At 42.2% G+C, this 57,671-nt stretch carries 56 protein-coding genes, 3 tRNA genes, 1 other RNA gene and 1 other annotated feature (2 of these 61 running past the window's edge); of the genes, 39 read left to right on the forward strand and 21 right to left on the reverse strand.

Annotated features, from left to right (window positions below; all coding sequences use genetic code 11):
* Nucleotides 1–76, reverse strand: the start of a protein-coding gene (locus H0913_RS08130) for an IS5-like element ISEc68 family transposase (RefSeq protein ID WP_000082736.1). Its footprint begins 905 nt before the window's first position; 76 of the gene's 981 nt are visible here — the first part of the coding sequence; the start codon lies at nucleotides 74–76; its stop codon lies beyond the left edge, outside the window.
* Nucleotides 77–364: 288 nt separating this feature from the next.
* Here H0913_RS08130 and H0913_RS08135 point away from each other — a divergent pair, with 288 nt between their 5' ends.
* The 13 genes from H0913_RS08135 (at nucleotide 365) to ihfA (ending at nucleotide 10,691) form a co-directional block, all read left to right on the forward strand.
* Entirely contained in the window at nucleotides 365–763 is a 399-nt protein-coding gene (locus tag H0913_RS08135; RefSeq protein WP_154604083.1) for a hypothetical protein, read from the forward strand.
* 113 nt (nucleotides 764–876) lie between these two features.
* The gene (locus H0913_RS08140; RefSeq protein WP_154604430.1) at nucleotides 877–1,326 is read left to right on the forward strand and encodes a methyltransferase family protein; all 450 of its coding nucleotides are present in this window, start codon (nucleotides 877–879) and stop codon (nucleotides 1,324–1,326) included.
* A 182-nt stretch (nucleotides 1,327–1,508) separates the two neighbouring features.
* Nucleotides 1,509–1,886 carry a hypothetical protein gene (locus H0913_RS08145; protein WP_181478494.1) on the forward strand — a complete coding sequence of 126 codons (378 nt, stop codon included), beginning with the start codon at nucleotides 1,509–1,511 and terminating at the stop codon, nucleotides 1,884–1,886.
* A 120-nt stretch (nucleotides 1,887–2,006) separates the two neighbouring features.
* Nucleotides 2,007–2,384, forward strand: a complete 378-nt coding sequence (locus H0913_RS08150) for a hypothetical protein (protein WP_154638924.1) — start codon at nucleotides 2,007–2,009, stop codon at nucleotides 2,382–2,384.
* A 257-nt stretch (nucleotides 2,385–2,641) separates the two neighbouring features.
* Nucleotides 2,642–4,570 carry a threonine--tRNA ligase gene (gene thrS, locus H0913_RS08155; RefSeq protein WP_154604022.1) on the forward strand — a complete coding sequence of 643 codons (1,929 nt, stop codon included), beginning with the start codon at nucleotides 2,642–2,644 and terminating at the stop codon, nucleotides 4,568–4,570.
* A 3-nt stretch (nucleotides 4,571–4,573) separates the two neighbouring features.
* On the forward strand, nucleotides 4,574–5,113 hold the full coding sequence (gene infC / locus H0913_RS08160) for a translation initiation factor IF-3 (protein WP_071992134.1): 540 nt from the start codon (nucleotides 4,574–4,576) through the stop codon (nucleotides 5,111–5,113).
* 289 nt (nucleotides 5,114–5,402) lie between these two features.
* Complete coding sequence (gene infC, locus H0913_RS08165; protein WP_071992133.1) at nucleotides 5,403–5,942, forward strand: translation initiation factor IF-3; 540 nt, start codon at nucleotides 5,403–5,405, stop codon at nucleotides 5,940–5,942.
* 93 nt (nucleotides 5,943–6,035) lie between these two features.
* Complete coding sequence (gene rpmI / locus H0913_RS08170) at nucleotides 6,036–6,233, forward strand: 50S ribosomal protein L35 (protein WP_004263702.1); 198 nt, start codon at nucleotides 6,036–6,038, stop codon at nucleotides 6,231–6,233.
* A 44-nt stretch (nucleotides 6,234–6,277) separates the two neighbouring features.
* Entirely contained in the window at nucleotides 6,278–6,634 is a 357-nt protein-coding gene (gene rplT, locus H0913_RS08175) for a 50S ribosomal protein L20 (RefSeq protein ID WP_006659451.1), read from the forward strand.
* Between the two features lie 120 nt (nucleotides 6,635–6,754).
* Nucleotides 6,755–6,885, forward strand: a sequence feature (Phe leader region).
* Nucleotides 6,761–6,805 (forward strand): pheST operon leader peptide PheM, encoded by a 45-nt coding sequence (pheM, locus tag H0913_RS08180; protein WP_126437459.1) that lies wholly within the window; start codon nucleotides 6,761–6,763, stop codon nucleotides 6,803–6,805. It overlaps the preceding feature by 45 nt.
* 119 nt (nucleotides 6,886–7,004) lie before the next feature.
* A complete protein-coding gene (gene pheS / locus H0913_RS08185; protein ID WP_036950469.1) occupies nucleotides 7,005–7,988 on the forward strand; it encodes a phenylalanine--tRNA ligase subunit alpha in 984 nt (327 codons plus the stop codon).
* 14 nt (nucleotides 7,989–8,002) lie between these two features.
* Entirely contained in the window at nucleotides 8,003–10,390 is a 2,388-nt protein-coding gene (pheT, locus tag H0913_RS08190; protein ID WP_154638923.1) for a phenylalanine--tRNA ligase subunit beta, read from the forward strand.
* A 4-nt stretch (nucleotides 10,391–10,394) separates the two neighbouring features.
* The gene (ihfA, locus tag H0913_RS08195; RefSeq protein WP_004263721.1) at nucleotides 10,395–10,691 is read left to right on the forward strand and encodes an integration host factor subunit alpha; all 297 of its coding nucleotides are present in this window, start codon (nucleotides 10,395–10,397) and stop codon (nucleotides 10,689–10,691) included.
* A gap of 88 nt (nucleotides 10,692–10,779) precedes the next feature.
* Here ihfA and H0913_RS08200 read toward each other — a convergent pair whose 3' ends face one another.
* Nucleotides 10,780–11,928: a RhoGAP domain-containing protein gene (locus H0913_RS08200; protein WP_154604020.1), complete on the reverse strand. Its 1,149-nt coding sequence runs from the start codon at nucleotides 11,926–11,928 to the stop codon at nucleotides 10,780–10,782.
* 122 nt (nucleotides 11,929–12,050) lie between these two features.
* Between H0913_RS08200 and btuC the strand changes: the two genes are divergently transcribed.
* From btuC to H0913_RS08255, 11 genes are all read left to right on the forward strand, one after another.
* Nucleotides 12,051–13,055 (forward strand): vitamin B12 ABC transporter permease BtuC, encoded by a 1,005-nt coding sequence (btuC, locus tag H0913_RS08205; RefSeq protein ID WP_181478496.1) that lies wholly within the window; start codon nucleotides 12,051–12,053, stop codon nucleotides 13,053–13,055.
* Nucleotide 13,056: 1 nt separating this feature from the next.
* Nucleotides 13,057–13,824, forward strand: coding sequence for an ATP-binding cassette domain-containing protein (locus tag H0913_RS08210; RefSeq protein WP_154604018.1), 768 nt, complete (start codon nucleotides 13,057–13,059; stop codon nucleotides 13,822–13,824).
* Between the two features lie 124 nt (nucleotides 13,825–13,948).
* Nucleotides 13,949–15,094 (forward strand): UDP-4-amino-4-deoxy-L-arabinose aminotransferase, encoded by a 1,146-nt coding sequence (gene arnB / locus H0913_RS08215; protein WP_154604017.1) that lies wholly within the window; start codon nucleotides 13,949–13,951, stop codon nucleotides 15,092–15,094.
* Nucleotides 15,094–16,086: an undecaprenyl-phosphate 4-deoxy-4-formamido-L-arabinose transferase gene (arnC, locus tag H0913_RS08220; protein ID WP_036950457.1), complete on the forward strand. Its 993-nt coding sequence runs from the start codon at nucleotides 15,094–15,096 to the stop codon at nucleotides 16,084–16,086. Before arnB ends, arnC begins: the two co-directional genes overlap by 1 nt.
* Nucleotides 16,086–18,071, forward strand: coding sequence for a bifunctional UDP-4-amino-4-deoxy-L-arabinose formyltransferase/UDP-glucuronic acid oxidase ArnA (gene arnA, locus H0913_RS08225; RefSeq protein ID WP_108479020.1), 1,986 nt, complete (start codon nucleotides 16,086–16,088; stop codon nucleotides 18,069–18,071). Before arnC ends, arnA begins: the two co-directional genes overlap by 1 nt.
* Nucleotides 18,071–18,964, forward strand: a complete 894-nt coding sequence (gene arnD / locus H0913_RS08230; RefSeq protein ID WP_154627934.1) for a 4-deoxy-4-formamido-L-arabinose-phosphoundecaprenol deformylase — start codon at nucleotides 18,071–18,073, stop codon at nucleotides 18,962–18,964. The genes arnA and arnD overlap by 1 nt, the downstream gene beginning before the upstream one ends.
* Nucleotides 18,965–18,971: 7 nt before the next feature.
* A complete protein-coding gene (arnT, locus tag H0913_RS08235; protein ID WP_154604015.1) occupies nucleotides 18,972–20,630 on the forward strand; it encodes a lipid IV(A) 4-amino-4-deoxy-L-arabinosyltransferase in 1,659 nt (552 codons plus the stop codon).
* Nucleotides 20,627–20,974 carry a 4-amino-4-deoxy-L-arabinose-phosphoundecaprenol flippase subunit ArnE gene (gene arnE / locus H0913_RS08240; RefSeq protein ID WP_181478498.1) on the forward strand — a complete coding sequence of 116 codons (348 nt, stop codon included), beginning with the start codon at nucleotides 20,627–20,629 and terminating at the stop codon, nucleotides 20,972–20,974. Before arnT ends, arnE begins: the two co-directional genes overlap by 4 nt.
* On the forward strand, nucleotides 20,971–21,378 hold the full coding sequence (arnF, locus tag H0913_RS08245) for a 4-amino-4-deoxy-L-arabinose-phosphoundecaprenol flippase subunit ArnF (protein ID WP_154604013.1): 408 nt from the start codon (nucleotides 20,971–20,973) through the stop codon (nucleotides 21,376–21,378). The genes arnE and arnF overlap by 4 nt, the downstream gene beginning before the upstream one ends.
* Nucleotides 21,379–21,505: 127 nt before the next feature.
* Nucleotides 21,506–21,991, forward strand: a complete 486-nt coding sequence (locus tag H0913_RS08250; protein WP_154604012.1) for a C40 family peptidase — start codon at nucleotides 21,506–21,508, stop codon at nucleotides 21,989–21,991.
* Between the two features lie 74 nt (nucleotides 21,992–22,065).
* Nucleotides 22,066–23,082, forward strand: a complete 1,017-nt coding sequence (locus H0913_RS08255; RefSeq protein WP_181478500.1) for a lipoate--protein ligase A — start codon at nucleotides 22,066–22,068, stop codon at nucleotides 23,080–23,082.
* An 84-nt stretch (nucleotides 23,083–23,166) separates the two neighbouring features.
* Here the strand turns inward: H0913_RS08255 and H0913_RS08260 are convergent, their stop codons facing one another.
* From H0913_RS08260 to ppsR, 4 genes are all read right to left on the reverse strand, one after another.
* Nucleotides 23,167–23,538, reverse strand: coding sequence for a helix-turn-helix domain-containing protein (locus tag H0913_RS08260; RefSeq protein ID WP_006813273.1), 372 nt, complete (start codon nucleotides 23,536–23,538; stop codon nucleotides 23,167–23,169).
* Between the two features lie 489 nt (nucleotides 23,539–24,027).
* Nucleotides 24,028–26,169 carry a TonB-dependent receptor domain-containing protein gene (locus H0913_RS08265; RefSeq protein WP_181478502.1) on the reverse strand — a complete coding sequence of 714 codons (2,142 nt, stop codon included), beginning with the start codon at nucleotides 26,167–26,169 and terminating at the stop codon, nucleotides 24,028–24,030.
* A 276-nt stretch (nucleotides 26,170–26,445) separates the two neighbouring features.
* Nucleotides 26,446–27,495, reverse strand: a complete 1,050-nt coding sequence (locus H0913_RS08270; protein ID WP_181478504.1) for a 3-deoxy-7-phosphoheptulonate synthase — start codon at nucleotides 27,493–27,495, stop codon at nucleotides 26,446–26,448.
* Nucleotides 27,496–27,631: 136 nt separating this feature from the next.
* Nucleotides 27,632–28,474, reverse strand: coding sequence for a pyruvate, water dikinase regulatory protein (gene ppsR, locus H0913_RS08275; RefSeq protein WP_154604422.1), 843 nt, complete (start codon nucleotides 28,472–28,474; stop codon nucleotides 27,632–27,634).
* Nucleotides 28,475–28,755: 281 nt separating this feature from the next.
* Here ppsR and ppsA point away from each other — a divergent pair, with 281 nt between their 5' ends.
* Entirely contained in the window at nucleotides 28,756–31,134 is a 2,379-nt protein-coding gene (gene ppsA / locus H0913_RS08280) for a phosphoenolpyruvate synthase (protein WP_181478506.1), read from the forward strand.
* Between the two features lie 341 nt (nucleotides 31,135–31,475).
* On the opposite strand, the gene rprA is transcribed toward ppsA, so the two are convergent.
* Together rprA and ydiK are read right to left on the reverse strand one after the other, a co-directional pair.
* Nucleotides 31,476–31,585, reverse strand: an RNA gene (gene rprA, locus H0913_RS08285) — antisense sRNA RprA.
* A gap of 233 nt (nucleotides 31,586–31,818) precedes the next feature.
* A complete protein-coding gene (ydiK, locus tag H0913_RS08290; protein ID WP_036950431.1) occupies nucleotides 31,819–32,934 on the reverse strand; it encodes an AI-2E family transporter YdiK in 1,116 nt (371 codons plus the stop codon).
* A gap of 254 nt (nucleotides 32,935–33,188) precedes the next feature.
* Here ydiK and H0913_RS08295 point away from each other — a divergent pair, with 254 nt between their 5' ends.
* The 9 genes from H0913_RS08295 (at nucleotide 33,189) to H0913_RS08335 (ending at nucleotide 44,038) form a co-directional block, all read left to right on the forward strand.
* Complete coding sequence (locus H0913_RS08295) at nucleotides 33,189–36,245, forward strand: FAD-binding and (Fe-S)-binding domain-containing protein (protein ID WP_181478508.1); 3,057 nt, start codon at nucleotides 33,189–33,191, stop codon at nucleotides 36,243–36,245.
* Entirely contained in the window at nucleotides 36,242–36,658 is a 417-nt protein-coding gene (locus H0913_RS08300) for a hotdog fold thioesterase (RefSeq protein ID WP_036950426.1), read from the forward strand. The genes H0913_RS08295 and H0913_RS08300 overlap by 4 nt, the downstream gene beginning before the upstream one ends.
* Before the next feature lie 383 nt (nucleotides 36,659–37,041).
* On the forward strand, nucleotides 37,042–37,410 hold the full coding sequence (gene sufA / locus H0913_RS08305; protein ID WP_036950521.1) for a Fe-S cluster assembly scaffold SufA: 369 nt from the start codon (nucleotides 37,042–37,044) through the stop codon (nucleotides 37,408–37,410).
* A gap of 16 nt (nucleotides 37,411–37,426) precedes the next feature.
* On the forward strand, nucleotides 37,427–38,926 hold the full coding sequence (gene sufB / locus H0913_RS08310) for a Fe-S cluster assembly protein SufB (RefSeq protein ID WP_132494846.1): 1,500 nt from the start codon (nucleotides 37,427–37,429) through the stop codon (nucleotides 38,924–38,926).
* Between the two features lie 45 nt (nucleotides 38,927–38,971).
* Nucleotides 38,972–39,718 carry a Fe-S cluster assembly ATPase SufC gene (sufC, locus tag H0913_RS08315; RefSeq protein ID WP_036950422.1) on the forward strand — a complete coding sequence of 249 codons (747 nt, stop codon included), beginning with the start codon at nucleotides 38,972–38,974 and terminating at the stop codon, nucleotides 39,716–39,718.
* On the forward strand, nucleotides 39,693–41,000 hold the full coding sequence (sufD, locus tag H0913_RS08320; protein ID WP_154638917.1) for a Fe-S cluster assembly protein SufD: 1,308 nt from the start codon (nucleotides 39,693–39,695) through the stop codon (nucleotides 40,998–41,000). Before sufC ends, sufD begins: the two co-directional genes overlap by 26 nt.
* A gap of 4 nt (nucleotides 41,001–41,004) precedes the next feature.
* A complete protein-coding gene (gene sufS / locus H0913_RS08325; protein WP_181478510.1) occupies nucleotides 41,005–42,243 on the forward strand; it encodes a cysteine desulfurase SufS in 1,239 nt (412 codons plus the stop codon).
* Nucleotides 42,244–42,315: 72 nt separating this feature from the next.
* The gene (sufE, locus tag H0913_RS08330; protein WP_036950416.1) at nucleotides 42,316–42,732 is read left to right on the forward strand and encodes a cysteine desulfuration protein SufE; all 417 of its coding nucleotides are present in this window, start codon (nucleotides 42,316–42,318) and stop codon (nucleotides 42,730–42,732) included.
* A gap of 250 nt (nucleotides 42,733–42,982) precedes the next feature.
* The gene (locus tag H0913_RS08335; RefSeq protein ID WP_154638915.1) at nucleotides 42,983–44,038 is read left to right on the forward strand and encodes a L,D-transpeptidase family protein; all 1,056 of its coding nucleotides are present in this window, start codon (nucleotides 42,983–42,985) and stop codon (nucleotides 44,036–44,038) included.
* A 107-nt stretch (nucleotides 44,039–44,145) separates the two neighbouring features.
* Here H0913_RS08335 and H0913_RS08340 read toward each other — a convergent pair whose 3' ends face one another.
* From H0913_RS08340 to H0913_RS08365, 6 genes are all read right to left on the reverse strand, one after another.
* Nucleotides 44,146–44,382 (reverse strand): major outer membrane lipoprotein, encoded by a 237-nt coding sequence (locus tag H0913_RS08340; protein ID WP_004263789.1) that lies wholly within the window; start codon nucleotides 44,380–44,382, stop codon nucleotides 44,146–44,148.
* A gap of 457 nt (nucleotides 44,383–44,839) precedes the next feature.
* Nucleotides 44,840–46,252, reverse strand: a complete 1,413-nt coding sequence (gene pykF / locus H0913_RS08345) for a pyruvate kinase PykF (protein ID WP_036950412.1) — start codon at nucleotides 46,250–46,252, stop codon at nucleotides 44,840–44,842.
* Between the two features lie 468 nt (nucleotides 46,253–46,720).
* A tRNA-Val gene (locus tag H0913_RS08350) sits at nucleotides 46,721–46,797 on the reverse strand.
* Between the two features lie 41 nt (nucleotides 46,798–46,838).
* A tRNA-Val gene (locus tag H0913_RS08355) sits at nucleotides 46,839–46,915 on the reverse strand.
* Nucleotides 46,916–46,971: 56 nt separating this feature from the next.
* Nucleotides 46,972–47,048: transfer RNA gene (locus H0913_RS08360), tRNA-Val, on the reverse strand.
* Between the two features lie 159 nt (nucleotides 47,049–47,207).
* Nucleotides 47,208–48,581, reverse strand: coding sequence for an MATE family efflux transporter (locus tag H0913_RS08365; RefSeq protein ID WP_181478512.1), 1,374 nt, complete (start codon nucleotides 48,579–48,581; stop codon nucleotides 47,208–47,210).
* Between the two features lie 281 nt (nucleotides 48,582–48,862).
* Here H0913_RS08365 and H0913_RS08370 point away from each other — a divergent pair, with 281 nt between their 5' ends.
* The gene (locus tag H0913_RS08370; RefSeq protein WP_154604002.1) at nucleotides 48,863–49,540 is read left to right on the forward strand and encodes a riboflavin synthase subunit alpha; all 678 of its coding nucleotides are present in this window, start codon (nucleotides 48,863–48,865) and stop codon (nucleotides 49,538–49,540) included.
* Between the two features lie 76 nt (nucleotides 49,541–49,616).
* Here H0913_RS08370 and H0913_RS08375 read toward each other — a convergent pair whose 3' ends face one another.
* The 3 genes from H0913_RS08375 to punC all read right to left on the reverse strand — a co-directional run bounded on the left by H0913_RS08375 (nucleotide 49,617) and on the right by punC (nucleotide 52,057).
* Entirely contained in the window at nucleotides 49,617–49,889 is a 273-nt protein-coding gene (locus H0913_RS08375; RefSeq protein ID WP_154604001.1) for a putative quinol monooxygenase, read from the reverse strand.
* 24 nt (nucleotides 49,890–49,913) lie between these two features.
* Nucleotides 49,914–50,669, reverse strand: coding sequence for a helix-turn-helix transcriptional regulator (locus H0913_RS08380; protein ID WP_154604000.1), 756 nt, complete (start codon nucleotides 50,667–50,669; stop codon nucleotides 49,914–49,916).
* A gap of 164 nt (nucleotides 50,670–50,833) precedes the next feature.
* Nucleotides 50,834–52,057: a purine nucleoside transporter PunC gene (gene punC, locus H0913_RS08385; protein WP_154603999.1), complete on the reverse strand. Its 1,224-nt coding sequence runs from the start codon at nucleotides 52,055–52,057 to the stop codon at nucleotides 50,834–50,836.
* 121 nt (nucleotides 52,058–52,178) lie between these two features.
* On the opposite strand from punC, the gene punR reads away from it, so the two are divergent.
* A complete protein-coding gene (gene punR, locus H0913_RS08390; protein WP_154603998.1) occupies nucleotides 52,179–53,084 on the forward strand; it encodes a DNA-binding transcriptional activator PunR in 906 nt (301 codons plus the stop codon).
* 15 nt (nucleotides 53,085–53,099) lie between these two features.
* On the opposite strand, the gene purR is transcribed toward punR, so the two are convergent.
* Nucleotides 53,100–54,125, reverse strand: coding sequence for an HTH-type transcriptional repressor PurR (gene purR / locus H0913_RS08395; protein WP_154603997.1), 1,026 nt, complete (start codon nucleotides 54,123–54,125; stop codon nucleotides 53,100–53,102).
* 267 nt (nucleotides 54,126–54,392) lie between these two features.
* On the opposite strand from purR, the gene H0913_RS18985 reads away from it, so the two are divergent.
* On the forward strand, nucleotides 54,393–54,476 hold the full coding sequence (locus H0913_RS18985) for a YnhF family membrane protein (RefSeq protein WP_108479009.1): 84 nt from the start codon (nucleotides 54,393–54,395) through the stop codon (nucleotides 54,474–54,476).
* Between the two features lie 88 nt (nucleotides 54,477–54,564).
* Here H0913_RS18985 and sodB read toward each other — a convergent pair whose 3' ends face one another.
* Entirely contained in the window at nucleotides 54,565–55,143 is a 579-nt protein-coding gene (gene sodB / locus H0913_RS08405; RefSeq protein WP_036953529.1) for a superoxide dismutase [Fe], read from the reverse strand.
* Nucleotides 55,144–55,742: 599 nt separating this feature from the next.
* Here sodB and H0913_RS08410 point away from each other — a divergent pair.
* Nucleotides 55,743–56,090 (forward strand): Grx4 family monothiol glutaredoxin, encoded by a 348-nt coding sequence (locus tag H0913_RS08410; RefSeq protein ID WP_036953526.1) that lies wholly within the window; start codon nucleotides 55,743–55,745, stop codon nucleotides 56,088–56,090.
* Between the two features lie 90 nt (nucleotides 56,091–56,180).
* Here the strand turns inward: H0913_RS08410 and rnt are convergent, their stop codons facing one another.
* Both rnt and gloA read right to left on the reverse strand, forming a co-directional pair.
* Entirely contained in the window at nucleotides 56,181–56,825 is a 645-nt protein-coding gene (gene rnt, locus H0913_RS08415) for a ribonuclease T (RefSeq protein WP_036953524.1), read from the reverse strand.
* 128 nt (nucleotides 56,826–56,953) lie between these two features.
* Nucleotides 56,954–57,361: a lactoylglutathione lyase gene (gene gloA / locus H0913_RS08420; RefSeq protein ID WP_154603996.1), complete on the reverse strand. Its 408-nt coding sequence runs from the start codon at nucleotides 57,359–57,361 to the stop codon at nucleotides 56,954–56,956.
* Between the two features lie 184 nt (nucleotides 57,362–57,545).
* Between gloA and H0913_RS08425 the strand changes: the two genes are divergently transcribed.
* Nucleotides 57,546–57,671: the 5' portion of a DUF1289 domain-containing protein gene (locus H0913_RS08425; RefSeq protein ID WP_154638913.1), read on the forward strand. Its footprint extends 114 nt past the window's final position; 126 of the gene's 240 nt are visible here — the first part of the coding sequence; its start codon is at nucleotides 57,546–57,548; its stop codon lies off the right edge, out of view.

The following is a 57,671-nucleotide window of genomic DNA, read 5'->3' on the forward strand; positions in this document are numbered from 1 at the left end:
CAAGGAAAACTTCTTTGCGGGTCTGGCGGCGTTTACTGGAAAACTCACTATCGGCAAAAGTCAGTTGCTGGCTCATCCGGTTACTCATTCTGGGTTCAGGTTACAATACGATGATCTCACATCTCGGACTTATTCGCACCTTCCCTAGAGGGGGTTTATGTTCATTTGTTAGTGAGTATATACAGTGCTATCTGTTTTACTGACAGGTTATGTAAATTCGTTAAAAGATTATTGTCAGGCGATAATCTTATTTCTTGGTAATATAATTGGAATATTCTTTACAAACTCTTTTTTATTTTAAAAACTGCTTTACGGTTTATTGTGTATTCTAAATTCCATGTTAAATAGAATTTTAGGATAGCCAATGAGAAAGTTACTGTCGCCATTAGTTACTTCATCAATGCTGCTTGTTTTGGCTATTGCTGCCGTACTGATCCTATTTCCACAAACGTGGAAACAATCTATTTTTCCTTCGCTCTCTCAATTATTACCCGCTTCAGTCAATTCCTTTATGGAACAAAACGGATTGACGAATAATGCGTGCGATAGTTTAGAAAATAATTTAAGAAGCTTTACAGATTATCTGCAAGCAAATGCAGATGTTGTCGAAGTGAAGGGAATGAATGGGTTAGAAGAGCAACTTGCTAATATCCAAGCCAGATTAAATAATTTACCCAGCGATGTGCGTAATTCTGTATGTGAACAAGAGTATGCCAATCTTGAAGGCCTAAAAAGTGTTTTTTCTTTAGGATATCGTTCATAAAATAACAGAGTACTCCTTCACTCTGTGTTATTAAATATTATTGACATCGGTGCCAATTCTTATCGTTTTATCCATGATATGCTTGCCAGATGAATATCAATTTAGGATCTGTGATGAGCATTTTTAAACTTCCATTTGTGAATTGGTTAGCGCTCAATGGATTTGCTGCTTATTATCTGCATATCAAAGAGGGTTTTTTCTGGAGTTTTTCTGGTTGGATGGGAATTATCGGCATCCTGATTGCCTTAGAGGCTTTCGGCTGGATTGGCGCAAGTTTATATTATTTTTTTCAGCAAAAAACCTCACCAAATCCTATTAGCCCTGCGTCTTCTCTTATTACTAGAGGCCCTTATCGGTTATCTCGTAATCCGCTGTACCTTGCTTTTACCTCGATGAGTTTAAGCTTCGCTTTATTTTCGCATTCACCTTATTTCTTGGTTTCAGGTTTGGTCTTTTGGTTAATTACTGACTTGTATACCATTCCCCAAGAAGAAAAATTCTTATCTGAACGTTTTAAAGAGGAGTGGGCTAATTATATTCAGCAAACTCGGCGTTGGTTATGATTTACCTTGGTCTAATTCGTTAATTATTCATTTTTAATAAGCGATTTTACCTATTTAATTGTGAGTTACTGTAATTATAATCTTCTTATTTAGCTTTTGATGCGAATTTTGACATTTTTCAAGGCGGTTTCCCTTCGGTAAATGTAAACTGGTATAACCCAAAGACTTGTGAGGTTATTGCCGTGAACAAAAAAGTGTTATTAGGTGCTATCGTTTCTTCAGTATTACTGTATTCGGCATCGGCTGCTGCATGCCCTTACTGCAATGGAAACTATGATCACCGTTATCAAAACAATTATCACCAGAACAATTATCGACAAAACGATTATCGCCAAAGTAATGAAATCGCTAAGTTAGCGAAAGAGTTTGATGATAAGCGTTTTGAATTGAATAAGCTGTACGATGCTGGCGCCAAAGATGATGACGCGAAAGTAAAAGCGTTGGTGAAAGAGCTTGATGATTTATCACTGCAACTTCGAAACGAAGAAGACAAACAATATAACCGCCCATATCGTGATGGTCGATGGGGGGGACGCGGTAATCATCGCGGTTGTTGGTAACGTTTTGTTGTAATAAGGCTATTCAAAGTCATGTTGAGTAGCCTTATTGTCGTTTTTTGCAGGATGATGGAATGGTATTTTTCTCCCCTTAACGATTTATTGTAAAAAGTGTGGTGAGAGATGAAAAAAGGCATAATTACCACGTTATTGGCGTTATCAACCTTTGTGTTGCTGGCTCCGAGAGCCTCTGCACAGCTTGTTTATACCGCAGATGAAATGAGTGCAATCATCGATAAGCAAGGTATCCCGTATCATGAGGATTGGCATGCTATTTATGCTGATCATATTAATTTTGAACTCTGTTCAGCCACCACAGATTTAGCCTATCTTATTAGTGCATTAGAGCATCCGACAACCCTGAATCTTTCATTATCGCGTTCAAAATCACGTATTGCTTGGTTACCCGAATATGCGGTGAGAACGGATTGTAATGGCTATGGTAATAATGTTCTTATTATGTCGGCGGACTACACGTTAATGAGCCCGGAGCAACAGTAATTTTAGCGCTAGAATAATCAACAACTGGCTATCGCCATAAAATATGTCTGTGTTATGATTACGAGTTGAGTTGCTAGCGATGTGCATAATTGCGTTATCAATTATATCTGCCTCGGCTTATATAATGTGTACATAGTTGTGTGCCTATCTCGCATAGTGAAGTGAGAAATCGTCAGTAACGTATTGATTTATAAACTTTGGAATAATCAAGCAAGTGATCTTTCGTGTGGGTCACCACTGCTGATAAGGATTTTTTAATGCCTGTTATTACTCTTCCTGATGGAAGTCAGCGTCAATTCGACCATGCAGTTTCTGTCATGGATGTGGCTCGCGATATCGGTGCCGGCCTAGCAAAAGCATGTATCGCTGGTCGTGTTAATGGTGAGCTGGTGGATGCTTGTGAACTGATCGAGCATGACGCAAACCTGTCAATTATCACGAGTAAAGATGATGAAGGTCTAGAAATCATTCGTCACTCTTGTGCTCACTTATTAGGTCATGCAATTAAACAATTGTGGCCAAATACCAAAATGGCAATCGGTCCGGTTATCGACAACGGTTTCTATTATGATATTGACCTTGACTATACGTTGACCCAGGAAGATTTGGACAAGCTAGAAAAGCGTATGCTTGAGCTTGCCAAAACAGATTATGACGTGGTTAAAAAACGTGTTTCTTGGGCGGAAGCTCGTGAAACATTCGTAAACCGTGGCGAAGATTATAAAGTTGAAATCTTGGATCAAAATATTAGCCAAGATGATCGCCCAGGTTTATATCACCACCAAGAATATATTGATATGTGTCGCGGTCCACACGTACCAAATATGCGTTTCTGTCACCACTTTAAATTACAAAAAGTAGCAGGGGCATACTGGCGCGGTAACAGCGACAATAAAATGCTGCAACGTATTTACGGTACAGCATGGGCAGATAAAAAGCAGCTTGCTGCGTATCTGCTGCGCTTAGAAGAAGCGGCGAAGCGTGACCACCGTAAAATTGGTAAGCAATTAGATTTATATCATATGCAGGAAGAAGCGCCGGGTATGGCGTTCTGGCATAACGATGGTTGGACAATTTTCCGTGAACTGGAAACTTTTGTACGTACCAAACTGAAATCCTACAATTACCAAGAAGTTAAAGGTCCATTTATGATGGACCGCGTATTGTGGGAAAGAACAGGTCACTGGGAAAACTACAAAGATGCAATGTTCACAACCTCATCTGAGAACCGTGAATATTGTGTTAAACCAATGAACTGCCCAGGTCACGTTCAGATCTTTAACCAAGGGTTAAAATCTTACCGTGATTTACCATTGCGTATGGCAGAATTTGGTAGCTGTCACCGTAATGAGCCTTCAGGTGCACTGCATGGTTTGATGCGCGTACGTGGCTTTACCCAAGACGACGCCCATATCTTCTGTACTGAAGATCAAATTCTGGGCGAAGTGACTAGCTGTATTGAGATGATTTATGACGTTTACAGCACTTTCGGTTTTGAAAAAATCGTTGTAAAACTGTCTACTCGTCCTGAAAAACGTATCGGTACAGACGATATGTGGGATACGGCAGAAGCAGACTTAGCCAATGCGCTGAAGTCGAAAGGTATTGAGTTTGAATACCAGCCGGGCGAAGGTGCATTCTACGGTCCGAAAATTGAATTTACACTGTATGACTGCCTTGACCGTGCATGGCAATGCGGTACTGTACAATTAGACTTCTTCTTACCAGGTCGTCTAAATGCTTCTTATGTTGGTGAAAATAATGAGCGTATTACGCCAGTTATGATCCACCGTGCGGTTCTGGGTTCACTAGAGCGCTTTATCGGGATCTTAACGGAAGAATATGCAGGTTTCTTCCCAACATGGTTAGCACCACAACAAGTTGTTGTGATGAACATTACAGATAGTCAAGCAGACTATGTTCAAGAATTAGTTAGCAAGCTGCAAAGTGTTGGCATTCGTGCGAAAGCGGACTTACGTAACGAGAAAATCGGCTTTAAGATCCGCGAACACACCCTGCGTCGTGTTCCTTACATGTTGGTTTGTGGTGAGAAAGAAGTTGAATCAGGTAAAGTGTCTGTTCGTACCCGTCGTGGTAAAGATTTAGGCAGCCTTGATGTTAACGAATTCATGACTAAACTACTGGAAGAAATTCGCAGTCGTCAGCTCAATCAGATGGAGGAATAAGGTATTAAAGGCGGAAAAAAACTCCCAACAGCACGCCCGAATCGTATTAACGAAGAGATCCGTGCAACTGAAATCCGTGTTACTGGCATTGACGGTGAACAACTTGGTGTAATGAGTGTGCGTGACGCACTTGCCAAAGCGGAAGAAGCTGGTGTTGATTTAGTTGAAATCAGCCCAAACGCAGAGCCACCAGTTTGTCGGATCATGGATTACGGCAAGTATCTTTATGAGAAAAGTAAATCTCAGAAAGAGCAGAAAAAGAAACAAAAAGTTGTTCAAGTGAAGGAAATTAAATTCCGTCCAGGAACAGATGAAGGAGACTACCAAGTTAAATTACGTAGCCTCATTCGTTTCTTAGAAGATGGTGATAAAGCGAAAATCACACTGCGTTTCCGTGGTCGTGAAATGGCTCATCAACAAATCGGTATGGAGATGCTTAACCGCATCAAAGCTGATTTAGAAGAGCTAGCCGTCGTTGAATCATTCCCTTCACGTATTGAAGGTCGCCAAATGATCATGGTGATGGGACCTAAGAAAAAATAATAGGTCATGATTAAGAACGCGAGTGGGGGGATTGTACCTCACTCGCGTTTTTTTATTGTTAGACTTGGCTATTTACATGATCCTCTGCGAATAATTTGAATATCTGCTTGAGTAATCTCACAATAAGCAGTAAAATCCGCGGTCGAATCGCTTTGTAAAACTCGCTTTGTTCGAGTTAGAGCCAAAAAAGAATATCGCGTTTGGGTAATAAATTGTTTAAAAAGACATTACCGAGGCGCTTGCTTTAGAGAATGTAGCAAATCTCTTTATCCAGTTGGAGGAATGAAGTATTAAAGGCGGAAAAAGAATCCCATCAACACGACCAAATCGTATTAATGATGAAATTCGTGTTCCTGAAGTCCGTTTAACCGGTTTAGACGGCGAACAGTTAGGCATCATGAGCGCACGTGAAGCGCTTGAAAAAGCTGAAGAAGCAGGTGTAGACCTCGTTGAAATCAGCCCAAATGCTGAACCGCCAGTTTGTCGTATCATGGATTACGGCAAATTCCTTTATGAGAAGAGCAAGTCTCAAAAAGAACAGAAAAAGAAACAAAAAGTTGTTCAGGTGAAGGAAATTAAATTCCGCCCTGGTACAGATGAAGGTGATTATCAGGTCAAACTACGCAACCTGATTCGCTTTCTAGAAGATGGTGATAAAGCGAAAGTAACACTGCGTTTTCGTGGTCGTGAAATGGCTCACCAGCAAATCGGTATGGAAATGCTTAACCGCATCAAATCTGATTTGGAAGAGTTAGCATCTGTTGAATCATTCCCTTCGAAGATTGAAGGGCGTCAAATGATTATGGTGCTAGCACCTAAGAAGAAATAATTAGGCAACCAAGTAATAGTTTCACAGTAATGTGAGTATTATTCGCCTAATTAATTCGTAGTTAATCACAATGCGAAGTTGGAAATAAAAGAAATGCCAAAGATTAAAACTGTACGTGGCGCAGCAAAGCGCTTTAAAAAAACTGCAGGCGGTGGCTTTAAGCGTAAGCATGCAAACCTTCGTCACATTCTGACTAAAAAGTCTACTAAGCGTAAACGCCATTTACGTCCGAAAGGAATGGTATCTAAGGGCGATCTGGGTCTGGTTGTTGCTTGCCTGCCTTACGCATAAGTAAACATTTAGTTAATTAAGAATAAAGACGATAGGAGATAGCTATGGCTCGCGCAAAACGTGGTGTAATCGCACGTGCACGTCACAAAAAAATCATGAAACAGGCGAAAGGTTACTATGGTGCACGTTCACGTGTTTACCGCGTAGCATTTCAAGCGGTAATCAAAGCTGGTCAATATGCTTACCGTGACCGCCGTCAACGTAAACGTCAGTTCCGTCAACTGTGGATCGCGCGTATCAACGCTGCGGCTCGTCAGAACGGTCTGTCTTACAGCCGTTTCATCAATGGCTTGAAAAAAGCTTCAATTGAAATCGACCGTAAGATCCTAGCAGACATCGCAGTTTTCGATAAAGCAGCATTCACTGCTTTAGTTGAAAAAGCAAAAGGCGCTTTAGCTTAATGTTTGCTTGAAGAGAGGAAGGAAACTTCCTCTTTTCATTTATAATGTTTGTATTAAAAATCAGCTTGTGTTAATACTTTCAGTCAATATTAGTCACTTTAAACCTGTGTTTTTGAGACTCTTTTAATGAACAACGTTATTTTTCGTTTCTTTTTTTACTTTAGCACCTGAATCTCGGGGGCTTTTGCGTATAGCGAGTAGAATAGAAACGAAAAGTTACGCTAAAGCCTCCGTCAGGAGGCTTTTTTGTTTTTGGTTTGATAGAAAATACAGTAAAATCAGTCAGGTATTCACATCTTATTAATATGATTTGTGATGATAAATTTAGTGAATAACTAGCAAAAGACCGAGTGGTCATAAAGGGGAAACAATGCCACATCTCGCTGAATTGGTTGCACAGGCAAAAGCAGCCATTGAACAGGCCCAAGATGTTGCGACGTTAGAGTCAGTGCGTGTTGAATTTTTAGGCAAAAGCGGCCACTTCACACTCCAGATGAAAACGTTGCGTGATCTGCCTGCGGATGAACGCCCAGCAGCAGGGGCTGTGATTAATGAAGCTAAAGTCCAAGTTCAAGATGCACTGAACGCCCGTAAAGATGCAATGCAAGCCGATATTCTGAATGCACGTTTAGCATCAGAAAAAATCGATGTTTCATTACCGGGTCGCCGTATGGAAAATGGTGGATTACACCCAGTAACTCGCACCATTCAGCGAATTGAAGAGTTTTTTGGTGAGTTAGGTTTTTCTGTTGAGACAGGGCCTGAAATCGAAGATGACTACCATAACTTTGACGCTCTGAACATTCCTGCTCATCACCCAGCGCGTGCTGATCACGATACTTTCTGGTTTGATGCGAAACGTTTGTTACGTACTCAAACATCTGGTGTGCAGATCCGTACGATGAATGGTCAGCAGCCACCAATCCGTATTATTGCGCCAGGTCGTGTTTATCGTAATGACTACGACCAGACTCACACCCCAATGTTCCACCAAACTGAAGGCCTGATTGTTGATAAAGACATTAGCTTTACCAACTTAAAAGGTACACTTCATGACTTCCTGAACAACTTCTTTGAAGAAGAAGTTCAAGTTCGTTTCCGTCCTTCCTATTTCCCGTTCACTGAGCCTTCTGCTGAAGTTGATGTTATGGGTAAAAACGGTAAGTGGCTGGAAGTATTAGGTTGCGGTATGGTTCACCCTAATGTATTACGCAATGTCGGTATTGACCCTGAGGTCTACTCTGGATTTGCATTCGGTATGGGAATGGAGCGCTTAACCATGTTGCGTTATGGCGTATCTGACCTTCGTGCATTCTTCGAAAACGATCTTCGTTTCCTCAAACAGTTTAAATAAGGCGGGTCTATCTCATGAAATTCAGTGAACTATGGTTACGCGAATGGGTGAACCCGGCGGTAAGCAGTGAAGAATTATCAGACCAAATCACCATGGCGGGTCTGGAAGTTGATGGTGTTGAAACCGTTGCGGGTCAATTCCACGGTGTTGTTGTGGGTGAAGTTGTTGAATGTGGACAACACCCTAACGCAGATAAACTGCGTGTCACGAAAGTGAATGTTGGCGGCGATCGCTTATTAGATATCGTATGTGGTGCACCAAACTGTCGCCAAGGCTTACGTGTTGCCGTGGCAACCGTTGGAGCTGTATTACCGGGTGATTTCAAAATTAAAGCGGCGAAATTACGTGGCGAGCCATCAGAAGGCATGCTGTGCTCATACTCTGAGTTAGGTATTTCTGATGACCACAGCGGCATTATTGAATTACCACAAGACGCGGTTATTGGTACTGACATCCGTGAATATCTAAAATTAGATGATCACGCGATTGAAATCAGCATTACACCAAACCGTGCAGATTGCTTAAGTATCTTAGGTGTGGCGCGTGATGTAGCGGTTATCAACAAATTAGATTTAGTTGAACCTGCAATTAGCCCAGTAGCTAGCACAATTAAGGACACGTTCCCAATTCGTGTTGAAGCACCTGCTGCCTGCCCACGCTTCTTAGGTCGTGTGATCAAAAATATCGATGTTAGCGCACCAACGCCAATGTGGATGAAAGAGAAACTGCGTCGTGGTGGTGTTCGTTCTATTGATGCAGTGGTTGATATCACGAACTATGTTCTGTTGGAATTAGGTCAACCACAACACGCTTATGATTTAGATCGTTTAAATGGCGCAATCGTTGTGCGCATGGCGAAAGATGAAGAGAAGTTAGTACTGCTAGACGGTACAGAAGCTACTCTGAAATCTGACACGCTGGTTATTGCTGATGAAACTCAAGCTTTGGGTATCGCAGGCATCTTTGGTGGTGAGCACTCAGGTGTTAACACTGAAACCAAGAACATTTTATTAGAATGTGCATTCTTCGAACCACTGGCTATCACCGGCCGTGCTCGTAATTACGGTCTGCACACTGATGCTTCACACCGTTTTGAACGTGGTGTTGACTCTCAGCTACAATTTAAAGCGATGGAACGTGCAACCGCATTGATCGTGGAAATTTGTGGCGGTGAAGTTGGTGAAATCATTGACGTTTCTAGCGAAGCACATTTACCGAAACCAGCAAATATTAAGCTGACGCGTAAAAAATTAGACCGTTTAATCGGTCATGTGATCGCAGACGAAACGGTGACTGATATTCTGACGCGTTTAGGTTGCCAAGTACAAGTTTCCGCAGATTGCTGGGATGTTGTGGCGCCAAGCTGGCGTTTCGATATGCAAATCGAAGAAGATTTAGTTGAAGAAGTCGCTCGCGTATACGGATATAACAATATCCCAGACGTACCGTTGCGCGCTGATTTGATTATGACTGACCATAAAGAAGCTAATTTACCGCTGAAACGTATTAAAGCGATGTTAGTTGACCGTGGTTATCAAGAAGCGATTACTTATAGCTTCGTAGATCCTAAAATTCAAAGCCTATTACATCCGCAGGAAGAAGTACTTTCCTTGCCAAATCCAATTTCAGCGGACATGTCCGCAATGCGTTTGTCTCTGTTGACTGGTTTATTAGGCACTGTGGTCTATAATCAAAATCGTCAACAAAACAGAATTCGTTTATTTGAGACAGGTCTACGCTTTACGCCTGATAATCAAGCAGAATATGGTATTCGTCAGGAAAACATGCTGGCGGGTGTGATCACGGGCAACAAATTCGATGAACATTGGTCATTAGATAAACAAGTTGTTGACTTCTTTGATTTAAAAGGTGATCTTGAAGCTGTTTTTGAATTGACTGGAAAACTAAATCAAATTACATTTAAATCTGAAGCACATCCAGCACTACATCCTGGGCAAAGTGCTGGGATTTATCTGGAAAATGAACATATTGGCTTTATCGGTGTTGTTCACCCAGAACTAGAACGTAAACTCGATTTAAATGGTCGTACAGTCGTGTTTGAAGTTCGTACTGATGCAATCGCACAGCGTGTTATTCCAGAAGCGAAAGCGATTTCGCGTTATCCGTCGAACCGTCGTGACATTGCTGTGGTTGTGCCAGAAACTGTAGCAGCTGCCGAAGTTTTAGCAGAATGTAAAAAAGTTGGCATAAATCATATAGTTGGCATAAACTTATTTGATGTGTATTGTGGTGAGGGGATAGCAGAGGGTTATAAGAGTCTCGCTATCAGTCTCGTCTTCCAAGATACCCAGCGTACCATGGAAGAAGAAGAGATTACCGCGACCGTTGATCTGTGTGTTGCTGCGTTAAAACAGCGATTCCAAGCCTCCTTGAGGGACTAAACTTATGGCGCTTACTAAAGCTGAAATGTCAGAAAATTTGTTTGAAAAACTAGGTGTTAGCAAACGTGATGCGAAAGACCTTGTTGAAACTTTCTTTGAAGAGGTTCGCCTTTCCTTAGAAAACGGTGAGCAAGTTAAATTATCTGGATTCGGTAACTTTGATTTACGTGATAAAAATCAACGTCCCGGTCGTAACCCTAAAACTGGGGAAGATATTCCAATCACTGCTCGTCGTGTTGTTACTTTCCGTCCAGGCCAAAAATTAAAAAGCCGCGTGGAAAAAGCAACGCCAAAAGAGTAATCCTATTCTCTGAATAGCAGAGTAATAAAAAAGACCGCCTAGGCGGTCTTTATTTTTAAGTAAAACATTTTTAAGTAAAAGACATCTTTTAAATACGGTGAAATAGACTTTTCTCTTGATGGATTAACGCGGCAATATAATTTTCAGCGAGTTTAGTTACTTCAGCTTCTTTTCGAAGCTCAGCAAGAGATTCCTGACTATTATGTTGCGGTGTACTGCTTGTATTGATCAAGTGCGGTGCGAAAATCATAGCTAAATTTCTGATGGACATTTTATGGGATGCCTCATCATTGGAAATGAGAGCGCAAAAGCGAGTAACAAGTTGCAATGTTAATGGCGGTGGTGCTAGGCGACTCAATGCACTGTGGATCCTTTTGTCGCAGTTTTTTAAAATCGAAGGGGCTTTATTTTTTAATTGTTCACTATTTTTAATTTGTTGGGTCACATCTTCTTTGTTTTTAACTGCATCAGCACAAGCTTGTAAATCATCAAATGAAATATCTGATTTGAAGTCGATGTTGTTAGTTTTTCTGAGTAATTCCCCAGCTATTTTTTTAAACGCGCTGGTTAATGTTTGTAAAGAACAGTTCACGGCGAGTGTAAGATGGCCATTCGGGTCATTTATCATATTAACGAGTTCACTGACAGCATTTTTGCTACCTTCAGTACGAAGTATACCTTCACTTGTTGCATACTCATTATGTTTAAGAATCTTACAACCAAGCAGGTTAATGGCGTGATTTTTCTCTCTATCTATGTCAGAAAGACGGTCATAATTATTAATGAGTAGCTCATTGCTTTGCTGCAATTTATCGGTTTCGTTTTTTCGTGTTTTTTCTGCACGCTGGGCTTTATGTTGAGCGACTGCGTTTAATGCAGCAGCTCGTGCCGCATCGACTCGAGGATTCCCGGTTAAACCCGCTTTGGGAATGATGCCATCTTGAGGTGATAAGTTTTTTGCGGAAGTTTCATCTGCAAAGGAAACCGCGCGAGATGATGCCCCCTTGTTCGGAAGGCTAATCATAACAAAGGCTTCATCTGAAACAGTTTTTTTCTTGCTTACTTGTTTGCTTTGGCAACTAAAAAGTAAAGAAAAAAAGCTAGTAAATGATTGAGTTACTTTTCTTAGCGATGTTTTAAAATGGCTGTTAGCCTTATTTTCAGTTTGGCCAGTTTCTTTTACGTCGAATGTAGAGAGCGATGATTTGGGGGAATTATTAACTGTGCTTAGTGCCATATGCAAACCCTCATTGTGGTTAAAAGTGGAATTAAAATTGGCAGCAGTTTAAATTTTTTCTTATGCTCTCTCTTATATAAAACGCGCTTATTTTTTAATGAAAGATAATTATTGTAAATGTAATGACTATTTCCTTGAAAAACTTACAAAAAAAACAACATCAATCCGATATGGGGTTGATTATTTTGTTGTTACTGAGTCTTTGTATCATTGCAATGCTATCGCTCAGTGCAGGGGAAATTTGGTATTGGCCGAACCAATGGATGGATGATTCTGCACAATTATTTGTCTGGCAAATTCGCTTACCTCGACTTCTTGCAGTTATCACCATTGGTGCATCATTGGCAGTAACGGGCGCCATTATGCAAGCATTATTTGAGAACCCATTGGCGGAACCGGGATTGCTAGGGATCAGTAATGGTGCTGGAGTTGCGGTTGTTTTTACTGTATTGCTCTCCTCAGGAGTTACCTACTATTGGTTAGTTAGCATAAGTGCCATTATTGGCGCTTTAGTCCTCACGGGCGTTTTACTCTATTTTGCTCGTCATCAACATTTGAATAATGCCAGCTTATTATTAGTTGGTGTTGCGCTTGGTGTGATCAGCGGTGCGTGCATGACATGGATGGTCTACATGAGCAGTAATCTAGATTTACGCCAATTACTGTATTGGATGATGGGCAGCTTCAGTGGTGTTGATTGGCGTCAAATAGGATTAGTCATTGCTTGCCTCCCATTTTTATTTTGGGCCATAAGTCAGGGAAGAATTTTAAATTATTTATTGCTGGGTGATATTCAAGCTTATCAATTGGGTATTTCTACGCATCGTTGGCGATTAATATTAATTATCATTACTGGAATATTAATTGGACTCAGCGTGGCAATTGCGGGGGCAATTAGTTTTATAGGATTAGTGATCCCCCATATATTAAGGCTAAGTGGGATCACTGATAACCGTTTTTTATTACCAGCCTGTGCAATTGCTGGGGCGCTAAGCTTATTAATTGCAGATTTGTTATCCCGATTATTGATAGATAATGCTGAAATTCCGATAGGCGTGATTACCGCGACCTTGGGCGCCCCTATTTTTATTTATCTTCTCGTCAAAAATCATACGTGGCGACAATAATATGAATAAAACAGTGATGATTGAAACGCAAAATCTGACTGTGGGAAGCCGGTTACGAGGTATTAACCAGCCCATTTTTGCAGGGGAGCAGATACATCTATTGGGTGCGAATGGAGCAGGAAAAAGCACATTACTTTCAGTGTTGAGTGGTTGCATATCTTACACAGGAGCGATTTTTTTTAATCGTGTGAATCTGAAAGATTATGCTGTTCAAGATCTTGCAAGGTTTCGCTCTTATCTCACACAGCAAACGGGTATTTTACCAAGTTTAAAAGTGTTTCAATACTTATCCTTGTTTATTGAGCAGCATGTCGTTCCGCCCGCAATTTTTAGCGAATTATGCGAAGATTTTCAACTTTCACCATTGCTATCTAAACCTATTAGCCAATTATCAGGTGGGGAATGGCAGCGAATTCGGATAGTCGCTGTATTTTTGCAGGTATGGGATCGGGACTGTTTGAGCGGAAAAATAATCTTATTTGATGAACCAATAAACAATTTAGATATTATTCAGCAAGGAATGCTAGATAAATGGGTGAAATGTTTTTGTCATTGCGCAGGAACAGTTATAATGAGTGGACATAATCTTAGTCATTCTTATAAAAATGCAAGTCGAATTTGGATGATGAAGAAAGGCGCGATTATCTATGAAGGTGAGCCTGACAATGTCATGACAGAAAGTCATTTGTCAGATGTATTTATGGCTGATATAAAACTCAATCAGAGCTCATCGAATAAAGTATGGCAAATTAACGATCATACTAATTAGCTAATCGTGTTCTTATTGCCCGTATCACGGCAATTATTGCAGTAATGATGACTGGTGTTGAGGTTCGGTTAAAGTAATTTTAACTAGAATATCCTATTCATAATGAAACTAGGCTACAGACAATATGAGCAATTTCCTTCCGTTTTCAAAACCAGCAATCGGGGATGAAGAGGTTAAGGCAGTAGAAAACGTTCTGCGTTCAGGCTGGATAACTACAGGCCCACAGAATCATCAATTAGAAGAAGATTTTTGCAAACGTTATGGTTGCAAGCATGCGATTGCCCTTGCATCGGCAACTGCAGGTATGCATGTTGTTTTGATGGCGCTGGGTATCGGTCCTGGTGATGAGGTTATCACTCCGTCACAAACATGGGTTTCAACTATCAATATGATTGAGCTGCTAGGTGCAACGCCAGTTATGATTGATGTTGATCGTGATACCCTCATGATTCAGCCAGAAGCAGTAGAAAAAGCCTTAACGAGCAAAACGAAGGCAATTATCCCTGTTCATTATGCGGGTGCGCCTTGTGATTTAGATGCCCTGCGTGCCATCGCGAAAAAAGCAGGTGTTTACCTCATTGAAGATGCGGCTCATGCAGTCGGAACACGTTATAAAAATGAGTGGATTGGTGAGAAGGGCACTGCCATTTTTTCATTCCATGCAATCAAAAACGTAACCTGTGCTGAAGGTGGTCTAGTCGCCACTGACGATGATGCACTTGCTCAGCGTGTTCGTGCATTAAAATTTCATGGTTTAGGTGTAGATGCGTTTGATCGCCAAATGCAAGGCCGTAAACCGCAAGCCGAAGTGGTTGAGCCAGGTTTCAAATATAACCTATCTGATATTCATGCGGCGATTGCAGTAGTACAATTATCCCGCGTTGAGTATTTAAACCAGCGTCGAGCTGAACTGACGGCACGCTACCGTGAGTTACTAAAAGACTCTCCATTACAAATGTTATCTGTGCCAGAATACCCACATTTACACGCTAACCACTTATTTATGGTACGTGTTGATGAATCTGTGTGTGGCATTGACCGCGATGCATTTATGGAGAAGCTAAAAGAGCATAATATTGGTACGGGATTACATTTCCGTGCGGCTCATACACAAAAATATTACCGCGAAAAATACCCAGAGCTGTCATTGCCAGAATCAACATGGAATAGTGCAACGCTTTGCTCATTGCCTCTGTTCCCAGACATGACTGACGCGGATGTTGAACGGGTAGTAAGTGCGATTAATACAGTCCTTTTGGAGTCAAAATAGTGTCATTAGCTGATGAATTTGATGAGATTAAAAAAGTCTCAGTGGTAATCCCTGTTTATAACGAAGAGCAAAGTTTGCCTCAACTGTTAGAACGTACGATTAAGTCCTGTAAACAACTGACTCAAGCTTATGAGTTAATTCTAGTTGACGATGGAAGTAGCGACCGTTCTGCAAAAATGTTGGTTGAAGCGGCTGAAAATCCAGATAACCATGTGATTGCGATCATTTTAAACCGCAACTATGGTCAACACTCTGCGATCATGGCGGGTTTCAATCAAGCGGATGGCGACTTAGTTATCACTCTTGATGCGGACTTACAAAACCCACCGGAAGAGATCCCTCGTTTAGTACAAACAGCGGCTCAAGGCTATGATGTTGTTGGTACTCGTCGTGCTAATCGTCAAGATTCATGGTTCCGCAAAACGGCGTCAAAAATGATCAATGCAATGATCACCAAGGCGACCGGTCGTTCAATGGGTGACTATGGTTGTATGCTGCGCGCTTATCGCCGTCACATCATTGAAGCGATGCTTCAATGCCATGAACGCAGCACATTTATTCCTATTTTAGCGAATACCTTTGCGCGTAGAACCATCGAAATTGATGTAGCGCATGCTGAGCGCGAGTTTGGTGATTCAAAATACAGCTTTATGAAGCTGATTAATTTAATGTATGACTTATTAACTTGTTTAACGACTGCGCCTCTGCGTTTGTTAAGCGTGGTTGGTAGCATTATCGCTGCTGGCGGCTTTGTGCTGGCAGTGTTGTTAATTGTTTTACGTTTACTGTTCGGTGCGAGCTGGGCAGCTGACGGCGTATTTACACTGTTTGCGATACTCTTTATGTTTATCGGCGCACAGTTTGTTGCTATGGGATTATTGGGCGAATACATCGGTAGGATCTATAATGATGTGCGCGCGAGACCTCGTTATTTTATTCAAAAAGTCGTCGGTGCAGACCTTAAAACCGACAAAAATCAGGAAGAAAACTAATGAAAGCTATTGTTTTTGCCTATCATGATATTGGCTGTGTAGGGATAAAAGCGCTTGAGAAAGCGGGTTTTGATATTCAGGCAGTATTTACACACACTGATGATCCAAATGAAAACCACTTTTACTCTTCTGTAGCTCGTGTCAGTGCAGATATGGAACTTCCTGTTTTCGCTCCAGAAAACGTTAACCACCCACTGTGGATTGAACGTATTCGTGAGATGAAACCCGATGTGATTTTCTCTTTCTACTATCGCGATATGTTAAGCGAAGAACTGTTAGCATTAGCACCGAAAGGCGCTTTCAACCTGCACGGTTCTTTACTGCCTAAATACCGTGGTCGTGCACCAATCAACTGGGCACTGTTAAATGGTGAAAGCGAAACTGGCGTAACGCTGCACAAAATGGTTGCTAAAGCTGATGCTGGCGATATCGTAGCGCAAGAAAAAGTGGCTATCACGGATACTGATACTGCCCTGACTCTGCATGCGAAAGTCCGTGAAGCAGCAGAAGTTCTGTTAGATAAAACTCTGCCATTAATCGAAGCGGGCAGCTACAAAACTGTTGCTCAAGATGAGAGCCAAGCAAGCTACTTCGGTCGTCGTTGTGCTGATGATGGTCAAATCGACTGGAGCCGCAGCGCGAAAGAAATTAGCTGCCTGATCCGCGCAGTGACTGAACCATACCCAGGCGCGTTCACCTATTTAGGTGCACGTAAAATGATCGTATGGCGTGCTCGTGTATTAGACGATAACCAAGGTAAAGCTGCGGGTACCGTATTATCTAGCGACCCACTGCGTATCGCATGTGGTCAAGGCGCACTGGAAATCGTTAGCGGTCAAAGCGAAACTGGTCTGTACATGCAAGGCAACCGTCTGGCTAACGAAATGGGCATCGTAACTGACGTTCGCGTTGGTGCTAAACCAACTGCGCAAGTTAAGCGTCGTAAACGTGTTCTGATTTTAGGTGTGAACGGCTTTATCGGTAACCACTTAACTGAGCGTCTGTTACAAGATGATAACTACGATATCTATGGTATGGATATTGGTTCATCTGCAATTGAACGTTTCATTGGTAACCCTCGTTTCCACTTTATCGAAGGTGACGTAAGCATCCACACTGAGTGGATCGAATACCACATCAAAAAATGTGACGTTATTCTGCCACTGGTTGCTATCGCGACACCAATCGAATACACCCGTAACCCACTGCGTGTATTCGAATTAGACTTCGAAGAAAACCTGAAAGTTGTTCGTTACTGCGTGAAATACAACAAACGTATCATTTTCCCATCAACTTCTGAAGTTTATGGTATGTGTGATGATAAAGAGTTTGATGAAGACGAATCTCGTCTGATCGTTGGTCCAATCAACAAACAACGTTGGATTTACTCTGTATCTAAACAGTTACTTGACCGAGTTATCTGGGCATACGGCGCGAAAGAAGGTCTGAAATTCACCTTATTCCGTCCATTTAACTGGATGGGACCACGTTTAGACAGCCTGAACTCTGCGCGTATTGGTAGCTCACGTGCAATCACTCAGCTGATCCTGAACTTAGTTGAAGGTTCACCAATCAAGTTAGTCGATGGTGGTGCGCAAAAACGCTGCTTCACAGATATCAAAGATGGTATCGAAGCACTGTTCCGCATCATTGAAAACAAAGATGGCAAATGTGATGGTCAAATCATCAACATCGGTAACCCAACTAACGAAGCAAGTATTCGTCAGTTAGCGGAAATGCTGTTAGAAAGCTTCGAAAAACACCCGGCTCGTAGCAAATTCCCTCCATTTGCTGGCTTCCGTGAAATCGAAAGCGCTAGCTACTATGGTCAAGGTTACCAAGACGTTGAGCATCGTAAACCAAGTGTTGAAAACGCACGTCGTTTACTTGACTGGGTTCCGACGATCGACATGAAAGATACCATTGAAGAAACATTAGACTTCTTCTTACAGGGTGCTGTAGAAGAGCTGGAAAGCAAAAAATAATGAAAAAAGTTGGCTTGAGAATCGATGTGGACACCTATCAAGGTACATTGAAAGGGGTTCCTCAATTACTTAAAGTGCTCAAAGAGCATGATATTCAGGCCAGCTTTTTCTTCAGTGTAGGACCCGATAATATGGGGCGCCATTTATGGCGCCTTTTGCGTCCTAAATTTCTGTGGAAAATGCTACGGTCGAATGCGGCATCTTTGTATGGTTTAGATATTTTACTGGCGGGTACTGCGTGGCCAGGTAAAAAAATCGCCAAAGATTTAGGCTATTTGATGAAACAAACCTTGGACGCTGGGCATGAAGTCGGCTTACATGCGTGGGATCATCAAGGATGGCAAGCCAAAGTGGCTAAATGGAGCGAGGCTCAACTCACTGAACAAGTGAAATTGGGTGTCGACGCACTGCACAACGCGACAGGTCAACGAGTCACTTGTTCAGCGGTAGCAGGGTGGCGTGGTGACGAGCGTGTACTCGAAGTTAAACAAGGGTTTAATTTTGACTACAACAGCGACTGCCGTGGAAAGTTCCCATTTAGACCTATTCTACGTGATGGTTCGTTGGGAACAGTGCAAATTCCTGTGACGTTACCGACCTATGATGAAGTCGTTGGTACAGTGGTAGCGGACGAAGAATTTAATGATTTTATTCTTCAAGCAATCAAAGATGACCAAGGTGTTCCTGTTTACACTATCCATACGGAAGTGGAAGGAATGTCAAAGTCACAACAATTTTCACAATTATTGGAACGAATTAAGCAAGAAGAAATCCAATTCTGTACATTGAGTGAATTGTTGCCTGAAGACATCAATACGCTTCCAAAAGGAAGAGTGGTTCGCGCCCCATTCCCGGGACGAGAAGGTTGGCTGGGCTGCCAAGAAGAGGAATAAAATACCCATGTTGAATAACCGAGCGAGCAAAGTAGGAGCCTCTCTGCTGGCTCTTTTTTTTGTCTTGACCTATTTGTTGCCGTTAAACAGCCGTTTACTTTGGCAGCCGGATGAAACCCGTTATGCGGAAATCAGTCGCGAAATGCTACAACGCGGCGACTGGATTGTGCCGTACATGCTGGATATTCGTTACTTTGAAAAACCAGTGGCGGGGTATTGGATCAACAATATTAGCCAAATGATTTTTGGTGACACAAACTTTGCAGTTCGTTTCGGTTCTGTCTTCTGTATTTTATTGAGCACTCTGCTGGTTTACCGCATGGCAAAAATGATGTGGCGTAATAGCCATGTTGCTTATGTGGCAAGCTTCATCTACATTTCGATGTTCTTGGTGTTTGCAGTAGGAACATACAGCGTTCTCGACCCGATGCTATCGTTATGGATAGCCGCCAGTATGTTCTGTTGCTTATGGGCAATGAAAGCTCGAGAGGTTAAAACCAAACTCGCCGCGTGGGGAGCTCTTGGCTTGGCTTGCGGTATGGCATTCATGACCAAAGGCTTTTTAGCCTTAGCCATTCCCGTCATCGTGATGCTACCTATCACCTTGTATCAAAAACGTTTTCTTGAAATGCTCAAATATGGACCATTAGCGATTATCACTGCGGTGATCATCAGCTTGCCATGGGCATTAGCAATAGCCAAACAAGAACCGGATTACTGGAATTACTTCTTCTGGGTTGAGCATGTGAAACGCTTTACGGCGGATGATGCTCAGCACGTCGCGCCATTCTGGTACTACATTCCGATTATTTTGCTTGGGGCTATTCCGTGGATGGGCTTAGTACCTGGCTCCTTAATTAAAGGGTGGAAAGAACGTAAATCTAGCCCGGATATGTTCTTTTTATTATGTTGGTTTGTGGTGCCGGTGATTTTCTTCAGTGTTTCACGCGGAAAATTACCGACTTACATGCTGCCGTTTATGGCACCATTGGCGCTATTAATGGCGAAATATGGTGTGGATTGTGTACGCAATGGCACCATGAAGGCATTGAAAGCTAACGGAATTATTAACATTGTTATCGGGATTGCCGCCGTGATCGCGGTGATTATTGTCAGCAGTGTGATCAAAAAGCCCCTATATGAGCATGATGAATGGTCAAAAATGGTACTGGGTGTTGTCGCATTTTCGATTTGGGCGATCATCGGTTATCTCTGCACGGTACTGAATGCAAAATACTGGTTATGGGCGGCGTCTTGCTCATTGGCAGTCAGTTTATGTATTGGTAGCGCATTGCCAAATAACACGATTGACTCGAAGTTACCGCAGAATTTTATTCATCAAAATCATGATCTTTTGATGAACAGCCAGTATTTGATGGCAAGTAACGTTGGCGTGGCTGCGGGACTGGCATGGGAAACCAAAAATTCCAATATTTATCTCTATAATAGCAGCGGTGAATTAACCTATGGCTTGGAATACCCAGACAGTGCGCATCGTTTGGTTAAACCGGATGAATTTGCGGCTTGGCTAGCGAAAGCTCGCCAAGAAGGGCAGGTCACCGTGGTGTTCTTATTAGGTAAAAAAGAAGGTTTGCCAGACATTCCTAAGCCGGATGAAGTCATTAAGAATTCCCGTATGGCAATAGTGGTTTACCATAAACAATGATAGCGCAATTACTTCTATTACTTCTTGTCAGTGTGTTGACTTGCATTGGGCAAATTGCCCAAAAGCAAGCGGTCGTCACTTGGCAAGGAGACAAACAGAATAAAGCCGCATCTGCCATTCGTTGGTTGGTGCTGGCGGTATTAATGCTGGGATTGGGAATGCTGTTTTGGCTAAAGTTATTGGAAACAATGCCACTCAGTATTGCCTACCCGATGCTCAGTATTAATTTCGTCTTGGTCACATTGATAGGGCAATTTGTCTACCATGAGCAAACTGGACTAAACCACTGGCTTGGGGTTGCCTCAATCATGATAGGGATACTACTGATGAGTATAAGTGTATGAATAAAGGATACTTATGGGTACTCGGTAGCGCGCTATTAGTCACCGTCGCACAACTTAGTCTGAAAGCGGGAGTTGTGGAACTTCCATCGTTCTCTCTAGGTTGGCACTGGTTGCAGCTAGAATGGCTAGCAGATAATGCGGCAAGTTTAGGGATTATCTTTGTCGGGTTAGTCTGTTATGCGTTATCAATGTTGTGCTGGTTATTCGCGTTAAAATACATTGCGCTCAATAAAGCCTACCCGCTTATCAGTCTCAGCTATGTGTTTGTTTATATACTGGCAGTGGTGCTTCCATGGTTCAATGAGCCTGCCACTGGATTAAAAGCCGCGGGGATAGCGTTTATTCTGTTAGGCGTATGGCTGATCAGTCGACCTTCCAAGCCTTTAACCAAAAAAGCTAAATAGCATCAGATAATTAGCCTTAGGTGTTTATTTTCTGCGCGTTGTACATTATAGTCTCGCGTATTAGGATATCACTTAAGGTGATTGTTTTTTAGTTATCTATACCCACGGGTTATCTATAAGGTACGCTATGATAGTGAATCTCAAATACCTACCATTGCTGTGTTGCCTCGTGTTGATTGGCTGCTCTTCATCCGTAAAACGGACATCAGCACCGCCAATGAAAACCCAATTGTCTGATCCAATCATGACTATCGCTCAACTCAAAGACCAGCTAAGCCAATGGTATGGTACGCCGTATCATTATGGTGGCATGAGCCAAAACGGCGTGGATTGCTCGGGTTTTGTCTATCGAACATTTAGTGACCGCTTTGCTATTGAAGTCCCCCGTACGACGGTTGACCAAACGCGTTTAGGTACGCGGATTGATAAATCGGATTTAATGCCGGGTGACTTGGTATTCTTCAAAACGGGATCAGGGGAAAACGGCCTGCATGTTGGGATTTACGATACGGACAACACATTTATCCATGCATCCACTAGTAAAGGCGTAATACGCTCATCGATGGATAATAGCTATTGGCGAAAAGTGTTTTGGCAGGCTCGGCGTATCTAATTTCGTTTCATTCCTCATTAATTCTTCAGTGATTATGCTATCTTAGGAGCAAGTTTTGCTTTTAGGATAGCCGAATGTCTACATTACGTTTATTTATCTCTGAATCCTTCGACCCTTGGTTTAATTTAGCGGTAGAAGAGACTATTTTTCGCCAAATGTCCGCCAACCAACGCGTGATGTTCCTATGGCGTAATGCCGATACCGTGGTCATCGGTCGTGCTCAAAATCCATGGAAAGAGTGTAACACCCGTAAAATGGAACAAGATAATGTTCGGTTAGCGCGTCGTAGCAGTGGTGGCGGGGCTGTATTTCAAGATTTAGGGAACACCTGTTTTACTTTTATGGCAGGAAAACCCGAATATGATAAAACCATCTCAACACAAATTATTGTGGATGGACTGGCACAAGTCGGGATCCACGCAGAAATATCTGGGCGCAATGATTTAGTTCTTGAAACCGAAAATGGCCCGAGAAAAATTTCAGGCTCAGCCTACCGTGAAACTAAAGATCGTGGCTTCCACCATGGCACTTTATTGATTAATACCGATTTAAGTCGTCTAGCAAACTACCTCAATCCCGATCCTAAGAAACTGCAAGCCAAAGGGATTACGTCAGTACGTTCTCGCGTTGCCAACTTAAATGAGCTAGTACCTGATATTTCCCATGAAAAAGTGTGTGAAGGGATCATAAATAGCTTCTTTAGCTACTACGGTGAAACAGTGGAACCAGAATATATTTCACCGGAAAAACTCCCTGATTTACCTAATTTCGCAGAGACATTCGCGAAGCAAAGTAGCTGGGAATGGAACTTTGGGCAAGCGCCTGCTTTTAGTCATATGGCAGATACTCGATTCCCATGGGGCGGTATTGAATTCCACTTTGATATTGAAAAAGGCGTGATAACGCGCTGCCAATTTTTCACCGACAGTCTCGAACCATCGCCATTGGAGTGGTTAAGTCAGCAACTCGTGGGGCAAGCCTATCAAACGGAAACTGTGCGTCAGTTGATGGCAAAAATGACCGTATTGTGGCCAGAATTGACTGAACAATTTGCAGATTTAGAAGGTTGGTTGGTGAACGAACTGAGATAAAAAAAGAGCCGATTATTTATCGGCTCAAAAAATAGATTTCGTTGGAATGGGTGTTTGAGGGTGTAACGAAAATCTAATGCGCGCTTAATGATGGCAATTGCAAGTCATAAAGGTTTTGCATTCTGGTAACTCACCTGCTTGACGGAATTTAGCAGGGGTAGTATCAAAGTGTTTTTTGAAAATACGGGTAAATGTCGCTTGTGAGCTAAAGCCATATTGCAACGCGATATCGAGAATAGGTAAGTTGCCTTCACGTAATGATTTAGCCGCTTCTAATAGGCGACGTTTACGAACATATTCACCCAGTGTGCAGCCCTTAAGCTCTTTAAATACACGCTGTAAATGCCATTTCGAATACCCGCTTTTATCCGCGATAGTATCAATTTTGATGCCTTCATTACGTTGTAATTGGCTTTCAAGCCATCTAATGATTTCATTGACTACACTTTCTGACATATCTACCTCCTACTCTAGTAGGCTATTGTTCATTAATAACTAATAATAACTCATGAAATTATGGTCTATTCTTCCTTTTTTTCCGATATATCGATAGGCTAATCGTGCGGTTTTTGAATGAGAATAACTATTGTTACGATAGTTTTCATTAAAATGCGAAAAACTAAACATACATGAATGAATGTTAATTTCTAATAAAATACAATTAGTTATGTTTGTTTTTGTGAGTGAATATAGCTTTATTTAAGCTGCCAATAGACTTGTTCAAATTTATTGTTGGTGCTGTTCTATTTTATTAACCAAGTAAATTATTGAAATTTTATTTGACGCAATAATGAACAAAATACTTCAAGACAATATAACAATTAACAGGAAATTCCGAAGTGAATTGTTTTCTTAACGATAGTGCGTGTATTGAAAGGTTCATTTACCCATAGAATTTAAGATTGGGATAAATGAACCTGATTTCAATATGTAGTTACTTATTAATTACCATTGATAACTGACGTTCCAATAAAAATTACGACCTTCCTGAGGCACGTCCATAGAAGAGACATAGTTTCTATCAAACGCATTCTTGAGGGTTAGGGTAGTATTGAGCCCTTTGATAATTTGGTCGGCTTTGTAGTTTACGTAAAAATCATGAACGCCATAACCAGCCCGCTGGAAAATCTCACGGCGGTAGCGGTCTAGATCGTTAGAATTTTTTCTATCAGGCAGTTTATAGGTACTATCTCCCGTAATTTTTGTTCTTGCGGCAAATTCGCCAGTCCAGCCCACATTAATTCCGGTGTTCGCTATAGGTGCATTGAATTTAATCATCATCGATTCAGGTCGAATAGAAGAAAGAGCGTGATTTTCTAAATCTTCTTTTCCAGAGGTTAAATTATGGTTGAGGCTCAAATCAAACCACTGAGACTGATAGTGAATAAAGCTATCGAAACCAGCAATGGTGGCCGATGGCACATTGGCATAGAAAATTTCTTCAGGGAACCAGACATAATATAAATCGCGGTTCACTTTCCTTTTATATTGGCTATGCATCGCAATGTAGTTATGAGCTTTAGTATGGAAATAGGTTGTTCCAAAGCTGAGCGTATCACCCGTTACCACAAAATCGTCGAAGCTGAGTTTTAGGCCTGCTTCTGTAGTTTTATTGGTTTCTGGTTTTAAATCAGGGGACGTTCTAAAGATTGAAGTGCCAGCCCATTTGGTGGAAAAGTGAAGTGAGTTATTGTACAACTCCGCCATTCTTGGCGCGCGATAGCCTTCGGCATACGAGGAGTGAAGACTTAGCCAATGCGTTGGTGTCGCGCTAATGGCAAAACGTGAAGACCAATTGGTATGTTTGCTTTTAGCAAAACCATCGCGATTGACACTATATTGTGTAAAACGCGTTCCAGCTGAAAGCGTCACAGGCACATGGGCAAACGTGAGTTCATTGTTTAGCCAACCGGAGGTATTTGATAACTCTGTGGGTGGATAGCTAATTGCATATTGATTCGGTTTTTGTTTTTGTTGATAGTGTTCAATACCGCTTTGAATATTGCTGTATGCCCAGCTCGATACAGGCAAAGTAAAGTGGTTTGAAAATTTAGAACCATAGGTATATTGATTACGACTTTCGGCACCATACTCCGTTGGTTTTTTAGCGGCTTTAACTAAATCTAATTGGCTTAGGCTGAGATCAGTATAATAAATATCCCATTCACCTTCCCATTGAAGCTTGTTTGTCGGTTTAAAAGCCTGATTAATGAGGATATCACGCTGATGAGCATTACGTTGAGTTGGGGTATTTGGGAACATCTGTTTCTTTGTATCTACGGAAGCCGGTTGTTTAAGGCTTAGCCCATCATTGCGATACTCTCTCAGCTGTAATCCAAGGTGATAAGCAGGGTTTGCCATCCAGGTGGTTTTAAGCATCCAGTTATGAATTTTTTCTTGGTTATCAAAAGGGGCTGAATCAATTGATGCCATTAAATATTTTTTGCGTTGGCTATAGCTGAGTAGGGCATCAACAGAATCACTGCGTCCAAGTAATGTTCCCCCCGCATAATAACCATGGTCATTACGGTTGATACCACTAAATAAGCGCCCTCCGATATTTTGTCCGGGTGCTAACACTTCTGAAGCGCTGAGGGTTTTAAGGGAAATAACACCAGCAAGCGCGCCGCTGCCGTGTTGTACAGAAGATGCGCCTTTATGTACATAGGCTTTACTGATCAGTGAGGGATCAATCAGTGTGGCATCAAATAAGCCAGAATTAAAATCCTGAACCACATTATCCACCATAATTTTGACACCACGGGAGTCGTAGCCTCGCATCTGCACTGACTGTCCATAGGTACTGCCAGCACCCGTCACAAAAATACCAGCCTGACCTTTTAATAGGTCGAGCGCAGATGTGGCGGTTTGTTGTTCTGGTGCGGTTGCGTCAATCACCTCAAATTGCTCAGCAACGGCAAACTTTTCGTGGCTCAATGGAGTGGTGGTGACGTGAATGATATCGTCGGCGGCAAAACTTGCAGTATTGAACCCAGTCATAGCAAGGGCGACGGTTAATGTTGATAAAGAAAATACTTTGCTGTGTGAAGCACCTGAAGTTGATGCTGATCTCAATGTAAGCGCCATTAGGAAATCCTTTCCTGAGTAATATGATTCTAGCAGCCAAGATAATAAAAAAATTATCTATGGGTAGCACATAGTTAAAAACGAGAATCATTATCGTTAATAAAATGACGGCATCAAGTGTTTTTCGGTTAATAATATTAAAATAATTGAGATTACAAGGTAATTATATTGTTGAATGAATGTATTGGTAGTGACTTATTTGGGCGAGGAATGGAGATAAGCGCTTTAGATTATAATACAATTTAAAGCGCTTATTTTGGCTATGGACCGCGAGACTTATTTGAAGCGGAAGTTAACCGCGTCAGCCAGAATTTCAATCAACTGTTCGGTGTCTTCCCAACCTAAACATGGATCGGTAATCGATTGACCATAAACTAGAGGTTGGCCTGCACAGATTTTTTGATTACCTTCTTTTAAGAAGCTTTCTGCCATCACACCACTAATTGCTGTGGAACCTTGCTTAATTTGTTGAGCGATATCTTGTGCCACATCTAATTGGCGACGATGAATTTTCTGGCAGTTACCGTGGCTGAAGTCCACCACTAAATGCTCAGCTAAACCAAATTCATTTAATTTTTCACATGCTTGTGAAATGTACTGCGCTTCATAGTTAGGCTTCTTGCCACCACGCATAATGATATGCCCATGAGGGTTACCACTGGTTTGGTAGATGGTCATCTGCCCGCTCTTATCTGGCGATAAAAACATATGTTGTGCTTTGGCTGCACGAATAGCATCAATAGCGATGTTGATATTGCCATCTGTACCGTTTTTAAAACCAACAGGACAGGAGAGCGCCGAAGCCATTTCTCGGTGGATCTGACTTTCAGTGGTACGAGCGCCAATCGCTCCCCAGCTAATTAAGTCCGCAATATATTGCCCCGTCACCATGTCGAGGAATTCGGTGGCGGTTGCTAACCCTAATTGATTAACTTCAATCAAAAGTTTGCGCGCTAAACGGATACCGGTGTTTACTTGACATGAATTATCAAGATGCGGATCAGAAATTAAGCCTTTCCAGCCCACAACGGTACGCGGTTTTTCAAAATAGGTGCGCATGACAATTTCTAAGCGATCTTGATATTTTTGACGTAACGTATTTAGCTTATTAGCGTATTCAATTGCGGCATCAATATCATGAATAGAGCAAGGACCTACAATTACCAGTAAGCGCAGGTCTTCACCGGATAGGATCTTTTCAATTCTTTTACGTGACGCTGTCACGTTATTGGCAATTGCTTGGGATATCGGAAATTCCTCAGCGAGCGCTTGTGGTGTAATTAAACTGTCCACTCGCTGAGTTCGTAACTCATCTGTTTTATGCATTTTGTTTCTCAAAACTTTTACTCGGCTGAGCCATTTCGTACAGCCGTATTAGTGACTAAGGTCACAATAAACGAAACTGGCTCAAATTCAAACCACCAACTTGGGTTGAATGAATAATTTTTTATATTTTATTTTGTTAAAAAATACGACGTTGTAATCCCATCGTATCAATCACTTTCGCTGAAATTTCTTCAACAGAGTAGTTGGTAGTATTTAAGTAATTGATTTTATTCTGTCTAAATAGAGCTTCTACTTCAGCAATTTCAATACGACACTGACGAAGTGAGGCGTAACGGCTGTTTTCACGTCGCTCTTCACGAATTGCCGCGAGTCGTTCAGGACTGATGGTTAAACCAAAAAGTTTATGGGTATAGGGGCGTAATGCGGCAGGCAGCTGTAAATTGTCCATATCATCGGCAGTGAACGGGTAGTTGGCGGCTTGTATGCCAAATTGCATCGCTAAATATAAGCTTGTTGGAGTTTTACCGCAGCGAGAGACGCCAATTAAGATCACTTGCGCTTGTTCAAGGTTACGCAATGAGATGCCATCATCGTGAGCGAGGGTATATTCAATTGCTGCAATACGGGCATCATATTGATTCATATTTTGCATGGATAACCCGTGGGTACGATTAAGTTTTGGCTCTGGCTCTAACCCGACTTCTCTCTGTATTGGGGCGACCAAACTTTGCACGATATCCTGACAAAAACCCGCACTTTGAGTAATGATTTCTTTCACTTCAGGGGAAATTATTGAATAAAACACCAGTGGTCGAAGGTCTGTTTCAGCATAGATAGTGTCGATTTTTTGTTTAATTTCAAGCGCTCGTGCTTGCGTAGTAACGAACGGTAAGGTGTAAGAAATAAAGGATAATGGAAATTGGGATAAGACGGCGTGCCCTAACGTTTCAGCTGTGATTGCAGTACCATCAGAGATGAAAAAAACGGTGCGTTGGACTTGACTGGCATTTTTACTCATAGAATTTAATTCGCTCATAACTGGCTTCTTTTTATCGTATTTTTTCTGAGTTTTGGAAAATATTGTAAGTGAATAAACATTTAAAAATCATTTATGGGGGGAAGTATAGACAAATTTTGAACAATTTTTAGAACAAAAAAATTTTATTAATTGATGGAACGATTCACCAGTCCATCTTCCCATAACGTCTGTGCTAGTCTATTCGCGAGGCGAATTTTCGCCAACGAGATTTTTTACGATTTGTTGTCTGTCACTAAATTGCTATAAAAGGATCGCTTTCAATGTCCACAAATGGCCTTACTCCGTGTAATGTACTTTGGTATAACCAATTAGGGATGAATGATGTTGACCGTGTTGGAGGCAAAAACGCTTCTCTCGGTGAAATGATCACCAACTTGTCCGATCTTGGTGTATCCGTACCAAACGGTTTTGCGACAACCGCACAGGCGTTTAATGATTTTCTGGAGCAGAGCGGTGTAAACCAGCGTATTTACAACCTGCTAGATGAAACGGATATTGATGATGTGAATCAACTGGCGACAGCCGGTGCTCAGATCCGCCAATGGGTGATTGATACCCCATTGACGCCAGCATTAGAGCAGGATATTCGCGAAGCTTTCCTTCAATTATCTGAAGGTGAAGCAGAAGCGTCATTCGCTGTTCGCTCATCAGCAACCGCTGAAGATATGCCTGATGCCTCATTTGCTGGGCAGCAAGAGACATTCCTCAACGTTCAAGGGATTGATGCGGTTTTGGTTGCCATTAAACATGTATTTGCGTCGCTGTTTAATGACCGTGCTATTTCTTACCGTGTACACCAAGGTTACGATCATCGTGGCGTCGCGTTATCTGCGGGTGTGCAAAGAATGGTGCGTTCTGACCTCGCTTCTTCCGGTGTTATGTTTACTATCGATACTGAATCTGGTTTCGACCAAGTTGTCTTTATTACTTCCGCTTATGGTCTTGGTGAGATGGTTGTACAGGGCGCGGTAAACCCAGATGAATTCTATGTCCATAAACCAACCCTACAAAATAATAAGCCTGCGATTGTACGTCGTACATTAGGCTCTAAAAAATTGCAGATGGTCTATGCCGACAGTAAAGAGCACGGTAAACAAGTGAAGATTGAAGATGTGCCAGAAGCGCTACGCAATCGTTTCTCTTTAGCTGATCACGAAGTGGAAGAGCTGGCTCGTCAAGCTTTACAGATCGAAAAACACTACGGTCGTCCAATGGATATCGAATGGGCAAAAGATGGCCATAATGGTCGTTTGTATATTGTTCAAGCGCGTCCGGAAACCGTTCGTTCTAACCAACAGGTTATGGAACGCTATCAACTGAAAGACCAAGGGCAGGTCTTAGTTGAAGGTCGTGCAATCGGTCATCGTATTGGCGCAGGTTCGGTTAAAGTCATCCATAACTTAAGTGAGATGGATAGAATTCAGCCGGGTGACGTATTAGTGACGGACATGACGGATCCTGACTGGGAACCTATCATGAAAAAAGCCGCTGCTATCGTGACAAACCGTGGCGGTCGTACTTGCCATGCGGCGATTATCGCGCGTGAACTTGGGATCCCTGCCGTTGTTGGCTGTGGTGATGCAACTGAGCGTTTGAAAGAAGACCAAGAGGTCACGATTTCTTGTGCTGAAGGGGATACTGGCTTCGTTTATGATGGCAAATTAGATTTTGAAATTCACAGCTCTGAAGTGGATAACATGCCTGACTTGAACGTCAAAATCATGATGAACGTGGGTAACCCAGACCGTGCATTTGATTTTGCTTGCTTACCAAACGAAGGTGTCGGCTTAGCGAGACTCGAATTTATCATCAACCGTATGATCGGTGTTCACCCAAGAGCGCTGTTAGAGTTCGATGCTCAGACGCCAGAATTACAAGCAGAAATCCGCAATATGATGGTCGGCTATGACGACCCTGTTGAATTCTACGTTAGCAAGCTGACTGAAGGGATTTCAACACTCGCCGCTGCATTCTGGCCAAAACGCGTGATCGTACGTTTATCTGACTTTAAGTCCAATGAATATGCCAACTTAGTCGGTGGGGATATTTATGAGCCTGAAGAAGAGAACCCAATGTTGGGCTTCCGTGGGGCTGGGCGTTATGTGTCGGATAGCTTCCGTGCATGTTTTGCACTGGAATGTGAAGCTGTTAAACGCGTTCGCAACAAGATGGGTCTGACTAACGTTGAAGTGATGATACCGTTTGTTCGCACAGTAGCACAAGCCGAGTCGGTGGTTGCTGAGCTGGCAAAACACGACCTGAAACGTGGTGAGAATGGCTTAAAAGTGATTATGATGTGTGAAATTCCATCTAACGCACTGCTAGCTGACCAGTTCCTTGAACACTTTGATGGCTTCTCCATTGGTTCTAACGACATGACTCAGTTAACCCTCGGTCTTGATAGAGACTCGGGTGTTGTATCTGAATTGTTTGATGAGCGTAATGATGCGGTTAAGGTAATGTTATCAATGGCAATCAAGGCTGCGAAGCGTCAGAACAAGTATGTCGGTATTTGTGGTCAAGGTCCATCAGACCACCAAGACTTTGCACAATGGCTGGTAGATGAAGGCATTGATAGCCTATCGTTGAACCCAGATACTGTGGTGCAAACTTGGCTAACAATCGCTGAAAATCAATAATTTAATTATTCATTTTTAGATTGTTCATTATAAGAAGGTCGGTAAATAATAATTATTTACCGACCTTTGTTTATATATAGAGGCAACCTATTACAGCAATAGAATTAAACCTAATATAAGTTTAATTTACGTAAATATTCATAATATATTATTCAGATTTTCAGCAAAATAAAACTATAGTCTCATAAATAGATTCATTATTAATGTTAAATAAAAAGTTATTAAATAATTAAAACCATTAAATCCATTACTCTAATTATGCGTAATTACGTATAAGGAGAGTAATTAGAATATTATATTGCCACTGTAATAGTGAGAGTTGGGGATGGGGGATGTAGGGATAAAAAAAAAGCCTATCATGGGCTGACAGGCAAAGACTACACACAGCAATTTGGTTAAGTAAGTTACGTTAGAAATTAAATAACATAACTTATTAATTCGTTATCGAAGAGATATTAACAGGGATATATTAAACTGTTTAAATAAGTTAATCACTCGGAACACTCTTAATAAGATATTACTTATTGTTCCCAAATGATTATTCATTCGATGGGGGGAATATTAACATAATTAAAGATAAAAACTAACAGTAGTGTGTTAAATATTGTTTCTAAATATTAATGAGAATAGATAGTCGAGAAAATATGTTCAAAATGAAACATATTTTCTCGAATTAAATGAAATTTATTTCTTCATTAAGAATTCTTCTTCAAGGAATTTTTCGGTGGCCTCTAAATTCTCACTTGGTGGAGCCACTTCATTCATCCACGCTTTGAGCAGGCTATAAGAGACAGCCAGCACCACAGGACCAATGAATAAGCCAATCATACCGAATGATAAGATACCGCCGATAACACCCACTAAAATAAGTACCATAGGAAGATCTGCACCCATTTTAATCAGCCAAGGGCGTAATACGCCATCCATTGTGGCAACCACTGCCGCCCAGACACCGAGAATGATTGCCCAGGTGGTATCCCCAGTCCAAAATAGCCATAGAACGGAAGGAACCATGACTAATAGTGGGCCAAGTTGTGCGACGCAGCAGATAAAAATCAAGACCGTCAAAATGGCGGCGTAACTAATACCCGATAGAGCTAAACCGACGCCACCTACAATGGCTTGAATTAACGCGGTAACAACCACGCCAAGTGCGACTGCACGAATAGATTGTGCTGCAAGTACCACCGCTGCGTCGCCACGGATGCCCGCAAGACGTACGGCAAAGTGACGAACACCGATTGTCACCAGCTCACCTTTATAATAGAGCAGCCCACTAAACAGTAACATTAATACGAGGTGGAATAAGAAGCGGCTGGCACTAACGGCCTGCGTTGCAAACCATCCTGCGGCTTGACCGAAATAAGGTTGAACTTTAGCCAATAACGCATTACCACCACTCGCGACTAAACTGTGCCAAGCGTAATAAAGTTTCTCTCCGACCATAGGCACTTGATTCAGCCACTCTAAATCCGGCAAGGTGATACTAGCCGGTGACTTCGCTAATTCGATAAGCGGCGCACTGTTTTGAATTATGCTGCCAATCAAAATACTGGTTGGAATAACAAAAAGAAGGAAGATCAATAGAACCATGGTCAGTGAAGCAAGCCAGCGCTTATTCCAAAGACGTGCTTGTAGTCGTAAGAGAATTGGCCAAGTAGCAATCACCATCATCCCCGCCCATACGAATCCTAAAATAAATGGGCTTAAGACCCAAAAACAGGTCGCTATCATAAAGATAATGGAGAGCAGTCCCAGGACGAGTTTGGGTAAATCCAAACGTTTTTGCGATTTTTCCATTAATGATCAATCCTTAACAAATGAAAATTCTGTGGGGTTAGGGCTTTTACAGGTGAAAATAACGTAATTATTTTTCATGCTTAAAAGAAACGATATTGTGATATGGTTTTACTGACAATGTCACCGGCAGATGCGCTATCTTTACAGGCTGCGAGGGAACACTTCAATAAACCTTGTGCCTATTGTGCTACTTAAACTAAAGATAGTACATAACGACAAATGCGATTACTCAACAACAAGAGTCATGATTAATAATGATCCCGCGTATATCTGAAGCACCACATCTTAGTCAGCTAGCTATCCAATTTCTGCACGAGCTACAACAGCAAGGTTTTACTGGTGATACTGGCACCAGTTACGCTGAGCGCTTATCCATGGCTACTGACAACAGCATTTATCAGCTATTACCACAAGCCGTCATCTTCCCTCGTTCCAGCGCTGATGTACAAATTATTACCCGCGTTGCTGGGCAAGATAAATACCGCGAATTAAGTTTCACGCCGCGTGGCGGGGGAACGGGCACCAATGGGCAATCGCTCACCGAAGGGATTGTGGTGGACATGTCCCGCTATATGAATCGAATTTTAGAAATCAACCCAGAACAGGGATGGGTAAAAGTTGAAGCTGGCGTGATTAAAGACCAACTCAACCAATTTCTAAAACCGTATGGCTACTTTTTCTCTCCGGAGCTATCCACAAGTAACCGAGCAACATTGGGCGGAATGATCAACACTGATGCCTCTGGACAGGGGTCTTTAGTGTATGGCAAAACGTCAGACCATGTTTTAGGTGTCAAAGCGATGGTTTTAGGGGGCGCTTGCCTCGATACTCGCGCTATGCCTATCGAACTCGCCCAAACGATTGCGTTAGAGGATTCAGTCGAAGGGCGTATCTATAAAACCGTTCTTGAACGCTGCTTAGAACAGCGTTCGTTAATCGAAGAAAAATTTCCAAAACTAAACCGATTTTTAACGGGCTATGACTTACGCCATGTTTTTAATGATGACCTTACTCAGTTTGATTTAACGCGAATTTTAACGGGGTCTGAAGGCTCGCTGGCGTTTATAACGGAAGCCACTCTGGATATCACGCCGCTACCGAAAGTGCGCCGTTTGGTGAACGTCAAATATGATTCGTTTGAATCCGCGTTGCGTAACGCACCATTTATGGTGCAGGCGCAAGCGCTCTCTGTAGAAACCGTCGACTCGAAGGTTCTGAATCTCGCGAAAGAAGATATTGTTTGGCACTCTGTAAAATCGCTGATCACTGATGTGCCGAATAAAGAGATGCTTGGGCTAAACATTGTTGAGTTTAGTGGCGATGATGAAGACGAAATCAATCATTTGACTGATAGCTTATGCCAACGCCTTGATGAATTGATGGCGAGCCATCAAGCGGGCGTGATTGGCTACCAAGTTTGTCATGACCTTGCTGATATTACCCGTATCTATAATATGCGTAAAAAGGCGGTGGGGTTATTGGGCAACAGCAAAGGTGCCGCGAAACCCATCCCATTTGTTGAGGATACCTGTGTACCCCCCGAACATCTTGCGGATTATATTGCGGAATTCAGAGCGCTATTGGATAGCCATAAACTGAATTACGGAATGTTTGGTCACGTAGATGCGGGTGTTTTACACGTTCGCCCAGCACTAGATATGTGCGACCCTCAGCAAGAAATGTTAATGAAGCAAATTTCGGATGAAATTGTTGCTTTGACGGCAAAATATGGTGGTTTATTGTGGGGGGAACACGGTAAAGGCTTCAGAGCGCAATATAGCCCAGAATTCTTTGGTGAAGTGCTTTACGGTGAGCTGCGCAATATTAAGGCGGCATTTGACCCTGATAACCGTTTGAACCCTGGAAAAATTTGCCCTCCAGCTGGTGTAGATGCCCCAATGAAACAGGTGGATGCAGCTAAACGTGGCACATACGATCGTCAAATCCCAATTCAAATACGCCAAGAGTTCCGCGGTGCGATGGATTGTAACGGCAACGGGCTCTGTTTCAACTTTGATGTGAAAAGCCAAATGTGCCCATCGATGAAAATTAGCCGTCAGCGTGTACATTCGCCGAAAGGTCGTGCAACGTTAGTTCGTGAATGGCTACGTTTATTGGCGGAGCAGGGCGTCACACCAGAGCAAATTGAAAAAGGCGTGAAAAGCGAATCTCCATCGTTACGTGGATTGATTGAAAAAACGCGTAACTCATGGCGGGCGAAACAGGGGGATTATGATTTTTCCCATGAAGTGAAAGAGTCAATGTCTGGGTGTTTAGCTTGTAAAGCGTGCTCGACTCAATGCCCAATTAAAATTGATGTGCCGTCTTTCCGAGCAAAATTTCTTGCTCTGTACCATAGCCGTTACTTGCGACCAGTTCGTGACCATATTGTGGCGAATGTGGAAGCCAGCGCTCCGTTGATGTCAAAAGCGCCGGGCGTTTTTAACTTCTTCTTGCGTCAAACAGTAATTCAGAAACTTAGCGAGCACACCATTGGTATGGTGGATTTACCGTTATTTTCTCAACCGACGCTGAAACAGGAGTTATCAGGGCATTCGGCGACCTCCCTGACATTGGAGCAGCTTGAAGGCATGTCTGCCAGCCAGCGTGAAAACCATGTGCTTGTGGTGCAAGACCCATTCACTAGCTATTACGATGCCAAAGTGGTGGTAGACTTTGTTCGCCTGATTGAAAAATTGGGCTATAAACCTGTGTTACTCCCATTCTCACCGAATGGTAAAGCGCAGCATATCAAAGGTTTCTTAAGCCGTTTTGCGAAAACCGCACGTAAAACATCGGACTTTTTAAATCGCGTTGCTAAACTGCAATTACCGATGGTGGGTGTCGACCCTGCATTGGTACTGTGTTATCGCGATGAATACCATGAAATTTTAGGTGAGCAACAATGTCAATTTACGGTAATGCTGGCTCATGAATGGTTAACTTCATTACCGGAACAAACCAAGAATGACGGAACGGATGAGCAGCCTTGGTATCTCTTTGGCCACTGTACCGAATCAACGGCATTACCTAATAGCGCCAACCAATGGGCGACACTGTTTTCCCGTTACGGGCGTAAACTCACAAACGTGAGTGTTGGATGCTGTGGAATGGCAGGAACGTATGGTCATGAAGTCGCTAACCTTGAAAATTCAAAAGGTATTTACAACCTGTCGTGGAAACCTGCGATAGAAAAACTGCCCCTAGAACGTTGCTTAAGTTCGGGATATTCCTGTCGTAGCCAAGTAAAACGAATGGAAAAAACGGCAATCAAACACCCAATTCAAGCCTTACTGGAGATTGTTTCATGATTTGGAAGCGTCAATTTAACTTGCAACAAATGGCGGCGATGGCTGAAAGCTGTATGTTAGGCCATATAGGGATTGAAATTACAGGTTTTGGTGATGACTACCTTGAAGGTACCATGCCAGTCGACCATCGCACCAAACAGCCTTTTGGTTTGCTACACGGTGGTGCCTCGGTTGTATTAGCTGAATCCTTAGGCTCAATCGCAGGCTACCTATGCAGTGAAGGTGATCAACGTGTAGTTGGTGTGGAAATTAACGCAAACCATATTCGTGCTGCGCGAGAAGGTGTGGTGAGAGGCGTATGCAAACCGATTCATCTGGGGCGCCGTCAGCAAGTGTGGAATATCGAAATTTTTAACGAGAAAAACCAACTGTGTTGCACCTCCCGTTTAACAACTGCCGTATTGTTTGAATAATCAGCAGTTTGTTTCTTTTGATACCCTCAGTTTATTTGAGGGTATCAATCCTATATTTATCTTTCATATCAATTCTTTATAACTTATCTAATTTATTCATTCTCATTCAATGAATGTGGTACTAAACCGAATATCACTTTATTAATTTGTGTTATTTTTATGTACTCAATAATACATAAAAAATATTATCATGAATGAGATTTATTTCTTAATTATTAATTGGTTAGATATTTCCATAAACTAAAATCCTGTCAGTAAACCGTTCTCATCGCTATAACCTCTTAAAACAAATGGTTGAAGTCATATGGGTAATCATTACCATGTCATATAGAGAAGAAATCGCTGATAACAGGCTGAAAAACCATAAGAAAAGTGAGGTCAATATGACTGGTGGTGTAGAAACATTTTCATTGGATGAAAATTCATGGCAGGGCGTCAGCCTAACCCCAAGTGCCGCTAAACAGATCAATAAGTTAGTTCTTCAAACACCGAATAGCAAAGGTCTATCCCTCGGCGTGAAACAGTCGGGATGTGCAGGTTTTGGATACGTCTTCGAGATGATTGAAAACCCAACAGATGACCACTTAGTGTTTGAACTCGATGGTGCACACTTGTATGTGCCTAAAAAAGCAATGCCATTCATTGATGGCACGGTAGTGGATTATGTCCAAGAAGGGCTTAACCATATTTTTAAATTTAATAACCCGAAAGCTCAACATGCCTGTGGGTGTGGTGAAAGCTTCGGCGTTTAACTTGTGAAGCTAGATTATGTCTCAGAGCAATGTAGAAGTTGGCGAAGATGTTCAAAGCTGGCTTGATGAAAAACGTTATAAAGAAGGCTTTTTTACCCAAGTTGCCACCGATGAGATGGCGAAAGGGCTAAATGAAGATGTGGTTCGTGCTATTTCTGCGAAGCGTAATGAACCTGAGTGGATGCTGCAATTTCGTCTTGATGCCTTTAATCACTGGAAAGGCATGGAAGAGCCACACTGGCTGAAAGCCCATTATCCAAATTTGGATTACCAAGATTACAGCTATTATTCCGCGCCATCGTGCGGGTCGTGTGATGATGCCTGTGGCTCACAGCCAGGCGCGACGCAATCAACAGGCGCTGCGGAAGAAGCGAATTACCTGACGAGTGAAGTCGAAGATGCCTTCAATCAGCTTGGCGTGCCTGTCCGTGAAGGCAGCAAAGTGGCGGTAGATGCAATTTTTGACTCCGTTTCTGTATCGACAACCTACCGTGGCGACTTAGCCAAACACGGGATTATTTTCTGTTCGTTCAGCGAAGCGATTCAAGAGTACCCTGAACTGGTGCAAAAATATTTAGGTAGCGTCGTTTCTAGCCACGATAACTTTTTTGCTGCACTGAATGCAGCCGTGGCATCGGACGGAACCTTTGTTTACATCCCGAAAGGGGTGCGTTGCCCGATGGAGTTATCGACCTATTTCCGTATTAATGCGGCAAAAACAGGGCAATTTGAACGCACAATCTTAATTGCGGATGAAGGCAGTTATGTGAGCTACATCGAAGGGTGTTCAGCACCGGTGAGAGATAGCTATCAATTGCACGCTGCGGTTGTGGAAGTGATTATCCATAAAGATGCCGAAGTGAAGTACTCGACAGTTCAAAACTGGTTCTCGGGTGGTGATAGCGAAACCGGGGGAATTCTCAATTTCGTGACTAAGCGCGCCCTGTGCGAAGGGGAAAATTCCAAAATGTCATGGACACAATCCGAAACGGGTTCTGCCATTACGTGGAAATACCCAAGCGTGATTTTAAAAGGGGACAATTCGGTTGGGGAGTTTTTCTCTGTCGCACTGACCAATGGTAACCAACAAGCGGATACGGGCACTAAAATGATCCACATCGGCAAAAATACCCGCTCAACGATTATCTCGAAAGGGATTTCGGCAGGTAAAAGCCAAAATAGTTATCGTGGGCTCGTCAAAATACTCCCGAGCGCCCATAACGCCCGTAACTTCACCCAGTGCGATTCCATGCTGATTGGTACCCAATGTGGCGCTCATACCTTCCCGTATGTGGAAGTGAAGAACAATACCGCGCAATTGGAACATGAAGCGACAACGTCGCGCATTGGCGAAGACCAGCTGTTTTATTGCTTACAACGTGGGATCAGCGAAGATGATGCTATCTCAATGATTGTTAACGGCTTCTGTAAAGATGTTTTCTCAGAGTTGCCATTAGAGTTTGCCGTTGAGGCACAAAAATTATTGGCTATCAGCTTAGAACACAGTGTGGGCTGATCCTAATCGAGTTTAGTTGCGCTTGAGCGCTAAAGGCATGTTGATATGTTAAGTATTAAAGATTTACATGTAAGTGTAGAAGGTAATGAAATCTTAAAAGGGCTGTCTCTGGAAATTAAACCGGGGGAAGTTCATGCCATTATGGGACCAAACGGTTCGGGTAAAAGTACCTTGTCCGCCACCCTAGCAGGTCGTGAAGATTACCAAATTGATAGTGGTGAAGTGACGTTTAATGGCAAGGACTTACTTGAGTTAGATCCTGAAGAACGTGCGGGTGAAGGGATTTTTCTTGCATTCCAATATCCGGTTGAAATTCCGGGTGTGAGTAACCAATTTTTCCTGCAAACGTCAGTGAATGCGGTGCGCGAATATCGCCAGCAGGAGGCGTTAGACCGCTTTGATTTCCAAGATTTTATCGAAGATAAAATCGAATTATTGGATATGCCACAAGACCTGCTCACCCGTTCAGTTAACGTGGGTTTCTCCGGTGGCGAGAAAAAACGTAATGACATTTTACAGATGGCGGCGTTAGAACCTAAGTTATGTATTTTAGATGAAACCGATTCTGGTTTAGATATTGATGCGCTAAAAATCGTCTCTAATGGTGTGAATTCACTGCGTACTCCTGAGCGCTCATTCATTATCGTGACTCACTATCAGCGCATTTTGGACTATGTAAAACCTGATTTTGTTCACGTCCTGTATCAAGGGAAAATCATCAAATCTGGTGATTTCAGTTTAGCGAAAAAACTGGAGGAGCAAGGCTATGGCTGGCTTATTGACCAACAGTGAAAGAGCAGAAAAACGCGCTGCGGTTAATGCTTTAAATCAGCAGGCAATGCGCCGTTTTGAAACGCTATATGAGCAAGGATTAGGTGGAAAATCTCAGCACGCTCAAACCCATTGGAGTCTCGCTAAACACGTTGGGCTGCCCGCTTTTCGTCATGAAGATTGGCACTATACTCCGTTAAATAGCGTGTTAAATACCCAATACCGTTTTAGCTCGCAAGAACAGCAGGCTCCGCTAAGTGATGCGCTCGCATTAGCTATCGATGCTTATCGTGTTGTGCTAGTGGACGGACGCTACAATGCGGAACTCAGTTCTGTCGATACGGGGGAATTTCAAGTTTCTCTTCTCGATAGCCAAGACTGGCTACCTGATGCGGTGAACAGCGAGATTTTCTTACATTTAACGGAATGCCTAGCCGCTCAACCGCTTATTATCCAGTTAGCTGCCAATAAAGTTGCGACTAAGCCACTCTATTTACTGAATATCTCCAGTGGCAGCCATGATCTAGACTCGGTGAACATGAGCCAATATCGCTACCATTTGACACTGGGAAATAATAGCCAGTCTCAAGTGATTGAACACTTTGTCAGTCTAGATGATAAAGCACATCTGACTGGTGGGCGATTAACGGTCGAAGTGGGTGATAATGCGCAATTTACCCACTTCAAGTTAATGACAGAAAACTCACAGGCTCAGCATTTCGCTCATAATGACATTGTGGTGGGGCGTGATAGCCAAGTGAAAAGTAGCAGCTTTTTATTAGGTGCAGGGCTAACCCGTCATCATACAAGTAGCCGTCTTGACGGTGAAAATACGGAATTTGAGTTAAACAGCCTGTTGTTGCCGCAAGGTAATGAAATAGCCGATACACGCAGCTATCTTGAGCACAATGCGGGTTATTGTAATAGCCGACAGTTGCATAAAGTGATCGCCATGGATAGCAGCAAAGCGGTATTCAATGGCATGATCAAAGTTGACCCTAAGGCGCTGAAAACAGACGGTCAAATGACTAACAATACCTTATTGCTGGGTGAAAAAGCGGAAATCGACACGAAGCCTCAACTGGAGATCTATGCCGATGACGTTAAATGTGGTCATGGGGCAACGGTTGGGCGTATCGATGATGAGCAACTTTTTTATCTACGCTCTAGAGGGATTGATAGCCAAGCGGCTAAGCAGATGATCATCAATGCATTTGCTGCTGAGTTAACAGAATCAATTACTATCGATGGGTTAAAACAGGCTGTGATGGCGAGTATTCATCAACGTTTAGCGGAGGTGTAAACCGATGCCATATGACGTTGAATCGGTCAGGCAGGACTTTCCTGCCTTAGCGCAATCAGTAAATAACCATCCATTGGTCTATTTAGATAGCGCGGCGAGTGCTCAAAAACCTCAGCAAGTTGTGGATGCGGAAAGCCAATTTACGTTGCATCAATATGCGGCAGTGCATCGTGGTGTTCATACGCTTAGCGCGAATGCCACAACGCTGGTGGAAAATGTTCGCCAAAAAGCAGCGGATTTTTTGCACGCGGCTTCCCCTGAAGAGATAGTGTTTGTTAAAGGGACAACGGAAGGGATCAACCTTGTTGCTAATAGCTTTGGGCGCCAGTTTATCCAGCAAGGCGATAATATTATTATCACTGAAATGGAGCACCATGCGAACATCGTTCCTTGGTTTATGTTGGCGCAAGAGCGTGGTTTTGAAGTACGGATCCTGCCTATTCTTGAGGATGGTACCCTTGATGTCTCTCTGCTCGCACAACTCATAGATGCGCGCACAAAGCTATTCAGTTTTACGCATATTTCTAATGTGCTTGGTACCGTTAACTCGGTGAAAAAATTGATTTCACAAGCGCGTGAAATTGCAGGCCAGCATGGAAATACACTGACTATCCTCGTGGATGGTGCGCAAGGGGCGATGCATCAGCAGGTTGATGTGCAAGCGCTGGATTGCGATTTTTATGTCTGTTCAGGTCATAAGCTATATGGACCAACAGGTATTGGGATCCTTTACGGCAAGAAGGCATTGCTTGAGAAGATGCCACCTTGGGAAGGTGGTGGGGCGATGATCCGCCAAGTCAGCCTGAAAAAAGGGATCACATTTGCTGATGTTCCATGGCGATTTGAAGCGGGTACCCCGAATATAAGTGGAATGATTGGTTTAGGTGCAGCTTTAGACTATCTCAATGGGTTGGGATTAAGTAAAACTTTTGCGTATGAAAAGCAATTGATGCAATATGCGACGGATTTGCTTAAGCAAGTGCCTTCCCTTCATTTATATGGTAATGACCAACGTGAAGGTGTGATAGCCTTTAATTTAGGTGAACATCATGCCTATGATGTTGGCGCATTTCTGGATAGATATGGGATTGCCATTCGTACTGGGCACCACTGTGCGATGCCATTAATGGAACATTATCAAGTTCCAGCGATGTGCCGTGCATCTATTGGTATTTATACAACTAAGCAAGATATCGATGCTTTGTATAATGCGTTATTGCGTATTAAACAATTACTCGGCTAAACACCGACGATATATCAAAGTAACTGTATTGCAGCACATAAAGATTGTAGCGAATAGATAGAAGGAAATATTATGTCGGCGTTACCCGATGAAGCGAAGCTATTACGCAATTTTGCACGTTGCCAAGATTGGGAAGAGCGCTATTTGTATATGATTGAACTGGGCGGGCGTTTACCGGCGTTATCTGAAGCTCAACAGGTGGATGATAACTTGATAGCGGGTTGCCAAAGCCAAGTGTGGATTGATATGCAAAAACAACCGGATGGCCATGTTGTTCTTGCTGGAGATAGTGATGCCGCGATTGTTAAAGGGTTAGTGGCGATTGTGATTATTCTCTTTCAAGGGAAAACACCTGAGCAGATCCTTGCGGTGGATGTAAAACATTTTTTCCAGCAATTGGCGCTTGAACAGCATCTTACACCTTCTCGAACTCAAGGTTTAAATGGCATGATCAAGTCGATTTTGGCGAGAGCTCACCAACTTCTTTAAGTGTTCTGTGGGAAATCTTCGGAATTTCCCACACTTTTCTTTTCTTCCTATTATTCTTATCCTAGAAAATATACCTAAGTAACTTACTGTATTTTATTGTTAAACTAACAATAACGAGACAACGTTAGCTCATATTCAAATTATTAGCGTACTAAAATATTTATTAGGTATTAAAGATATTCGAGATAGTTGCTATTATGAGCGATATTGTTTGAATTTTGTAATGAATCTTATTTTCCTTGGAGTAGGTATGAAAAGAGTTTTGACGGCGGTAAGTCTGTTTGTCATGAGTGCGGTGCTGGCACCTGCGCAGGCTAAAGATTATCCATTACCCAATAACAACACACGCCTGATCGGGGAAAATATCACCTATGTGGTGCCTAACGATGGGCGCCCACTGGAAGCTATCGCAAGCGACTATCAGATTGGTTTGTTGGCGATGTTAGAGGCGAATCCAGGAACAGACCCCTATTTACCTGAAGTGGGTAAGCCACTGATTATTCCTGCTCAAATGTTATTACCTTCGACACCGCGTACCGGTATCGTGATTAACTTGGCGGAAATGCGTCTTTATTATTACCCTGAAAATAGCCATAAAGTAGCTGTGTATCCGATTGGTATTGGTCAGCTAGGACGAGATACACCTGAAATGGTAACGTCCATTAGCCAATTGATTAAAGACCCTACATGGACACCAACCACCAATATCCGTAAACATTATGCACAACAGGGGATCACACTCCCGGCGGTGGTACCTGCTGGCCCAGAAAACCCGATGGGGCTGTATGCGTTACGCCTGTCTTATGGTCGTGGCGAATACTTGATCCACGGTACTAACGCCAATTTTGGTATTGGGATGCGTGTTAGTTCTGGTTGTATTCGTTTGCGCCCAGATGATATTAAAGCACTGTTTACCCATGTTCCAAAAGGAACTCGCGTTCAAGTTATCGATCAGCCAGTTAAATATGCAAAAGAGCCAGATGGTAGCTATTACATTGAAGTGCATCAGCCATTGTCACGTAAAGACAGTGATGATCCACAGACAATGCCAATCAAGCTCACTGAAGATTTCCAAGCGTTTTTAGCGAGTAATCCGGGAATTGATAAAGCGAAAGTTCAAGCAGAGTTGTCTAGACGTTCAGGATTGCCAGTGAGGGTGAATGTTGGGGATGATTCAGAACCGATGAAACGCGATTATCAGCAGTTAAAACCCATTGCGCCATTCACGATTACTCAACCACAACCTGTATTTGAAGGGGAAGTGAAATCTTCTATTCCAGCGAAATATCAGTCATTTAAAAGCTAATGACTGCCCGCCTTAAATGAATTTCGAAGTAAAAAATAAGGGCCTATAAAATAGGCCCTCAACAATAATTCAGCGATTAAGCTTTTCTAGATAACATCAAGCCGGACTTATTTTTTGTAAGTACGTACTTGGTTGTCCAGACGTTGGTTTGCACGAGCTGCTTCTTCTTGTGCAGTTTGTACATCAGAACGCAGAGACTGAACGTCGTTGCTCAGTTGGTCAACTTTACCGTTCAGAGTTTGCACGTCTGAAGAGAGCTTTTGCACTTCAGTGCTGTTAGAACAACCCGCCAGTAATGCTGAAGCTAATACGATAGAGCCCAGTACAATTTTAGTACGAATCATTATTTTACCCTCTAGATTGATTTATCTTGAAAATATAAAAGCAAGTAACCAAAAAATAGACTTAAGAGCGTTATCTTAAAGCTACCTCTATCCCTTTAAAACAACCTAATGTAAATTAGGGTATGGTACTTACTAAGTCTTATGCTAGTACGTAATTCAAAGTTTTGCTAGAAATACTTTATATTTAACAGGGTGAAAACGAATAAAAATTTCAATTAAGGGTTATTTAGTTTGAAATTTGAGCGAATGGTTATCGTTTTATGATTTATTTTGTAAATGTTTTGTAACCAAAATCTGGGTGAATATATCTTCGCGGATCATAACGTAACTTATTGAAATTATGTTTCGCACGGATTGCTAAATTTTAGTTATTCCAGATAATAAAAAACCCTACTGCCGTGAAGCAATAGGGTTAATATCACGCTAGGTTATGCAGGACAACTGTTATGCAAGGCAACTACAGAACATGTACTGATGAGGTATTTGTTGTACCACTTTGTACTAATGCTCCGGATACCATCACGACTGCATCACCTTCTACCGCCAATCCGCTTTCTAACGCAGCACGCTTACCTTCACGATAGAAATCATCGGTTGATTCGAAAGGACCCACGATCATCGGAATAACGCCTTTTACTAACAGTAATTGACGAGCAGTTTCTTCGTTAGTTGTCAGAGCCAGAATCGGTGCAGTAGGGAAGTATTTACGGACTGATTTTGCAGATTTACCACCATAAGTTGCGACAACGATTAATGGTACATCCAGTTTTTCAGACATTTCAACGGCACCACGGCAGACAGCTTCAGTCACACGTAAGCGCTGGGTTGGTTTTTGATTTTCAATACGCGTTGGCATAACGCGGTCAGTACGTTCACAGATAGTTGCCATGATAGTCACAGCTTCAACTGGATATTTACCTTTCGCACTTTCCCCAGACAGCATAACAGCATCTGTACCGTCTAAGATGGCGTTTGCAACGTCACCAGCTTCTGCGCGGGTAGGGCGTGGGTTTTTGATCATTGAATCTAGCATTTGAGTCGCAGTAATAACGACCTTGCGAGCTTTAACACATTTTTCAATCATCATTTTTTGGGCGAAGATAACTTCTTCTACTGGGATCTCAACCCCTAAGTCACCACGAGCAACCATGATACCGTCAGAGGCTTCAAGGATTTCGTCGAAGTTATTTAAACCTTCTTGGTTTTCGATTTTAGAGATGATTTGAATGTTTTCGCCACCATGTTTTTTCAGGTGAGCGCGAATTTCTTCAACGTCTGAACGTTTACGGATAAATGAAGCGGCTACAAAGTCGACACCTTGTTGGCAACCGAAAACGAGGTCTTCTTTATCTTTTTCTGCTAGTGCAGGTAAGCCGATAGAAACGCCCGGTAAGTTAACACCTTTTTTCTCACCAAGATCGCCATTGTTTAATACTTGGCAAATCACTTCAGTTGCAGTGATGTTGGTTACAGTCATACCGATTAAACCATCATCCACTAAAACGGTGTCACCCACTTTAAGGTCTTTGGTTAAGCCAGGGTAAGTGACTGCAACGCGTTCTTGGTTACCGATAACGGAAGTATCTGTTGTGAAAGTGAAAGTTTGACCTGCAACGAGAGAAACATCATTGCCGCCTTCCAGTTTCATGGTACGGATTTCTGGACCTTTAGTGTCCAGCAGAATAGCTGCTTGTTTACCGGTTTTTGCACAGACAGAGCGGAGGTTGTTGATACGTTGACCGTGTTCTTCATAGTCACCGTGGGAGAAGTTAAGGCGCATGACGTTCATGCCTGCATCCAATAACTGAGTTAATTTCTCTTCTGATTCGGTTTTTGGACCGATGGTACAAACAATTTTGGTTTTTTTCATGGCAGTCTATCTAATGGTTATAAAGGAAATCGGTATTGCCGCCGATGCTTAATGCGCAAGATAGTCTATGTTGCGCAACTCATTTATAAGAATAGGCGACAGTCTGGTATTCAAAATCTAGTTATTTAAAAAACGTCACTTTTTGACTCTTATTATAGTGTAGATGACATTTTTCATTAAAGCTAACATGCTGATTTGTCTTTGTTGAAACCTTTCAGCTTGAGGGATCATTATAAACAACATCAAACTGTGAGACAAATCAAATTTTGCTAAATTTGATGCAGAAGTAATTAAGATCAAACAACAGCGAGATTTTCAGTTGAAAGTGGGTTGCGCAACAAAATAAGGGAAAACAAAATCACAATCAAGATAAATATGATATTTGAAAAGAGTACTTTTATTAGGGTTACTAAGGGGCTCAGGATAAAAAATAATTCGGGAATAAGAAACGAGTCAGAATAAATAGAATGGTGCGTCCGAGTAGACTCGAACTACCGACCCCCACCATGTCAAGGTGGTGCTCTAACCAACTGAGCTACGGACGCACTGAGATGAAGCTTGGTTTGTCACTGATGACAAATTAAAATGGTGCGTCCGAGTAGACTCGAACTACCGACCCCCACCATGTCAAGGTGGTGCTCTAACCAACTGAGCTACGGACGCACTGAGATAAAACTTTGTTTGTCGCTAATTTGTCTGTCACTAATGATGAATTTAAATGGTGCGTCCGAGTAGACTCGAACTACCGACCCCCACCATGTCAAGGTGGTGCTCTAACCAACTGAGCTACGGACGCATATCAATCATTACTGCTTTAACGACGGGGACGAATATTAACGTTCTGCTGTCAATCTGGCAAGGGGAAAATGTAATTTTGCGAGAGTTTGCTCGTATTTAAAACTATTCGCAGAAAAATATTCGCCACCTTGCCATAAAATGCTGAAAATTACGCCAATTATCGCGTTGAGCGTAATAAAACGACGCTGTCAGGTTGGCGATGGATCCACAAAATTCGTGTTGCCATACCAATAGCCGCAGCGGTGAGTCCGATAATAAATCCTAACCAGAAACCTTTTGGTCCCATGGGCTCGGTAATGAAGTCGGTCAACGCCAAGATATAGCCAGACGGTAAACCTAAAATCCAATACGCCGTAAAGGTAATAAAGAAGATTGAGCGAGTATCTTTATACCCACGTAACACACCGGCACCAATAACTTGAATAGAATCTGAAAGCTGATAAAGCGCGGCATAGAGCATCAAGCTAGATGCCAAAACAACCACTTCAGGATTCTTGTTATACATCATCGCGATAGGCTCACGGAATGTGCTGGTAAAGATGGCCGTTAAGCAAGCTAGACTTAATCCTACCGCTAAACCAGTATAAGAAGAGACTTTTGCGGCTTCAGTAGACTGACGTCCCAAGTTATAGCCAACTCGAATGGTGACAGCGATACCCATTGATAACGGGAACATAAACATCACAGAACTAAAGTTAAGCGCTACTTGGTGACCTGCGACCGCAACAACCCCTAAAGGAGCGACTAATAGGGCAACAACTGCAAACAGGGTGACTTCAAAAAACAGTGCTAACCCAATCGGTGTTCCGAGCACAATAATGCGTTTCAGGGTATCTGGATTTGGCGCGCCTAATGGTTGCGCAGGACGGATATCTCTCTGATTTGGTGCGTGCTTAACATACCATCTCATCATCAGACACATTGCCCAATACACCGTTGCTGTCGCCACGCCGCAACCAACACCACCTAAGGCTGGTGCACCAAAGTGACCATAAATGAAGATATAGTTCACGGGAATATTGACCATCAAGCCAAGAAAACCAATGACCATGCCGGGTTTCGTTTTTGACAACCCTTCACATTGGCTACGGTACACTTGATAAAATAGGTAACCTGGGGCTCCCCACATAATCGCGTGTAGGAAACGAACCGATTTATCGGCTAACTCTTGGTCAATATGGGGCATGTTGCTGATGATCAGTTTACTGTTATACAACAGCAACATGATACTAACGCCTAAAATAAAGGCTAACCACAAGCCTTGTTGAACTTGATCGCCAATCAGGTTTCTGCGACCTGAACCGTTCATTTGAGCGATAATTGGCGTGAGCGCCATGAGAATACCTTGCCCTAATAAAATAGCAGGCAACCAAATAGAAAAACCAACAGCCACAGCTGACATTTCGATTTCGCTAACACTTCCCGCCATGATGGTGTCCACAAACCCCATTGCAGTTTGGGAAAATTGGGCGAAGAAGATAGGGATACCGAGAGCCAACAAGCTACGCGCTTCTGTAATATATTTCTGCACGCATACACCTTCACAATAAGTTTCGAATTAAAAAAAGAAAAAAGCGGAATGAAATTCTATGATTTACTAAAAAATCAGATAGTTAATGCTAACCCCTTATTCTATCTCTTTTATGTAATCAATCCAACATAGTTATAGATAAGAATAATAAAACAGCAGATTAGTATAGAAACCGTTTAAATGTTTTGTGATGGCAGCATAAATATAACCACTCAAATAAGATAGATCTCTGAAAATTCTTAGGTAAACTGAGTTTATTAATTCACTGCACGAGAGTCATTATGTTTACAGGCATTGTTCAAGGAACCGCTCCAATTATCTCAATCACGGAAAGAGCTAATTTCCGTACTCATGTCATGAAATTCACGCCGGAATTATTAGTGGGTTTAGAAACCGGTGCATCCGTTGCGCATAACGGTTGCTGTTTAACCGTGACTAAAATTGAAGGGGAGAACGTTAGCTTTGATTTAATCAAAGAGACATTGCGCCTCACTAATTTAGGTGAGTTAAAAGAAGGGGACGTGGTTAATATTGAGCGTGCTGCTAAATATGGTGATGAAATTGGCGGACATGTGGTTTCGGGTCATATCGTGACCACCGCAGAAATTAGCAAGATTTTCACCTCTGAAGATAATCATCAAGTTTGGCTCTCTATTTATGATAAAACCTTGATGAAATATATCTTACATAAGGGATTTGTGGCGATTGACGGAATTAGCTTAACGGTTGGTGATGTTATCAACAACCGTTTTTGTGTGCATCTGATTCCAGAAACATTGGCGAGAACAACATTGGGTAGCAAGCGACTGGGTCATAAAGTCAACATTGAGATTGACCCACAGACTCAAGCTATTGTTGATACTGTTGAGCGTGTTTTGCATCAGAAAGAACAAGAAATGTTATTGAAGCAGAAACAAGAGAGTGAAGACTCAGTAGACAGCGAAAAATCATCAATCTAGTTTTGAGAAGGTTATAGCTCTGTGCAGAGCTATAACCTGTTGAATCGGTAGGTAATAAATTCACCAGAATATTCTATTACTTCTCACTAAAATTAACCGAAAAAATGGCATTGTCACGTTCAATCGCGTCAACAAGTTGTTTGAAATGAGCGCTTTTTTGATACATTTCTAATGCTTGTGCATTTTCCCACTCTTCAAACACAATGTAGCCATTTTCTTTTGCCATCAGATCATACTGCAAACATCCTTTTTCCATCCGGCTGCGTTTGGCAATTTCGCGAACGATTTTTTTCGTTAAATACCCATCCTTTTTTTCGGTAGTGATTTGGGCATATACAACAATACTCATACCATTCTCCTTATGTACTCAGAACTATCTTAATGGAGACTTTGTTTTTGTATTGTAAAAAAGCGAATAATTTGACTTTAAAAATGCCGACGGTGTCATGGTAAAGTAACGCTTAAAATCGCGATAAAAGTGGGATTGGTCATAATAACCCGTTTCAAACCATCGATAAGTATCTTGTTCTTTCACCATGGTTTTCATCACTTGCTCTAAGCGACAATTGATCTGGTAACGTTTTGGTGTGATCCCAAATTCTTTTAAAAACTCTTTTTGAACTAAGCGCGCACTGTAGCCAATGTCATCGGCAATTTCGGTAATTTTTTTATTTGGATTGCGATAAAGAGAGTCCAGAACGTGATCGATAAAATGTGCCTTTTTCGCTGCCTTAGTGACATAAAAGCACTCATGCAACTCTTTGAATGAAGAGTTAGCCAATGATTTAAACCAATTATTGCTCCATATTTGGCTAAGCGGAGTAGGGATATCCGTATAATTTAACGTGCGTTGGGGAAGTAAAAAACGTAAGGCATCGTGGCGAATACGTAGAACCATCACGCTGGCATTATTCGGGATAGCCGTAAATATATTGACTCTGGGGATGATTAGCTGAAATGGATTGACGGATGTATGCTCGTGAGTCGACATACTGATATTTTCAGTCGAAACCCATATTTCAGCTCCTGTGCCTGGGAAGATCTTAATAGCATCAGTAAATTTCTTGATAATCAAAACTGAACTAACAAATTCTTTTAATTCATCAGGAGGATAATACTGTTTCAGCATGGCTCTTCAAAACGTCATAATTGAATATGCTAATAATAGCGTGTTATAGATAAAAAATTAACTCTATAAAATACGTATTAACTAAAATAAAAAAGTCAGCCACGTTATCAATAATGGTAACGTGGCTGATTATTATGAAGCTAAAAAATAACGTTAACTAACGATTAGTCATGTTGATACTCAGTGTGCTTAATCGCATTATTTGATTTGCTGGCACAACGCTGCATGAAATAGCCTATAATCATTGGGATCACCGTAAATGCCATCACGCCAGTCGTGGCGAGTAACGGGTCAAAGGTGAGCGCAGAGACTAATAAGCTGGCTAAGAAACATAACCCTAATTGTAAGGCATTTTGTAATGCAGCGGCCTTACCACTGGCGGATGGGAATGTGTTAAGGGCTTTGGCTACGGCAATTGGGTATGATGCGCCATTCATGGCGGCCATAAAGCAGAATGGTACTAAAATCATAGTTAATGTTGGCTGAGTATAAATCGCCATCACAAATAATATAATCATGCTAACGGCATAACCGGCTAGCAGGATTGGGAACAACGTTTCAGCACGCACTTTAGCTAATACGAAGCGGCAGCCGTATCCTCCGACAATAAATGCCAGTGTTTGAGGGATATAACTTAGGCCGATATCCGCAGGGTTAAAACCCATATTGCGTAGAATAAACGGCGAACCCGTTAGCCATGCAAAAAAGCCAGCGCTACATGCTGCGTATACAAGCACGTTACCACTGAAAACAGGGGAGCTTAACAAGGTAGCAAAGGAAATTTTGGTTTGTGTCTGGTTTTCTTCTGCGATGACTTTCGGCGCCACTTTTTTTAGCATCAAAGTCGGTAGCAGGAGTAAAACGCCTACCATCATCAGTACGATGAAGATAAATTCCCAGTTTTTGTGCTCAAGCACCCAAGCACCTAAAAGAGGTGCTAATGCTGGAGAAAGTGCCACTAAAGGCATGATAGAGGCAAATACTTTTTGGGTATCAGCTTCGTTATAGCGGTCGATAACGAGGGCTTGCCATAAAACTGCAGCAGAACAAACACCAACGGCCTGTAAGAATCGAAGGATTAATAACTGAGTGGCATCGGTGACCCAAATCATAGCCAAGCAGCTAACAATAAATAGGGAAAGCCCTACAATGAGAATAGGTTTGCGTCCTAATTTATCTGAAAGGGGGCCCCATAGTAGCTGGGCAAAAGCAAAGCCAGCTAGAAAGATACTTAATGAGGCGCTGATAGCACCTTCAGTCGTATTTAAGGTTGTTTGCATTGAACCAAAGGCAGGCAGATACATATCGATGGCTAAAAACCCCAGCATGCTTAGGCCGGCAAGGTAAATCAAAAATCCAGAGGAGTTTTTTGTCGCAGTATTTGTCATAGTTTTGCTTAATCTGTATTTAAAATAATGTTAATAGTTATCTTATTGTATAGGCTATTTTTTTACGTTGTGAAACGGTAATATTTGGACTCTGCTATCAAATAATTTGAAAGGAAAGAAAATGTGGTCAGCTCATGCACTTGAAGTCATAGACGCAGTTGCTCGAACGGGAAGCTTTAGTGGTGCTGCGGATGAGCTGCATCGAGTCCCTTCAGCGATCAGTTACACAGTAAAGCAAGTCGAAGAATGGTTGGCGGTTCCGCTATTCGAGCGCCGTCACCGTGATGTGGTATTGACTGAAGCAGGGGTTATCTTTATTAAAGAAAGTCGAAGTGTTATCAAAAAAATGATTGATACTCGACATCAATGCCAACAAGTCGCCAATGGGTGGCGTGGGCAGTTCAGTATTGCCGTTGATTGCATCGTAAAACCGCAGCGTACGGAACAGCTGATTTTGGATTTTTATCGTCATTTTCCTGATATCGAACTGTATATCCACCCTGAAGTGTTTAATGGGGTTTGGGATGCATTAGCGGATGGGCGTGTGGATGTGGCGATTGGAGCGACCCGTGCTTCACCCATTGGAGAGCGCTATAGTTTCCGCGACATGGGCTTTATGTCATGGCGTTGTGTTGCAAGCCCCACTCACCCATTAGCGAAAATTCAGGGCAAACTGACGGATGACCAAATGCGTGAATATCCAAGTTTGTGCTTAGAAGATACCTCAAGAAGCTTACCGAAAAGAGATACTTGGGCGCTGGACAACCAACGACGCTTAGTTGTGCCTTACTGGGAAAGTGGTTTAGCGTGTTTGGCAAATGGTCTGTGTGTGGGGATGGTTCCAGAGCACCGTGCAGCACCTTTGTGTGCAGAAGGGAAGCTAGTTGAGCTGGAATTAGCGCAGCCGTTTCCTGAAAGCCCTTGCTGCTTAACATGGGTTGAGAATGATACATCTCCAGCGCTGAGATGGCTTCTTGACTATCTTGGTGATAGCGAAACGCTCAACGCGGAGTGGTTTGCGAGCTAATGTGCTGAGATAGACTTAGCGGCGATAATCAATAAATGGACCATCAGCCACGGAACGGCGCTCAACTAAACGCGGGTGAACTTCAATCGTTTGCGCATCTTCGCGTTTATTCACAATACGATCGAGCAACATCGCAAACGCCATTTGACCTAAACGCTCTTTTGGCTGGTGGATTGTGGTTAATGCAGGCGTGAAATAGCGCGCATTACGCACGTTATCATAGCCAATAATGGAAATATCTTGTGGGACGCGTAATCCCATCTCGTCAGCCGCACAGATTGCTCCCATCGCCATGATGTCTCCACCACAGAAGACAGCAGTAGGGCGGTGTTTGTTACTGAGGATCTGCATCATCGCTTTATAGCCTGATTCTGGCTCGAAATCCCCTTGAACAATCCATTCATCTTTCAACGTGACTTTGGCTTCTTCCATGGCTTTTTGGAAGCCGGTTAAACGCCCAATGCCTGTATTTCTTTCAAGGGAGCCAGGGATCACACCAATTTCACGATGACCACGGTCAATAAGATAACGACCTGCTAAATAACCACCGTGGAAAGAGTTATCAATAATACTGTCAGTGAAATCCCCGCGAGAGGTACCCCAGTCCATGACGACCATTGGAATATTTCGGTAATCTTCCAACATACCAATCAAGGTGTCAGGGTATTCTGAACACATCACAAGTAGCCCATCGACACGTTTTTGTGCCAACATTTGCAAGTACGCTTTTTGCTTACCTAAGTTATTGTGAGAGTTACATAAAATTAGAGTATAGCCTTTCTCATAGCAACTATTCTCGACAGACTCGATCACTTCTGCGAAATAGGGGGCTTCACTTGATGTTGCCAACAGGCCAATTGATTTGGTGTGGTTGACTTTTAAACTACGTGCAACCGCACTCGGAGAATAATTAAGCTCTTTGATGGCGGCCCAAACGGCTGTTTTTGTATCATCAGCGACAAAACGCGTCTTGTTGATAACATGGGAGACGGTTGTGGTAGAGACGCCCGCACGTTTCGCCACATCTTTAATTGTTGCCATGAGAAGAAAAAACTCCTAACCAAAACTTGGTCTCTAAAATAATTCTAGTTAAATAATTACCTGCATATTGATGCATAGTACCTTTGCTGGCAATAATTTAGCGATTTGTTGTCGATTTTGTCTGATCTAGCGCAAAAACGAAAGAAATAATTGATGTTATAACATGTGATATAGACACTGGTTTTACGTTTTTGTGCATGTATACTTAAATAACCTTTTTATTTTATGGTTATTTGATAATTCAATTTCTTTATATGAGAGGGTCTCATGGATACAGATTTTAAATATGGATTGCTAGCTGCGTTTGGCTCTTTAGCTGTAATTATTTTGTTTGCTGTGCACATTTTCTGATTTCATTTCCATCCTATCTAATAAGGATGAGAAATAATTAAGGGCGAGTATTATACTCGCCCTTAGTCATTTTAGATCTGAACTAAAATTAAGCCAGATTTTCTTCAACAAATTTCCAGTTAACCAGCGCCCAGAAGTTTTCTAAGTATTTTGGACGTGCGTTACGGTAGTCGATGTAGTAAGCGTGTTCCCAGATATCAACAGTCAAAACTGGCTTGTCGTCACCAGAAATTGGAGTTGCCGCGTTAGACGTGTTAACGATAGCCAGGCTGCCATCTGCTTTCTTCACTAACCAAGTCCAACCTGCACCGAAGTTTTTAACTGCGGCATCAGTGAATTGCTCTTTAAACTGAGCAAATGAACCGAATGCTTTGTTGATAGCTTCTGCAACTTTACCTGTTGGTTCGCCGCCTGCGTTTGGAGCCAAGCAGTGCCAGTAGAAAGTGTGGTTCCAAACTTGAGCCGCGTTATTGAATACGCCAGCTTCAGAAGTTTTGATGATCTCTTCTAAAGACAGACCTTCAAATTTGGTGCCTTTAATCAGGTTGTTCAGGTTAACAACATAGGTGTTGTGGTGCTTACCGTAGTGGTATTCTAGGGTTTCAGCAGAGATATGAGGTTCTAAAGCATCTTTAGCATAAGGTAGAGCTGGTAATTCAAAAGACATTGCGTACTCCTTGATTGCTTTTATTCAGTGTTTAGGGTGTTTGCTCGTAAAATGAGCGAAATTAAATGTACTGCTATTAATTAATCTACTTCTAGTATAGTGACGTCGAGCTGTAGTTAGCTATTGCGAGCATCGTAAGTTATGTATTTATCATAACAGAATACAGGTTACAGTAAGAAAAAACCTGTTCCATGATGCTATTTATGCCTTAATTGTTAGTAAGTTGCATAATTATTATTCCACTGCATGTCATTATTTTCATTGAAGAGCAGGGAAATACATCAAGTGTTATTAATTTGCTAATATATTAACAAATAACTCCCATGATTACACGGCAAAAACACCCAGAGTGAATTTTTTATAATAAAAAGAAAACGTTGCTATTTGCTTTTCACCTTTTGAGTACAGCAAATAGGAGTGCTATAGTATTCACCTTATAAAACTGGCATATTGTATGAAACAATCACGGAACAATTTGCGATGTTTTGACTATGCCGGCGATTACACCGGTCAATGTGTTCTGTCTAATGAGTTGCCTTGCAAATGATTCAAAGTGGCTCAGTGACTGCAAAATCAGCACCCACGTTTTAGGATATAAAATGACAACTATCGAAAAAATTGAGCGCCAAGTTAAAGAAAATCCAATTTTATTATACATGAAAGGCTCTCCAAAACTGCCTAGCTGCGGTTTTTCTGCTCAAGCTGTTCAAGCTCTGTCTTCTTGCGGTGAGCGTTTTGCCTACGTTGATATTTTACAAAACCCAGACATTCGTGCAGAGCTGCCAAAATATGCTAATTGGCCAACCTTCCCACAGTTATGGGTGGATGGTGAGTTAGTTGGCGGTTGTGACATTATCGTCGAAATGTTCCAACGCGGTGAATTACAAGCTCTGATTAAAGAAACTGCGGATAAATACCGTCCAGCGGATGAAACCATCACTGAGTAATCAAATGGTTGAATAAGCTTTCCTGCTTATATTGATAAAAACCGTATTAGCGTAAAACTAATACGGTTTTTTGTTTTTAGGGAAGCGAGATTATTGAGGTTCGCTAGGCAGTGGCCATCCGCCTAGTTTTTTCCATTTATTGACTAATTCGCAAAATAATAGCGCAGTACGGTTAGTATCATATAGGGCTCCGTGGGCTTGTTTGCCATCAAATGGAATACCTGCGGTGACACACGCTTTCGCAAGAATGGTTTGTCCAAAGACTAATCCGCTCAGTGCTGCAGTATCAAAGGTTGCGAATGGATGGAAAGGGTTGCGTTTTAACCCTGAACGCTCTGCCGCATTCATAACAAAGCTGTGATCAAAATTTGCGTTATGAGCTACCATGATCGCGCGATTGCAATCGGTATTTTTCATGCCTTTTCGAATTGTTTTAAAAATGGCATGTAATGCTTCATATTCGCTCACTGCACCACGTAGAGGGTTAGTGGGGTCAATACCTGTGAATTCCAGTGCGGAGGGCTCCAAATTCGCTCCCTCAAAAGGTTCTACATGAAAATGTAACGTTTCATCAATGGCCAGCCAGCCATCTTTGTCCATTTTGAGTGTAATGGCAGCTATCTCTAATAGACCATCAGTTTTGGGGTTGAACCCACCAGTTTCGACATCAATAACGACAGGGTAGTAACCCCGGAAGCGGTTAACCAGTGAGTTAGGGTTATTTTTTTCAGACATTAGGCTTTCAATTTACAGTTTCTGGTTGGCTTTCATTATGCCAAAGGGAATATATTTTTGCAGGTAGATACTGAAGAAATTTTAGGTGATGGTTATCATCACCTAAAATATAAAATGTATGCGAGGGATTAATTGCCTAATCCTTTGCTTGCACTTTTGTTTTCGATAAGCTCGATTTTATAGCCATCTGGATCTTCAACAAATGCGATAACGGTTGTGCCGCCTTTGACTGGGCCTGCTTCACGAGTGACATTTCCACCTACTTGACGAATGTCCTCACAGGTTTTAGCGACATCATCAACACCTAATGCAATATGACCATAAGCATTGCCTAAATCATATTCTGTTACGCCCCAGTTATAAGTTAACTCGATAACAGCACCTTCACTTTCATCACTGTAACCGACGAACGCTAAAGAATATTTGTATTCTGTATTTTCGCTCGTGCGCAGTAAGCGCATACCTAATACTTTGGTATAAAAATCAATGGAGCGTTGCATGTCAGTAACACGGAGCATGGTATGTAGTAAGCGCATAATAGTAGTTTCCCTATAAATTCTTCAGGCAATAATGCTTAAAGTCGAATCGATTTATCTATCAATATAACGTGGCAATATGACTAAATACAGCGATTGAGGTTTATTTTTTAGTCATATCATGGTTATACTCAATTTGAGGGAGTATATCATAATTTTATGTTTATATTACGGGTGGTTAACGATGGCAGAACAACTTGAGTTTTTTGACATACCAAGCCCTTGCCGAGGAATATGTCAAACCAACGAGCAGGGATATTGCCGAGGTTGCTATCGAACCCGTGATGAACGTTTTGGTTGGTTACAGTTA

The sequence above is a fragment of the Providencia rettgeri genome, assembly GCF_013702265.1.
In the GTDB taxonomy this organism is placed as follows: domain Bacteria; phylum Pseudomonadota; class Gammaproteobacteria; order Enterobacterales; family Enterobacteriaceae; genus Providencia; species Providencia zhijiangensis.

Excerpts from the sequence above, each read along its gene's own strand:
- purR (WP_154603997.1), bottom strand. The coding sequence starts at position 54,125 with ATGGCAACAATTAAAGATGTGGCGAAACGTGCGGGCGTCTCTACCACA.
- punR (WP_154603998.1), top strand. The coding sequence starts at position 52,179 with ATGTGGTCAGCTCATGCACTTGAAGTCATAGACGCAGTTGCTCGAACG.
- sufD (WP_154638917.1), top strand. The coding sequence starts at position 39,693 with ATGGCTGGCTTATTGACCAACAGTGAAAGAGCAGAAAAACGCGCTGCG.
- H0913_RS08255 (WP_181478500.1), top strand. The coding sequence starts at position 22,066 with ATGTCTACATTACGTTTATTTATCTCTGAATCCTTCGACCCTTGGTTT.
- H0913_RS08135 (WP_154604083.1), top strand. The coding sequence starts at position 365 with ATGAGAAAGTTACTGTCGCCATTAGTTACTTCATCAATGCTGCTTGTT.
- H0913_RS08375 (WP_154604001.1), bottom strand. The coding sequence starts at position 49,889 with ATGAGTATTGTTGTATATGCCCAAATCACTACCGAAAAAAAGGATGGG.
- ppsA (WP_181478506.1), top strand. The coding sequence starts at position 28,756 with ATGTCCACAAATGGCCTTACTCCGTGTAATGTACTTTGGTATAACCAA.
- rnt (WP_036953524.1), bottom strand. The coding sequence starts at position 56,825 with ATGTCTGAAAAAAATAACCCTAACTCACTGGTTAACCGCTTCCGGGGT.
- H0913_RS08380 (WP_154604000.1), bottom strand. The coding sequence starts at position 50,669 with ATGCTGAAACAGTATTATCCTCCTGATGAATTAAAAGAATTTGTTAGT.
- sufB (WP_132494846.1), top strand. The coding sequence starts at position 37,427 with ATGTCTCAGAGCAATGTAGAAGTTGGCGAAGATGTTCAAAGCTGGCTT.
- ppsR (WP_154604422.1), bottom strand. The coding sequence starts at position 28,474 with ATGAGTAAAAATGCCAGTCAAGTCCAACGCACCGTTTTTTTCATCTCT.
- H0913_RS08270 (WP_181478504.1), bottom strand. The coding sequence starts at position 27,495 with ATGCATAAAACAGATGAGTTACGAACTCAGCGAGTGGACAGTTTAATT.
- arnA (WP_108479020.1), top strand. The coding sequence starts at position 16,086 with ATGAAAGCTATTGTTTTTGCCTATCATGATATTGGCTGTGTAGGGATA.
- H0913_RS08200 (WP_154604020.1), bottom strand. The coding sequence starts at position 11,928 with ATGGCACTAAGCACAGTTAATAATTCCCCCAAATCATCGCTCTCTACA.
- sodB (WP_036953529.1), bottom strand. The coding sequence starts at position 55,143 with ATGTCTTTTGAATTACCAGCTCTACCTTATGCTAAAGATGCTTTAGAA.
- H0913_RS08410 (WP_036953526.1), top strand. The coding sequence starts at position 55,743 with ATGACAACTATCGAAAAAATTGAGCGCCAAGTTAAAGAAAATCCAATT.
- H0913_RS08260 (WP_006813273.1), bottom strand. The coding sequence starts at position 23,538 with ATGTCAGAAAGTGTAGTCAATGAAATCATTAGATGGCTTGAAAGCCAA.
- gloA (WP_154603996.1), bottom strand. The coding sequence starts at position 57,361 with ATGCGCTTACTACATACCATGCTCCGTGTTACTGACATGCAACGCTCC.
- H0913_RS08250 (WP_154604012.1), top strand. The coding sequence starts at position 21,506 with ATGATAGTGAATCTCAAATACCTACCATTGCTGTGTTGCCTCGTGTTG.
- arnB (WP_154604017.1), top strand. The coding sequence starts at position 13,949 with ATGAGCAATTTCCTTCCGTTTTCAAAACCAGCAATCGGGGATGAAGAG.
- pheT (WP_154638923.1), top strand. The coding sequence starts at position 8,003 with ATGAAATTCAGTGAACTATGGTTACGCGAATGGGTGAACCCGGCGGTA.
- btuC (WP_181478496.1), top strand. The coding sequence starts at position 12,051 with ATGACTATTTCCTTGAAAAACTTACAAAAAAAACAACATCAATCCGAT.
- H0913_RS08370 (WP_154604002.1), top strand. The coding sequence starts at position 48,863 with ATGTTTACAGGCATTGTTCAAGGAACCGCTCCAATTATCTCAATCACG.
- H0913_RS18985 (WP_108479009.1), top strand. The coding sequence starts at position 54,393 with ATGGATACAGATTTTAAATATGGATTGCTAGCTGCGTTTGGCTCTTTA.
- H0913_RS08265 (WP_181478502.1), bottom strand. The coding sequence starts at position 26,169 with ATGGCGCTTACATTGAGATCAGCATCAACTTCAGGTGCTTCACACAGC.
- sufC (WP_036950422.1), top strand. The coding sequence starts at position 38,972 with ATGTTAAGTATTAAAGATTTACATGTAAGTGTAGAAGGTAATGAAATC.
- rpmI (WP_004263702.1), top strand. The coding sequence starts at position 6,036 with ATGCCAAAGATTAAAACTGTACGTGGCGCAGCAAAGCGCTTTAAAAAA.
- sufA (WP_036950521.1), top strand. The coding sequence starts at position 37,042 with ATGACTGGTGGTGTAGAAACATTTTCATTGGATGAAAATTCATGGCAG.
- H0913_RS08210 (WP_154604018.1), top strand. The coding sequence starts at position 13,057 with ATGAATAAAACAGTGATGATTGAAACGCAAAATCTGACTGTGGGAAGC.
- sufS (WP_181478510.1), top strand. The coding sequence starts at position 41,005 with ATGCCATATGACGTTGAATCGGTCAGGCAGGACTTTCCTGCCTTAGCG.
- arnF (WP_154604013.1), top strand. The coding sequence starts at position 20,971 with ATGAATAAAGGATACTTATGGGTACTCGGTAGCGCGCTATTAGTCACC.
- arnT (WP_154604015.1), top strand. The coding sequence starts at position 18,972 with ATGTTGAATAACCGAGCGAGCAAAGTAGGAGCCTCTCTGCTGGCTCTT.
- arnE (WP_181478498.1), top strand. The coding sequence starts at position 20,627 with ATGATAGCGCAATTACTTCTATTACTTCTTGTCAGTGTGTTGACTTGC.
- H0913_RS08340 (WP_004263789.1), bottom strand. The coding sequence starts at position 44,382 with ATGATTCGTACTAAAATTGTACTGGGCTCTATCGTATTAGCTTCAGCA.
- H0913_RS08335 (WP_154638915.1), top strand. The coding sequence starts at position 42,983 with ATGAAAAGAGTTTTGACGGCGGTAAGTCTGTTTGTCATGAGTGCGGTG.
- H0913_RS08300 (WP_036950426.1), top strand. The coding sequence starts at position 36,242 with ATGATTTGGAAGCGTCAATTTAACTTGCAACAAATGGCGGCGATGGCT.
- ihfA (WP_004263721.1), top strand. The coding sequence starts at position 10,395 with ATGGCGCTTACTAAAGCTGAAATGTCAGAAAATTTGTTTGAAAAACTA.
- sufE (WP_036950416.1), top strand. The coding sequence starts at position 42,316 with ATGTCGGCGTTACCCGATGAAGCGAAGCTATTACGCAATTTTGCACGT.
- rplT (WP_006659451.1), top strand. The coding sequence starts at position 6,278 with ATGGCTCGCGCAAAACGTGGTGTAATCGCACGTGCACGTCACAAAAAA.
- H0913_RS08140 (WP_154604430.1), top strand. The coding sequence starts at position 877 with ATGAGCATTTTTAAACTTCCATTTGTGAATTGGTTAGCGCTCAATGGA.
- thrS (WP_154604022.1), top strand. The coding sequence starts at position 2,642 with ATGCCTGTTATTACTCTTCCTGATGGAAGTCAGCGTCAATTCGACCAT.
- pykF (WP_036950412.1), bottom strand. The coding sequence starts at position 46,252 with ATGAAAAAAACCAAAATTGTTTGTACCATCGGTCCAAAAACCGAATCA.
- H0913_RS08150 (WP_154638924.1), top strand. The coding sequence starts at position 2,007 with ATGAAAAAAGGCATAATTACCACGTTATTGGCGTTATCAACCTTTGTG.
- ydiK (WP_036950431.1), bottom strand. The coding sequence starts at position 32,934 with ATGGAAAAATCGCAAAAACGTTTGGATTTACCCAAACTCGTCCTGGGA.
- pheS (WP_036950469.1), top strand. The coding sequence starts at position 7,005 with ATGCCACATCTCGCTGAATTGGTTGCACAGGCAAAAGCAGCCATTGAA.
- H0913_RS08295 (WP_181478508.1), top strand. The coding sequence starts at position 33,189 with ATGATCCCGCGTATATCTGAAGCACCACATCTTAGTCAGCTAGCTATC.
- arnD (WP_154627934.1), top strand. The coding sequence starts at position 18,071 with ATGAAAAAAGTTGGCTTGAGAATCGATGTGGACACCTATCAAGGTACA.
- punC (WP_154603999.1), bottom strand. The coding sequence starts at position 52,057 with ATGACAAATACTGCGACAAAAAACTCCTCTGGATTTTTGATTTACCTT.